Origin of the sequence: Moraxella sp. RCAD0137, from assembly GCF_002894025.1 — a bacterium.
GTDB lineage: Bacteria > Pseudomonadota > Gammaproteobacteria > Pseudomonadales > Moraxellaceae > Moraxella > Moraxella porci.
In genome coordinates, this window is record NZ_LTCC01000001.1 from 288,357 (window position 1) to 346,027 (window position 57,671).

A 57,671-nucleotide genomic window follows, 5' to 3' on the forward strand; every position below is an offset into this window, starting at 1 on the left:
TTTTATTAGTGCATTCTCTTAATAACGCAATTTTGACGGCATCAAGTCCAAGTTTTTTAAGTAGCGTATTGAGCGATTGTTTCTTATTTTTAGTTAAGTTATTATAAATAAAATCAGCTGATTTATCAGGTAATAAATCTAGATATAAAGTAAATGTTTGATGCTCATCCATCGCTTGTCGCATGGCAAGGTTTAGCTTATAAATCAGCCCACTTTCTAACCCATAATGACTAATAACGATATCACCTTGATGGCTGATATCATCGCCCACCCACGCACGCACACGCTTGATGGCTTGACCATACAGTGGTGTCATAAATGGCGACCAAGCACGCAGTACCCCGACATTGCTGGCATACAAAGGTGTCAGCTCATCAGCTCCCAGCCATCTTTGCCAAGCGCCATCACTACCCAGATATGCATAAGAGCCGCCACCACACGCCAATATCACCGCATCAAACGCTTGGCTAAACTTATCGATGATATTGCCTTTATTATCTAATATTTCAAAACCAAGCACTCGATTATCCATCGTAATACAGCGATGTCGATAGTGAAATTTTACTTGATGATCATGTAGCCGATTTAGCCATGCGCGCACAAGCTTGGATGCTTTCATCTCAACAGGAAATATCCGCCCTGTCGAGCCGACATAGCTATCAATGCCAAGTGATGCCATCCATGCTCGGATACCATCAGCACCAAATGCCTGCACATAAGGCATCAGCCAATCCGATGGCGTATATCGTGTCACAAAATCCGCCATCGGCTCATTGTGTGAGATATTCAGCCCTGTTTTGCCCGCCATCAAAATCTTGCGTGCAGCGGTGGGTTTTTGGTCAAATACATGGATGTCGATATCATAAGCCGACAGCACTTCTGCCGCCATCAGCCCTGCCGCCCCTGCACCGATAATCGCCACACTTGACTTGGTCATGATACTTCCAATTGTTGAATATTACTAATTTATAAAGCTACTTATAATGACATCGCAGGCACATCGTCAAAGCGAGTGATATAGCCATCGGGCTTTGTGATAATAATCTCTTGGCATAGCTCATCTCGCGCCAGATATTTAATCTCAAAATGCGTACGAACCGATGATTTATCAATAGTCTGTTTAACATACGGCAACTGCCATACAGCATCCAGCAATTCGACCGCTTCATCGATATAATCACTGATATTACTGGCCAAAGTAATCGTTGCACCCACTTTCATACGAGATAATAAAAACTCAAAAAACGGCATATTTAGCCACCGCTGATTTTTGTTATGCGGTTCGGGATTGGGATATAGGATAAACACACCATCTAGCGAATCAGGCTGAATAAAATGTACACTAAATGCAATCGCATCAGCATGAATATTGATAAGATTATCTAATGAACTGGATAGACTTAACTTGTCAAATGCTGTGAATTTTTCGCTGGTACGCTCAACAGCGATCAATTGCTTATCGGGATGATTGCTTGCAAATAACATGGCGTGCTTGCCCTTGCCTGCGCCGATTTCTAAAAATAAAGGCGTGGCGGATGATTGCCATGCACGGATTTTATCTGCATCTTGTGATGACACTGTCTTTGGTGCGTGCAGATGGTTTGGATGAAATAATCTGGTAAACTGATGACTTGAAATCATGGCTTGGGTCATGGTGCTGTCTTGTGATCTAAAAATTGATCATTATAACACATTCACCCATCCAAATATCCACCGACTCATACTAATCTTACACAAACTACCCTATGATATTTTGGTGTATAAATTCGCATAAACTGGCACAATGCTTTATAATAGACAGCAAATTTTTATCAAAAAAAGCAATTATGACCTATCCAATCATTGCATATACTGATGGCGCCTGTAAAGGTAATGGACAATCCGCCATCTCCCCTGGTGGCTATGGTGTACATCTACAATATGACACGGGCGATGTGCGAAACCTATGGGGCGGCGAGATAAACACCACCAATAACCGCATGGAGCTGATGGCAGCCATCACTGCACTACAAAGCACGCCTGCACATCTGCCGATACAGATTTGGACGGATTCAGGCTATGTCAAAGACGGCATCACCAAATGGATCACTGGCTGGAAAAATCGCGGCTGGAAAAAATCTGACGGCAAACCTGTGCTAAATCTTGAGCTGTGGCAACAGCTGGATGCTCTCACCCAAAACCGCCAAATCGACTGGCAATGGGTGAAGGGTCATGCAGGACACGCAGGCAATGAGATGGCGGACAAGCTTGCCAATTTGGGTGTGGATGGTCAGGGGGATGAATGGATTGCTGCATCAGCACAAGCGCCATCAGATGCGCCAATGCCCAATGATCAGCCGCCAACGCTTGTACCTTCTGAGCCAAAAATAATGCAATATAACAGCCAACAAAATCCTGACTATGATGGCGATACCAGCCGCCTCAATCCAGATTTTTGGCCGATCCTGCCAAAGCCTGTCAATCGCGGCACCCCCAAACGCCAAATCATCTTAGATACCGAAACCACAGGCATTGATGCGTATAAAGGAGAGCGTATCGTTGAGATCGGTGCGATCGAGATGATTGACCGCCGATTGACTGGTAATATTTTACATGTCTATCTCAATCCCCAAAAAATCATGGAAGATGAGGTGATGCGCATTCATGGCATCAGCAATGAGTTTGTACAGAGTCAGCCTGTGTTCGCCGATGTGGCGCAGTTTGTTTATGATTTTTTGATAGACAGTGAAATTATCGCTCACAATGCTGCTTTTGACATGCGTTTTTTGCAGGCCGAATTTGACCGCGTCGGCTTGACGGATTTTAGTGACCGCGTGCGCGTGACAGACACATTGACCATCGCCAAACAGCTGTATCCCGACCAAAGAAACTCATTGGATGCCTTGGTAAGGCGATTGGGCGTCGGTCAAAAAGACCGTACTTTTCACGGCGCTTTATTAGACTCTGAGATCTTAACTGAAGTGTATTTGGCGATGACTGGTGGTCAGATGGATTTGACAGAGACTGCTTTTGATACGCAGATTGGCACAGATCACACCAGTGATCAGATCAGTGCAGCCCAAAACCACTTAAGAGCCGAACCCACGCGCACCACCGCCCCTAAAATCGGTGAGTATAACAGCCAACAAAATCCTGACTATGATGGTGATACCAGTCGCGTCAATCCAGATTTTTGGCCGATTTTGCCAAAGCCCATCAATCGCGGTGCCACCGAGCGACAGCTGATTATGGATACCGAAACCACAGGATTTGATGCCCAAGGCGGTGATCGCATCGTGGAGGTGGGGATAGTAGAGCTGGTGGGTCGTAAATTCACTGGCAATATCCTGCATGTCTATCTAAATCCAGAAAAAACAATGGATGATGAGGTCATTCGCGTACACGGGATCAGCAATGCCTTTGTATCAGATAAGCCAAAATTTGCCGAGGTGGCGCAGCTGATTTATGAATTCATGGCTGACAGCGAGATCATCGCCCACAATGCCAATTTCGATATGAATTTCTTAAACATGGAATTTGATCGCGTTGGCTTGTCAGATTTTAGTGAGCGCGTACAAGTGACCGACTCATTGGCCATCGCCAAACAGCTGTATCCTGGCCAAAAAAACACCTTGGATGCTTTGGTGAAGCGACTGGGTGTCGGCAAAAAAGATCGTACCTTTCACGGCGCTTTATTAGACTCAGAGATCCTAGCCGAAGTCTATTTGGCGATGACTGGTGGCCAGATCGCCATGGCCATTGATGATCATGATGGCTCAAACAACGACACCAATGCTCAAGGTGGCCAGTTTTTGAATCTGTCGCAATATGCAAGCTTGATTCAGCCATCGGTGTCTGATGCCGATGCCGATGCTGCTTGGCGCACGCAGGTGCTGTCATGAGTGTTAAAATTTGGGTGGTCTGTGATGATGGCGTCTTAGTTGATGATCGCTCGATGCCTTTTGTGATTACGCTTGATGAAGCACCAACTCAGGCGGTATCTCTTGGCTTTACTGAGACGCACGATGGTCACTGTGTGGCGTTGGCCAAAGATCATACGCTGCCTGCCACACACGCCATCAGTAGCACCGATGCTATCAGCTTAAAGCTAATTTTCCCTTATGGTCAAGGCTATGATGCCAAAGATGCCAAAAATTTGCGCCTGTTAAGCTTTCGTGAATTGATCAATACAAGCACTGCATCGGTCATCAGTCTTTTGAGCCGAGCCATCATGCTGATCCGCTGGCAACAAGATCACCGCTTTTGTAGTCGCTGCGGCACGCGAGCTGTGCTGCACAGCGGTGGCGAACATGCCATGATTTGCCCAGCCTGTCGTCATCGTGCTTATCCTCGAGTGCAGCCATGCATCATCATCGCCATCACACGCCAACATCCCAAGACTGGTAAGCCTCAGATCCTGCTGGCGCGTCATCACCGTCATAAAAGCGGCGTGCATGGCTTGATCGCAGGCTTTGTCGAGGCAGGTGAGACACTGGAAATGGCAGCACATCGCGAGGCACTAGAAGAGGTGGGTGTGAGTATTGGTGATCTTAAGTACTTTGGCAGTCAGTCATGGCCATATCCGAGCAATTTGATGGCTGGATTCATCGCCACCCATGCACACGGTGATATTAAGATTGAGCCTAATGAATTGGCATCAGCGAACTTTTTTGACATCGATGCCCTGCCAGCCATCCCAGCTGCAGGCACCATCGCCCATCAGCTGATTGAAGCAGTGGTGCAACAAGGAGATCTGGCGTGATCACTTATCAATCCTCGACCTCTACGGATGTGGCATCACGAGATCCCGTCCACTCGCCCAAGTCTGTACCGATCTTATTCCAGCCACTTGTTGACTCCTTGGATTTGGCGACACTTGAAGCGATCTACGCCATCGATGCTGTGCTGCCTCAGACACAGTGCGGTCTTTGTGGGCATCATGATGGCTGCCTGCCGTATGCGCATGGCATCATCACCCAAAACGAAGCAATCAATCTGTGTGTACCAGGTGGCCAAGCGGTCACCGATCGCATCAGTGAACTGACTGGCCGAGACAGCCTGCCAGCCAGCATCAGTAAATGGCCGATCGATCCTGTGACACAGCGTCCTACCGCTGTGCGCGCCATCATTCGTGACAGCGAGTGCATCGGCTGTACCAAGTGCATACCGGCGTGTCCTGTCGATGCCATCATCGGCACCGCCAAACACATGCACAGCATCATCAGCGATCTGTGTACTGGCTGTGAGCTTTGTATCGCGCCCTGCCCTGTGGACTGTATCGATTTGGTAGCACATACCCACAGACCCAGTGATGAGGCACGAGATCGCGAACAAGCACATCTAAGACAGCGCTATCATCAGCACTTACAGCGCGTCGCCCAAAGTATCGAAAGCGGCAGCAAACCTGTGGTCAGCACCATCGAATCTCAGATGGTCAATGTCATGAACCAAGCCGACACCGTGACCATCGATGAAAATGCCGCCAAAAACACCATCATGGCTGCCAAACTGCGCAGCCAACTCAAAAAACTGCAAAAACAGCTGGCAGCTGCACCCAGTATTGATAAGCAGCAGCAGATCCAAGCGATCGAGCAAGAGCTTTTGCAACTACAAAATAACGCCAATACCCAGCACCCAACCGATCAAGGTGACTTATGACACAGCATAGCCAAAGCGACCACGAGCATGCAGAACTCATTCGCCGTTTAGAGCAGCAAGGCCATCTTTTTGGTCAAGCGCCCAAGCTCATCACCCAATCATTGGTGGCAGAACACTGTAGTGCTTATGATAAGCTGTTTTTGCGAGCCAAAAAAATCGATAGCGATGGCCGCATCATGGAAGCTTTACAAGATGCCAAACGAAGCATCGCCAGCAGCTTAAGCGCTCTGTATGCGCTGTATTTTTTGATGGCATTGTTTGGGGTTGCTGGGCTGTTGGCAGCGACATCGGTGAACTTTTTTTATTTGATCGTGGCGCTTTTGGGTTGGCATACGCTGTCATTATTATGGTGGTGCATCTCAGCTTTTCTACAGCACAGACCCACACTGTTGGCAAGCATCATTGATAAGATCAGCTTTATAAATTCACCATCCATCAAATCCATGGATGTCAATAAAAAGCTGTCCCAAACCGCATACGGGGTATTAAAAGATGTCCAAAAACCCGTGAAATTTTGGTACATTGCCAGCATCATGCATGCCGCTTGGTTGTTTGGGCTTATAGGCAGCATTGTCGGTCTTTTACTGCTGTTTTTATTCAAAAGCTATCATTTTCATTGGGAATCGACACTGCTTAGTGATGCACATTTTTATCAGCTATTACACATCTTAGGCTTTTTACCGGCAAAATTTGGCATCAAGCTGCCTGATGGTATGCACAGTCAGCCTGCCCACTTTGCTTGGCTGACCATTGCCTGTCTGATGATCTATGGCGTGTTGCCGCGCCTAATGGCCTATCTGTACAGCCGCATTAAGTCTCGGATAAGTTTTCGCATCGATATCCAAGATCCTTATTTTGCTAGGCTTTTAGCCTATTATAATCAAAGCATCATCGATCAGGATGACTATCAGCCACCTAAGCCAAAGCCGCTGCCACAAGTCGCTGTAAGCGACAGGCTTATCATTGCCGCGCTTGAAAAACCAAATCACACTCCGCTTTCTTTGACAGCATTAAAAGATTTTGGCTGCATTGATGATCAAGATGACATCCTAAGACTGCTCACCGATGCCGATCAAAACGCAGCGCAGATCTGCCTTGTGATCAATACCGACACCGTACCAGATCGTGGTATCTTAAGAAAAATTGAACGCATCGGCACGCATCCTTATGGGATTTTTGCGGTGTTAGTGGGTGATGCCCAAAGCCATCAGACAGCATGGCAAGACGCCTTGGCCGATCGTCATATCGCGGTGCTAGATCTTAAGCTGTGATACCATTTATCATTGATTAATCATAGGAGAACCCCATGCCTTTATTTGCCATCATCGGTCATGATGTCGCTGACAGCGGCCAGAAGCGCCGTGAAACCAGACCCATGCACTTAGATCGTCTGCATAAACTTAATGAACAAAAGCGCCTCATTGTCGCTGGCCCCACACCGATCGAACACGGTGCTGACGCCATGAGTGGCAGTCTGGTGATTGCAGAGTTTGACGATTTGGCAGAAGCAAAAGCCTGGGCAGAGGCCGATCCATATCTGGAGGCGGGTGTGTACAGTCATGTCGATATCAAACCATTCATCCAAGTACTGCCATCAAACTCATGACAAATCAGCACACGCCTTATGCGCCGCTTAGCACCGCCGATATCCACTGGAAAACCGATGCTGAGGGTCACACTGTGCCGACCTCTCAGCAGTTTGATGATGTGTATTTTTCGCACACAGGCGGTCTGGCAGAGGCGCGGCATGTCTTTATTAACGGCAATGATCTGCCCCATCGATGGTCGCAGCTAGATCCACGATCCTGCTTTGTCATCGCTGAGACAGGTTTTGGGACGGGACTGAATTTTTTGGCAGCGTGCCAACTGTGGGATGAGATTGCCCCCTCAACTGCCAGATTGCATTTTATCAGCACCGAAAAATTCCCACTCACCCAAAGCGATTTGCGACAAGCGTTATCGGCATGGAGAGATGATCCTACGCTGCAGCGATGGATTGATCGGCTGATCGCCCAGTATCCGCTGCCGATGTCTGGCTGCCATCGCTTACATATCACTCCTCTGATCACATTGGATTTGTGGTTTGGTGATGCCAGTCAAAGCTTGGATGAGCTGATCAAAACCCAAGATCGCGCCAGAGTCGATGCGTGGTTTTTGGATGGCTTTGCGCCCGCCAAAAACAGTGATATGTGGCGTGATGCATTATTTGACCAGATGGCAAAGCTGTCCCATGCCAATACGACGCTGGCCACATTTACAGCAGCAGGATTTGTACGCCGTGGATTGATTGCAGCTGGATTTGATATCATCAAAACGCCAGGATTTGGTCGTAAGCGCGAGATGATCAGTAGCCAACATCCGCCCTGTCAGCCGACACTGTCACCATCAGCTCACAATACGCCTAGCAAAAAAATCGCCCTCATTGGCGGCGGCATCAGTGGTGTCAGTTTGGCTTTTACCTTAAAGCGGCGCGGCCATGACATTCATTTATTTGAGCCTAATGGCTTGATGTCTGGCGCTTCAGGCAATCCCTGCGCGCTGTTTGCACCTAAATTGACGGTGCTTGAAAAAGCTGCCGACCATCTACCAACGGTGAGTTTTTTATATGCGCATCGGCATTATCAAGCTCTCAATGACGCCGCCAAAAACAGCGATCAGCGCGTATTTGAAGCCATTGGCGTCACCGATTTACTGCTGCCCAGCCAAAAATCCGCCGACAAGCGCCGAGCTATGATCCACCCTTACCCAAAATCACTGATCCATGAGGTGCTAAATGACAATCACAGCAGCGATGAGCAGATTAATGCCATCCATCAAGACCTAAGCTGCGCTGACATCGTCGCCCATGTGCCGATGGGCGGAATCTTATACCCTGCCAAAATCGCCCAAGCCTTCGATGCCGCTAGGCCAGCCACACACATCAGCGCATCTGTCATACGCATCAGCGAATCAGCCGATAAAGTCAGCATTACCACAAGCGACGGGCAAGAGCAGCAGACATATGACTTTGATCAAGTGGTGATCTGTGCAGGCTTTGTTAGCTCTCAAATCGAGCAATCCTTGTTTGACTGCCGTAAAATTCGCGGTCAAGTGTCATGGGTGGCGCTTGACAATGATCCGACAGATGGTGCAAAACATGCCATCAAATACGATGGCTATTGCAGCCAGTTTTATGATGACGCCTTGGGCAGTCAGGCGCTACTATTTGGCGCAAGCTTCGTGCGAAACAGCACCGACACCGCGATCAGCGAACATGAGCATCAGGACAATCTGCATAAACTGCGCACTGCTTTGCCAACATACTGCGACACACTGAACATTTCAGATCATCCCAAGTTTCATGGTCGCGCAAGCATCCGTGCGCAGACCCCAGATTATCATCCGATCATAGGTCTAATCCCAGGCCAAAAGCGCAGTTTTTGTATGTATGGCATGGGTTCAAAAGGGTTTAGCTTTGCGCCTCTTTGCGCCGAGGTGCTATCTGAATTGATGGATCAAGGCATCCTCCCCATTAGCAAAGCTTTACTGGACAACCTAAGCCCAAATCGCCCTCGATTAACAGTGCCACTCGATCAAAGCAAGTAAAGCTATGAATGAAGTCAATGGATAAAGTCAATGAATTAAAAGTCATAAAAAAACCGTGATATATCACGGTTCGCGCTGATATCACAACAGATCTGGGAAAATGGTGCGCAGGCCTGCAACGACAATCTCAACCGCCAAAGCTGCCAAAATGATGCCCATGATGCGATTAATGACATTTAGGCCAGTTTCGCCCAAGATCTTGCTGATGCGGCCAGCTGCCATCAATGACACATAACAAAAAATACTGATGCACAACCCTGCAATGATAATGAATGCCATCTGCATCGCGCTTTTGACTTGTGATGAATAAATGATCACCGTTGAAATACCGCCCGGCCCAATCATCATCGGAATCGCAAGCGGCACCACAGCCATGCCTGTCAGTGAGCTTGGGTTCTTGGGCTTCGGTGGTGTGACTTCATCTTCGTTAGGTTTGGCAGGGTTGTTGCCATCACTCATCATGCCAAGGGCAATGATGAATAACAAAATACCGCCAGCTACACGAAATGAGCCTAATGAAATGCCCAAACCACGCAACATCGCTTCCCCGAATAACGCAAAAAAAGCGACAGTTATAAACACCGTCGCCGAAGCGATGATGGCCATGCGCCGCTTATCAGGCAACTCATAGCCATTGGTCAGATTAACAAACATCGCCAACGCTGCTGATGGATTGATCAGCACCACAAAGGCGAGGATGATTTTGATGATTTCAACTTCCATGAATCTCTCGGTGTATCAACGCGTATTTTAATCAAAAATCTCAGCTGCTGGGGCTGGCATGGCTCATAAGCCTAAGTCGTGTTATTGTAGCATGCTTTGACTGATTTGCAATGAACTTGGCAACCAAAATCCCAAAAAACAGTTGAAAAATCAAGTAATATGCGGTATCTTGCATGCACAGTTTTTAGCAATTGAGTGTCATGAACGAGCATCAGCATCAAAACGCCGTCGTGCTGTTTTCAGGCGGCCTAGATTCCACCACCTGTCTGTATTGGGCCAAATCAGAATTTGCCAACATCACAGCTGTCAGCTTTAGTTATGGTCAGCGCCATTCCAGCGAGCTGATGGCAGCACAGAACATCACCAAAGCGCTTGGCGTCAAACACCTCGTCATCGACATCGACATCGCCAAACTTGGTGGCTCAGCGCTCACCGACCCTGATTTGCATGTCCCAGACTATGATGCCTCGATCGTTTATGGAGATGATGATAAAGTCGCGCCCATCACTTATGTGCCTGCCCGAAATACCATTTTTTTGTCTTATGCATTGGCAGTAGCTGAGGTCACCCAAGCATCAGCCATCATCATTGGCGTAAGCTCAGTGGATTATTCAGGCTATCCAGACTGCCGACCAGACTTTATCCAAGCCTTTGAACTCATGGCAAATCTGGCAACAGTCGCAGGACGCCAAGGCCACCGCTTGTCGATCATCGCACCACTGCAGCAACTGTCAAAGGCCGAAACGCTACAACTGGGTCTATCCTTGGGCGTAGATTACGCATTGACAGTATCATGCTATCAGGCCGATGCCCAAGGACGAGCTTGTGGTCACTGTGACAGCTGCCATCTGCGCAAACAAGGCTTCATGGATGCTGGCGTCAGCGACCCAACGCGTTATCAACAGCTTGATCAATAAATGAAAATCCCGTTTATCATAACGGGATTTTTTGCGCTTGGCTTAATAGCATTAGCGCGTCATGATGGCATTGATCAATCACAGCTCAAATCTGTGATAGGATCAATTTTAACTTCTCATTGGGATCGGTTGCAGCTGTGATCGAACGGCCAATCACCAGATAATCCGAGCCATTAGCCAAGGCATCGCTTGGCGTGCAAATGCGCTTTTGGTCATCTTTGGCATCATCATCTAAGCGAATGCCTGGGGTGACAAGTTTAAAATCAGTGCCAAATCGCTGTTTTAGCATCGCACTTTCTTGGGCTGAGCAGACCACGCCATCCAGACCTGCCTGATGTGTCAGTCCTGCCAGATGCAGTACTTGCTCGGTCACATTGCGGCTGATGCCAAGTTCAGCCAAGTTAGCATCTGTCATCGAAGTCAGTACCGTCACGGCGATCAGCAGCGTATCATAACCCCCTGCCATCAACCGCTCTTTGCATAATCGCATGGCATCAGTACCGACACTGGCATGAATATTGGTCATCCATACGCCCATATCAGCAGCCGATAGAATAGCTTGGGCGGTGGTATTTGGAATATCGTGAAACTTGAGATCCAAAAATACTTCAAAGCCACGCTGATGAAAGGCATTGACCACTTCCACGCCACAGACGGTAAACAGCTCTTTACCCACTTTTAGTCGGCATAGTGATGGATCTAAGCTATCCGCCAAGGTCAGTGCATCAGACAAATTGTGCTTATCTACAGCGACGATGATGGGTGAAGTACTCATGAATCTATCCTTTTTTTGCTAAAAATTTGGCTTATCACAGTATAATACACAAAAAAAGCCGTTGAGTTAACGGCTTTTTAGTTGCTGATCATGATAGCACAGATTTAACAGTGATTCAATGTTAAAGCCGCGTTGAAAATAATAACCACCGCCATCATGATCGGGCAGCACACCTTTTACAAAGGGCGATGCGGGTTGGTGTCGTGTGCTGGATTGACAGAATGGTTGATCGATGTGGTCTCAGCCAAAGTCACCACATCCGATTGATTTTGTGACTCAATACGGCGAATGTGTTCTGCTTGTTGCGCCAATTTCAAATTGGCCTCACTCAGCTGAGCTTGCACATTGGCATTTTCCTTTTTCAGACGGCTGATTTCCCATTTATTTTGGAAAACACGGAACAATAGCAGTGCCAACAAAATACCGATCAACACGCCCAAAAAGATGGTCGCAACCAAAATCAAGCCCAAGCTCATGTTGGCGACATTTGAAAATAGTAGATTGACCGAGATGGCTTGATTGTTTAGGACCACCAGCGCCAAAGAATAAGCGAACGCCAGTACAAGTAGAATAATTAAAATAATATGCATAACAAACTCTTAATATGCTTTAATATGTTATATTGTAATTGATACAACAACTCAATCATTGATGGCATTCACCGCTTCACGCAGTGCTTTGCCGGGTTTAAAGTGCGGCACAGATTTGGCATTCACAGATACGCTCTCGCCCGTACGCGGATTGCGCGCGATGCGTGCAGCACGATGATGCAGGCAAAAACTGCCAAAACCCCGAACCTCGATGCGGCCATCATGAATCAGCTCTTCAACCATCATCGCCATCATCAATCGCACGGCTTCATCTACCACATGCTCTTCCAAATCATCACAGACCGCTGCCAGATTGGCAATCAAATCAGATTTATTTACTACCGCCTGCATACACCTCACCTTGGATTGCATTTCATGTATCAGATTTTTAACAAATTGATAGAATCTTGATAATAACCGAAATCTATCAAAAAGAAAATGTGTTTTTTGTTAAATTTGATGATTTTAAATCAATTTTTTGTAAAAATTCACAAAATAACAGCCATCTATCGCTTTATGGTCGCTTGTCATCATGATACATCGATTAATCGTTACTTATAACGATTCACACATAAAAAAAGAGCGATGATTGCTCATCACTCTTTTTATGCAGCTTTGGATTAGCCTTTTAGTGCATCACCGAAGATGTCACCAAGAGTTTTTGGCTGTGCTTCAGCTGGTTGAGCATTTGATAGCTCTTTGATTGCTTGACGCTCATCTGCTTCATCTTTAGCCTTGATAGATAGGCTGATGCTGCGTGATTTACGGTCAGTGCCAACAATCTTCGCTTCAACTTCATCACCAACACTTAGGACTTTTGAAGCATCTTCAGTGCGCTCACGAGCGATGTCAGCGGCACGTAGGTAGCCTTCTACTTCATCAGCCAAAGTGATCACTGCACCTTTTGCATCAACTTCTTTGACTGTGCCTTTAACGATTGCACCACGGTCATTTGACAGTAGGTATTCGTTGAATGGATCGGAGTTTAGTTGTTTGATACCTAGGCTGATGCGGTTTGCTTCAGCATCTACAGATAGGACAACAGCTTCTACTGTGTCGCCTTTTGAGTAGTTGCGGATTGCTTCTTCACCAGCTTCAGTCCAAGAGATGTCTGATAGGTGAACTAGACCATCGATACCACCTTCTAGGCCGATGAACAGACCAAAGTCAGTGATAGACTTGATAGTACCGCTGATTTTTTGACCTTTTTCGTGGTTCTTGTCAAACTCTGCCCATGGGTTTGGCATAGTTTGCTTGATACCTAGGCTGATACGACGACGCTCGCCATCGATCTCAAGAACCATGACATTCACTTCGTCGCCCACTTGAACAACTTTTGATGGGTGGATGTTCTTGTTGGTGTGGTCCATTTCAGACACATGCACCAGACCTTCGATGCCTTCAGCGATTTCAGCGAAGCAACCATAGTCAGTTAGGTTGGTCACGCGTGCTTTGGTGATGGTACCGACTGGATAAGTTTGTTCAACTTCAGTCCATGGATCAGCGCCAAGTTGTTTTAGACCCAGGCTAACACGGTTACGCTCACGGTCAAACTTCAATACTTTAACTTTTAGGTCTTGGCCAACTTCAACAGCTTCTGATGGATGCTTGATACGCTTCCAAGCCATGTCAGTGATGTGTAGAAGACCATCGATGCCGCCTAGATCAACGAATGCACCGTAGTCAGTTAGGTTCTTAACAATACCTTCTACTTCCATGCCTTCTTCTAGTTTGGCTAGTAGTTCATCACGCTCTGCTGAGTTTTCAGCTTCCATAACGGCACGGCGAGAAACCACGATGTTATTGCGTTGCTTGTCGATCTTGATAACTTTGAACTCAAGCTCTTTGCCTTCTAGGTGAGTTGTTTCGCGTACTGGACGAACATCTACTAGAGAACCTGGTAGGAACGCACGAACAGAACCGATTTCAACAGTGAAACCACCTTTAACTTTAGAAGAAATAACACCTTTAACGATTTCGTCGTTTTCGTGTAGCTGCTCAAGCGCACGCCAGCTTTCTTCACGCTTCGCTTTTTCGCGTGATAGCACAGTTTGACCCATGCCATTGTCCACAGCTTCAACAACCACATCGATGCTGTCGCCTACTGCTACTTCAAGCTCGCCAGCTTCGTTTAGGAACTCTTCACGAGCAACGATGCCTTCAGACTTAAGACCAGTGTCCACTGTAATCCAATCGCTGTCAATCGCAACCACAGTACCTGAAATCACTGAGCCACGCTCAATGTTAAGACCTTGTTCTGATTGGCTTGCTTCAAACAGTTCAGCAAATGATACCATTATGTTTACCTTAAAAAATATAGCCACAACCTGCCAGCCCAGTGTGGTTCAGTTAAGCATGATGCCAAGCATTGCTGGATTTACACTTCGCTCACGCATTAAAAAATATAAACCGCATTATTTTACACCAATTTAAATTAAAAATCACCCAATTTTTACAGTTTTTTTGGGTGATTTTGTCAAGATGTGGATAAATTGGCCGCATTGATCATCGATGGTCTAAGTTGGGAAAACAACGCCCTGCTTTTCACAAAATTTACGCACAGACAGATATACGGCTTCAGCATCCATGGCTGAGCTATCAAGCACCAGCGCATCATCAGCAGGCTTAGATGGTGCAACGCTACGGTTTTGGTCACGCTCATCGCGAGCTTCAATCTCTGCCAAAATCGCCTCATAATCTGCCGATTTACCCGCCTGCGTCAGCTGAGCGACACGTCGGTCGGCTCGTGCTTTGGCACTGGCGGTCAAAAATACCTTCACAGGCGCATCAGGGAAAATCACCGTGCCCATATCTCGACCATCAGCGATGAGTCCGCTTCGCTTCGCCATGTCTCGCTGCACATCCAATAATGCTGTACGCACTTTTGGGAATACGGCGACTTTTGAAGCATAACCACCAACGGTTTCATTGCGGATATCATCAGTCAGTGGCTCGCCATTGATTAAAATTTCGACCGTCTTTGTTTGATGATTGATGGCAAAGGCGAGATTTAACGACTGCGTCAGCTTTTCTAACTGCAATTCTAAATCAACTACATCATCAGCCAACAGCCCTTTTTGGTGTGCCAATAAGCCTATGATGCGATACAAGGCACCGCTGTCCAAAAGATTATAGCCCAATTCATCCGCCAGTCGATATGCCAGCGTGCCTTTGCCTGCACCACTGGGTCCATCGATACAGATGACTGGGTGTGGATACTGCTTTGTCGTCGTCATAATAAGCTCTTTTATTAATAATTTAATTAAACTGTGCTATTAGCCATTTGTTTTGCCAAGCGTTTATCCGCGCGTCGTTTGGCAAAAAATTGACTCAGCATCTGTGAGCATTCACACGAGAGAAGCCCTTGTGATACCATCGCCTGATGATTATAAAATCCCATCTGGCTTAAGTTCATCTGACTGCCGACCACGCCTGATTTTGGCTCAAAAGCAGCAAACACAATCCGCCCAACCCGAGCATGAATCAGCGCCCCAAAGCACATGGTGCACGGCTCAAGCGTCACATACAGCGTCGTCTGTGGAGGCAAACGATAGTTACCTAGCCGAGTACAGGCATCTCTAAGCGCCACAATCTCAGCGTGTGCCGTTGGGTCATTAGATAAAATCGGCTGATTAAACCCTTTACCGATCACCTGCCGATCATGCACAAGTATCGCACCGACAGGTATCTCGCCTGCCATTGCACCTTTTTTGGCTTCAGCAATAGCCAGGTGCATCATGGTGACATCGAAACAGTGCCAAAATTGATAACTTGACAGGTTAACCACTTGCCAATCAGGCCGAGACATCAGCGGACACAAAGACTGATTACTGTGGCAGTTGCCAGTCAATCGGGGTTTTGCCATGGCGTATCAGATAGTCATTAGTCTTGGAAAATGGGCGAGTGCCAAAAAATCCACCACGATTGGCAGATAGCGGCGATGGATGATTAGCACTTAGCACCAAATGCCGCGCGGTATCAATATATCGTCCCTTGTTCTTGGCATAACTGCCCCACAGAATAAAAACCGTCCGTTCGGTTTGTTCATTCAGCACTTGGATGGCGTAGTCGGTAAACTCTTCCCATCCTTGACGCTGATGACTACCTGCTTGACCTGCTTCGACAGTCAATGTGGCGTTGAGTAGTAGCACACCCTGCCTTGCCCAAGATGACAAATCGCCATGCGCACTGACTGGGATGCCAAGGTCGGTGGCCAGCTCTTTTAGGATGTTTTGCAGACTTGGTGGTTTGGGAATAATCTTTGGTACGCTAAACGACAATCCCATTGCCTGCCCTGCACCGTGATAAGGATCTTGCCCCAAAATGACCACTTTGACTTGAGATAAAGGCGTCAGGTGAAAAGCATTAAAAATCTGATTTTTTGGCGGATAAATCTGCTTGCCTTCTTGATAAGCCGACTGCAAAAATGTACGCAGCGCATCCATCTTTGGGTCAAGCAGTGCCGGTGCCAGTGCCATTTTCCAATCTTCGGGCAACTGTACTCGTGCCAGTGCCGCTTGCTGCTGATCATCTAGCTTCATCATTTACCCTTTTTAAATGGTACGGCAGAAGTTTTTACCACGGTCGTGCCGGCCAGTTTATCATGCCAGCCTTGTCGCTTTGGATTACGACCTGCGATAAAATAATTAATCATCAATAAAATCAATGCCATATTGATCGGAATTGGCAGCGCACTGGCGAATTGATAAATCACAAACAGCACCACAATACGCAAAATGATGCGTTTTAAAAAATTGGGCTTATCAAAAGTCTCAACATCCACCGTGCGAATGCCCACAAGCAGCTTGCCAAACGACTGTCCGCGCGCGATGATCAAAATCATCTGTACCAACACATAACCCAGCAGCAGCAGACTGGATAAAGTCATTGTCTCGGTTGGGATTTGGGTGGCAAGCTGTCTGGCATATTCCATACGCGCTGCCATATCGCCCAAATTCAGTCGCTCAGGATCAGGATCTAGCGCCATAAACTGCTGCAAAAATGGCAGCAAGGTCAATAAAAACAGCACAAAATTGATCACCACCGCCAAAAAGCGCGATCCAATCGACGCCAAAGCCGCCTGCTGATCGACCAATGTCGCTGATGGGTGCGCCTTGCTGGCTTGGCCTGCATGGGCGGCATGGGTAGGATGCAGATGTTGATTCGGCTCATCGGCTGGTTTTTTGCCGTATAATTCAGCGACGCTAATGCGCTTTTGGGGCGATGGCCGATCTGTGGCAGTCGGCTTAAAATCCACATTGTCGCCAAAGCCTCTGGGTGCTTCTTTGGCTGCGGCTGGCTGAGACTGTCCGACTGGCTGAGCTTGGGCTGGCTGAGACTGTCCGACTGGCTGAGCTTGGGCTGGCTGATAATGCAGCTGATTATCGGTTAGATCACCCAATCGCTGCCATTGGCTCATCGGTGCATGCCACGCCAAATCATCGAGCAAAACCTCGCCTGAGGCCAGCATGGTATTAAGTTCATCTAGGGTATAAGGCCCTGCTTGTACATTATTTCTTGCTAAATAAATTTTCATAATCGACTCAAAGCTAGTTTATCCGTCTATTGTAAACCAAAGCCAGTAAATAAAACAAGGCATGATGAGTCATGCCTTGAGTGTTGTTTTTGATGAGTTTAAAACAATGATCGATGGATCTTAGGCTTTTTTTAGTAACACAGAACCGATCGAATAGCCTGCACCAAATGAACACATCACGCACAGATCGCCTGATGCCACACCGTCTTGGGTCTCGTGAAATGCCACTACGGGACTGGCTGAGCTGGTATTACCATACTCGCTGATCACCACTGGGGCGATGGACTTATCAGTATCCTTACCGACCACAGAGCGCAAAATCAGATCAATCATATTAATGTTTGCCTGATGTAGCCACATGCGTTTGATTTGGCTTGGCTCAAGATTATTTTCACTCAAATGTGTGCTGATGATCTCAGACACCTTAGGGCAGACTTCACGGAACACTTTTCGGCCTTCTTGGAGGAACAACTTATCGCTGACTGGCTCTTCGATGTCTTCGTACATCTGAGTGCCTGCCGCCAAAAACTCACTGCGATCCATAAAGCCGTATTCGTTTTTGATGTTGGTCGAAAACTGCGTGTAAAGCTTGCTGTCTAGCACTTCATAGCCTTTTGGCGTGTCTAGCGCTTCGATGATCGATGCTGCTGCCACATCACCGAAGATAAAGTGGCTGTCACGATTGCGCCAGTTCAGGTGTGCTGAGGTGATCTCGATATTTAGCACCGCGATCTTCTTGCCCAGTCCTGCTTTGATGCTGCCGACCGCTTGGGCGATGCCAAAAGTCGCGGCACTACACGCCACATTCATATCATAAGCAAAACCATGCGTCATACCGATGGCATGCTGAATCTCAATGGCGATTGCAGGATAGCAGCGCTGAAAGTTTGAGGAAGCACAAATGATGCCATCAAGCTCATCCGCTGACAATCCAGCAGCGTCCAGCGCATCTTTTAGCGCTGCCAAACCCATCTCTGCCATCACTGACAGCTCTTCACCCAGCTTACGCGCTGGAAAAATTGGCGCCATGATCTCTGGATCCAAAATGCCTTTTTTATCAATCACATAGCGCGACTTAATGCCTGAGGCCTTTTCGATAAATTCACTCGATGAATGCTGCAAAGCCACTTTCTCGCCTGCCGCGATGGCATCGGCGTGCTTGCTGTTATAATTATCCACATAAGTATTAAACGCTGTCACCAGCTCATCATTGCTGATTTTATGTTCAGGCTTATAAATACCAGTCGCGGTTAGATAGATGGCCATAAATTCACTCCAGTATTGGGTTGTGGGCAAAGGCAATGCCAAATGTCCCGTCGCATCCTTTGTCGATGGCTAAGCCTCCAAGCCTATGACCTTAGTGCAGCTAAGCCATCGATCAGATTTTAAAAATATCACCAATTTTAGCACAAATAAATGTAACGAGTTGTAAAAATATACGCTTGTTTACATAAAAATTGTGTAAACATTTAAAAATGTTATTATTTTCAATGGTTTATTGGCATTTTGACACTCAAATTTATTTATACTTATAGCCATTAGGCACTGTTGAATTACAGCACGCCACGCGAATGCATAAACAACTTATCAATGGCACATGCTGTAAAAATTATTTAATTTCAATGACTTATTTATGATGGTTAATAATTTTTGCAATGATTTATGATGAATCAGCGTAAATTTATAGTCAAAATATAGCCAAGCGCCAAAACCGATGCTATACTACAAATTTCAACCAAGCTGTGCGAGCAAACAGCCCATCAATTCATCAAATAGGATAAGCCCACCCATGAGCGTACGCCACTTTCGCAATCTGCTAGACATGACACCAGCTGAACTTGAAGCCATCATCCGTCGTGCCAGCGAACTGCGCCAAATGCAGCATCGTGGCGAGATTTACCGTCCTTTCGTCGGTCGTACGCTTGGCATGATTTTTGAGAAGTCATCGACGCGTACTCGCATTTCTTTTGAGGCTGGTATGGGTCAGTTTGGCGGTCATGCGATTTTCTTATCCCCAAAAGACACTCAGCTTGGGCGTGGTGAGCCGATCGAAGACTCCGCCAAAGTCATCTCAAGCATGGTCGATATCATCATGATTCGCACCTTTGAGCATGCCAAGCTTGAGCTGTTTTGTCAGCATTCATCCGTGCCTGTGATCAATGCCTTGACTGATGATTTCCACCCTTGTCAGCTGCTGGCGGATATGCAGACCTTTCATGAGCATCGCGGCAGTATCAAAGGCAAGACGGTCACCTGGGTCGGTGATGGCAACAATATGTGTGCGTCTTATATCCTAGCAGCGCATCAGTTCGGCTTTCAGCTGCGCGTGACTGCGCCTTATGGCTTTGAGCCAAATCCTGAGCTGATCGAAGAGTACAGCCACTGTGTCACTTATGTCGAAGATCCCCAAGAAGCTGCCAAAGGTGCGCATCTGATCGCCACGGATGTTTGGGCAAGTATGGGTCAAGAATCAGAGCAGATGACGCGCGCGCGCCGTTTTGCACCTTATCAAGTCAGCCCTGCGATGCTCGATAAAGCTGATCCTGAGGTGCTATTCATGCACTGCTTGCCTGCGCACCGCGGTGAAGAGATCAGCTTTGATTTATTGAACGACCCGCGTTCTGTGGTATGGGATGAAGCCGAAAACCGCCTACACGCCCAAAAAGCTTTGATGGAATTTTTATTAAAAGACAAAATCAAATTAGACTGATCTATGGGATGCAGTCGGGTTTATTAAGCGTGGCGATGGCTGCGCTTTTTTTATGCACTTTATTGATGATTGAAATCCAGTGGCATCCGCTTAATCGTGCCTCGGCTTGACTTATCATTAATATGCCCTTACTTTGCTCGCCAAATTCGCATATTCACAATCTGCCACCAATTTTTTACATATTATGACACATACTGTTACATTATTTGGCATGAAAGGCGCTATAATGGTGCCGAACTGCCTTGAGCAGTGCATTCATTTAAGGATAAGGATCATTTACCATGTCATTTCTAAGAAATTCTGCAATCATTACTGCGGTGGCCTCAGCACTAAGCCTACCTGCATTGGCCAATGACCAAGCTTATAATCGCATCAGTTTTAACAGCGAAGTCAAAAGCGAAATCGCCAATGATGAGATTCGCGCCACCATGTCAAAGACCGCCCAAGCCAGCACCGCCGCTGCCATCGCCAAAGAGCTAAACAGCAGCGTCAATGCCGCGATGCAGATCGCCAAACGCTATCCTGAGGTGACAGTGACCACAGGCGCTCAAAGCACTTATCCGCGCTATGCCAATAACAGCACCAAAATCATCGGCTTTACAGGCAGCGTCAGCATTAACATCAAAAGCAATAACTTTGAAAAAGCCAGTCAGCTGATCGCCGATCTACAATCCACGATGGTGATGGAAAATATCAGCTTTGGCATCTCAGACAAGCTGCGCGACAGTGAAGAAAAACGCTTGCAGCTAGAAGCGATCAAGCGTTTCAATGAAGAAGCCACCACCATCAGCCAAGCCTTTGGATCAAGCAGCTATAAGATCGTCAATGTCAATCTTGGCGGCAATAATCACTATTACCCTCGACCAGTGATGGCCAGCATGAAAACCATGGATGCCGCTGCTGGTATCGAAGCCCAAAACTTCGAGGCTGGCAACACCACTTTAAGCTACAACGCCAATGGCACCATTGAGATCATTCGCTAAGCACAGTGAGCAAACTTAAGCTTTTATAAAATGACTATAAAAGTTTGACACGCAGGTTGATGGCTTGCATCTTAGTCATCAGCCTGTCAGTTATCGCTCTGCCAAGCCATCCACAGTGGCATAAAGTGACTTCATAAATTGTGGCAATGCTGCAATGATGGTATAATAAATCAATTTTTTAAGTTGAGAAGTTAAGATGAATCCGATCAAACCTTTGGTACTTGCTTTATCCAGTTTTCTAGTCATCGCTACGGCCAATGCAACTGGCGATCAAGACATCGTCTCTGGCGAGGTGGTCAGCTCAACGGCCGATAATACCGCGATCAACAGCATCGAGCAAGGTGGCAAACGCACCACAGTGCATGGTTTGGATGAGTATGCCAAGCGCGTCAATGAATCTGAGTGGTCTCAAGACATGAAGCAAAACACCGCAATGACGGTAAAATTGCAAGTGCTGCTTGATTGGAACCACGCCTCACCTGGCCCGATTGATGGCGGCTGGGGTATGAACTCCAAAAAAGCCCTGACCAATTTCCAAAAAATCAAAGGTCTAACCCCAAGCGGTCGCATGGATCAGGCAACATGGGATGCACTGACCCAAAGCATTGACAGCACTCAGCCAGTGTTAGTGTCTTATACCATTACCGCTGAGGATGCCAAAGGCCCTTATCAAAAGCTGCCTACTGATGTCGAAGCACGCTCAAAACTGAAAGCTTTAAGCTATGAAAACATCCAAGAGATGCTCGGTGAGCGTTTCCATATGGATGTCGCGTATCTGCGCAAACTCAATCCAAATAAAAAGTTTGTCGCAGGTGAGACCATCACAGTCATCAATACTGGCAAGCCATTCGAGGGCAAAGTCACACGCGTCGTCGCTGATCGCAAAGATAAGATTTTATACGCTTATAACGGTGATCAGCTGGTGGCTACCTATCCAACCACCGTTGGCGGTGATGCCAGCACCACACCTGGTGGCAAATATAAGATTGTTAATAAAGTCAAAATGCCGACCTATAAAGCCACCGTCAATCGTGATGGTGATGACAAAAAAGTCTTCTTCCTACCACCAGGCCCGAACAGTCCTGTCGGCGTCGTCTGGATGGGTCTAAATAAGCCAAGCTATGGCATTCACGGCTCACCAGTACCTGAGGGTATCAGCCGTCAATCATCTTTAGGATGCATCCGTTTGACCAACTGGGATGTGCTAGAGTTGGTCGCTGTCATCGAAAATGGCGCAACGGTTGAGATTTTATAATCGCACTCAGCATCCGTCAGTCGTCTGTCTATGGCAGGCGACTTTTTTATTGCCACTTTTATGCAGTTACCGATTTGGATTGATGTGGTTATTATTTCTTGTTTTGGTGATTATTTTTTGTTGGATGTCTTTACAAAGTGAATTTTTTGGTTCATATTATACTGGCAATGACGCAACCACTCCCATCACAAGGAAGCTGTTATGAGTGCCATTTTAAATCTGCATGATGACTATCATCAAGCCAAAAACGCCCATCATTATCCCCTACTGATCAAAAATCTTCTTGATCGCCCAAAGATCGCTTCACGCCATAAGCTGATACGCTATGCCGATCGCTTTGAGATGACCTATGAGACTTTCTTTTCACGCATCAACCGTCTGGCCAATGTGCTGACTGGCATGGGTCTGCGCTCTGGCGATGTCGTGGCAGTGATGGACTGGGATACGCATCGCTATCTTGAGCTGTATTTTGCGGTGCCGATGTGCGGACTGATTCTGCAGACCGTCAATGTGCGACTGTCCGAGGATAAGGTGCTTTACACCATCAATCACGCCAAGCCCAAGGCACTGTTCTTAAATTCAGAATTTGCGCCGATGGTCAAAGATCATGCCACGGATGCACCGAGCGTCGAGCATGTCGTTTGGCTGGATGATCACGACACGCCGACCCCTGCTGGCATCGATGGTGAGTATGAGGCACTACTTAAGTCAGCTGATGACGCATTTGATTTTCCAGATCTTGATGAAAACACCATCGCCACCACTTTTTATACCAGTGGCACCACAGGCAACCCTAAAGGCGTGTTCTTTAGCCATCGTCAGCTGGTGCTGCATAGCCTAGCTGTAGCATCGACTTTCGGGCTTAATGCCGAAGGTCAAGGACTGCGCTATGATGATGTCTATCTGCCTGTGACGCCGCTGTTTCATGTGCATGGCTGGGGCATGCCTTATGTGGCGACCATGGTGGGTCTCGATCAGATCTATCCTGGGCGATATGTGCCACAGGCATTGGTAGATCTGATGGAAAAATATCAGGTCAGCTTTACACATGGCGTGCCGACGATCTTGCAGATGCTGATCGGCGAGATGCAAAGCCGTGGACGAACTTTTAATGGTATGAAGATGATCATCGGTGGCTCTCGACTCACCGAAGGACTGTGCCGTCAAGCCCTAGAAATGGGCATTGAAGCCTTTACCGCTTATGGCATGTCAGAGACCTGTCCTGTCATTGCATGTACCACCTTTAATAAAAGCGACAAACTTAGCCATGATGATGACATCAAACGACGCATCAAGACTGGCTCCCCTGCGGTACTCACCCGCATCGAGCTGTGGGATGATCAGGGCCAAAAAGTCGCCTACGATGGCAAAACCACTGGCGAGATTGTCGTACGCTCACCTTGGCTGACCCAAAGCTATTTTAAAAACCAAGATGCCGGCGATGAGCTGTGGGAAGGTGGATTTTTGCACACCCAAGACATTGCCCACATGAATGATAAAGGCGAACTACAAGTCACCGACCGCCTTAAAGATGTCATCAAATCTGGTGGTGAATGGGTGTCATCGCTTGAGATCGAGACCCTATTATCCCTGCATCCGAGTGTCGCTGACATCGCCGTCATCGGCATTCCTGATGCCAAATGGGGCGAGCGTCCACTGGCGCTGATCGTACTTAAGCCCACCCATCAAGACACATCAGCCGATGACATCATCGCCATCGGGCTGCAGGCCGTCGAGCGTGGACTGATCGCCAAATACGCCATTCCAAGTGATGTGAAATTCGTCAGCGAACTGCCCAAAACCAGTGTTGGCAAGCTTGACAAAAAAGTCATGCGCCAGATGTACGCTCAAGGGTTGTTTGCCTAATTAAACTACCTAACATAAGCCTAGTCATGTCTAGGCTTATTTTTTTAAGGCCAATAAAAAAGACCAAACTGTCGCAGTCTGGTCTTTTTGGTATGCCAAGTGGATTATTTGGCTTGATAGGCCAATTTCACACCAGCGATAAAGCCGTCATTGTCTTCAAATCGCCCTGATAGCGCAGAAGTTCCGACTTGTGGTGGAATTTGAGCATCTGCATCGCCAAATTTAAGATACTTACCGCCAACTGCCAACGACCATTGTGGAGTTAGGTCGTATTTAGCACCCAGACCAACAGAATAATAACCTTCAATCGGACCTAGGGTTGTTGTTGGGTTGCCAGCACCACTATCCCAACCTACAGAGCCTGATACTGCCAAGCGATCAGATAGGCGTTTGCCTAGACCAACTTCAGCAGACCACTGGTCTTTATCATAGCTAACGATTGGTAATTGTTTACCATAAACACGCTCTGCTGCATCACCATAAGCTGGTGGACGAATATCGAAATCAGACCATGGCACATAGCGCACTTTGGCGGTCAATAGCGTGGTTGGGTTAATGCCAGTTTGGAAGTCTAGGTTATAAGACTCTGGCAAAGTGACTGCAAAATCACGAGTACTGTTAGGATTATTTCCAAGTAGACCTGAAGCTGGCAATACCTCAGCGATGGTACTCTTATGCTCAATTTCAGAACGATAAGTCAACGCAGCTTTAAGTGCGATTTCAGGCTTGGAATAAGCCACACCAGCCACCCAGCCGACAGCCGTATCAGGGCTGATGCGCGCATCATAGCCATTAGCAGCTAAATAAGCCGTACCGCGCAGATGCACCTCACCAGTCAGATGCTGCGCTGCAGCACCACCATAGATTTGGAAATTGCGCTTTTCACCAAATTTAGCACCCACCAAAGTTGTCAAATTATGGGTGCGGATCTCAACATTAGTGCCTTGTTGATCACTATTCAACACACCTTGCAAACCTTGTTCTTGATTCACCAAGCCAGTTCTTTGACTCTCCAAAGGCGTGCGTGCAGCCTGTGCTTGCTCGGGAGTAATTCTACCGCTTCTTTCAAGAGCATTGATATCTTCAATACCTGCATCAATACGACTGATACCATCACGAATTTGTTGCAAAGCAAAATTTCCAACAGTAGCGTTAGGGATTTGTCTCTGAGTAATTGTTGCAAGTGCACTGTCAGCATCAGCAACGAAATTATTATTACCGCTATATTGTACCGCTGCACCAAATGGCTCATCATACAACACACCGACGCTAAAGCGGTCATTCAGATCGCCTTTTACACCAAAACGGAAAAAGTCATAAGCCTCGGCACCATCTGGCACGACATTGCCTGAAGCATCTTTTCCTGATACATCAGCATCAATATAAGTATAAACAGCTTCGGCATAGGTGCCATCTTGTAAAAACGCGGTCACATCCTGACCTGAACGGTCCAGACCTGCTGAGTGTGCAGAAGTGGCTGCCAATGCTGAGACCACAGCTAGGCTTAACGCTTTATATCCAAATGTTGAGCTCATAATTTTCTCCAAATTAACAATCCTTAGTCCATGCAAAATATTGTCCATGCCCTCCTTTTGTAAGCAAACAATACAACTTTTGCACATTTGTATCTTAAATCAATTTTATATACAAGACAAGTGTAATTTTGGAAATTTTTGGTGATTTTTTGCCATTCATGCTAATGCCGCTTTCACCAGTTGCCATCAATAATGCGGCGGTCTGTCGGCAAATAGATCAAACGGTGCAATACCAACATCTTCTTTGGTGCTCATCTGTGCATAGATGAGCTTCAGCTGGTCTTGTAAGTCCATCAGCTGACGGTCTTGGCGGGCGATGACTTCGTTCAGCTTATCACAGGTATCTTCCAAGAAACTTAGGCGGGTTTGTAATTCGATGATGTCATCAGAGCTTGGCGTGGTGGTCATGGCAGACGCTCCAGTCAGAAAATTGCCAATATTGTACACAATTTTTGGCGAAATTTTGGTATTATATGCACCTTTATTTCAGTGATTTTCGATTTGGCAGCTTATGGCATTAATACAACTCAAAAATATCCACTTGGCCTTTGGTGTCGCACCGATTTTGGACGGGGTGAATTTTAGCCTTGAGCCGTATGAACGCGTGTGCTTGATCGGACGAAATGGCGAAGGCAAATCCACCCTGCTCAAGCTCATCACAGGCGATCTGCACGCCGATGATGGTGAAGTGCTGATCAAAGATGGTACCAAAATCGCCATGCTCGCCCAAGATGTGCCAAATGGTGATGCGACCGTGCTCGATGTGGTGATGAGTGGTAACCAGCAGATCGCTGATACGCTCAAAGCCTATCAAATCGCAAGCGATGCGTGCGGTCTGGGTGATGCCGTCGCTTGCGATGAGATGAGTCATCTACAGCATACTTTAGATGTGCTACACGGCTGGGACTTTGAGCGTAAGGCTCGTGCCATCATCGACAGCATGGGTCTGGATGCCAATAGCAATCTGAATGAATTATCAGGGGGTCGCAAACGCCGTGTGCTACTTGCTCGTGCACTCGTTACCGAACCTGATGTGCTGCTGCTTGATGAACCGACCAACCACTTGGATATCGAGAGTATCGATTGGCTTGAGAATTTCTTATTAAACGAGCGTTTAACCGTATTATTTATCACGCACGATCGCAAATTCGTCGATCGTCTCGCCACTCGTATCATTGAGCTGGATCGTGGTCAGCTGAACAGCTATGATGTCAATCAAGGTGCAGGCGGCTATGCACGCTACCAAGAACTCAAAGAGCTTGAGCTTGCCAGTGAACAAAAAAGCTTTGCAGAATTTGACAAAAAACTCGCCCAAGAAGAGGCGTGGATTCGTCAAGGCATCAAGGCGCGTCGTACTCGCAACGAAGGTCGTGTCCGCGCCCTAAAAGCACTGCGAGAAGAGCGAAAGGCACGCCGTGATGTCGTCGGCAATGTCCAAATCAGCCAAAATACCAGCGAAAAATCCGGTAAAATCATCTGCGAAGTCAGTCATCTGACACTTGAGTATGATGATAAGATTTTATTAAAAGACTTTAGCACATTACTTCTGCGTGGTGATAAAGTCGGCATCATCGGCAAAAATGGCGTTGGTAAGACCACCTTAATCAAGTCCATCTTGGGACTAGATAATTCTGCCATCAAACAAGGCTCAGTCAAGCTTGGCACCAATCTAAACATCGCCTTTTTTGACCAATTAAAAGATGATCTAAACCCTGATAAATCAGTCGCTGACAATGTCTCAGAAGGCTCAGATCATGTCGAAGTTGGCGGTCGTAAGACACATATCTTGGGCTATTTGCAAGACTTTTTGTTTAGTCCAAATCGTGCTCGTACGCCTGTCAAAGCCCTATCAGGTGGCGAAAAAGCCCGAGTGCTGCTTGCCAAATTACTACTCAAGCCTGCCAATGTCTTGGTGCTCGATGAGCCGACCAATGATTTGGATATGGCGACGCTTGAGCTTTTGGAAGAGTTTGTCGTAAATTTTGATGGCACGGTGCTACTCATCAGCCATGATCGTGCCTTTATGGATAATGTCGTCACCCAAACTTGGGTATTTGATGCCGACAAGCATGGCGATGGCGTGGTGCTTGAATATGTCGGTGGCTATGAAGATTACTTGGTACAGCATGAGCGGTATTTGGCAGTCAATCCAAAGCCTGTCAAAACAGACACCAAATCAGATACCAAAGCCGATACCAACTCAGGCAACGCCGAAACAGTTAAGCCTACGTCTGCACCTGCCCAAAAAACCGACGGCAAACGCAAACTGTCTTATAAAGAGCAGCGAGAGCTGGAGAGCCTACCAGATGAAATCACTGCCCTAGAATCTGAGCAAAGCGATCTAAATGCCAAGCTTGAAGACGGCTCATGGTTTATCAGTGATCTGACTGCAGCGACGGCAGCGAGCGAGCGACTGGGTGAGATTGATGAATTATTGCTCATCAAGCTTGAACGCTGGGATGAATTAGAGAGTATCAGTAAATGAGCTGCGACAATCATCAATGCGGCTGCGGTGATCAGCAAGTAGCAAGCATCAAATCTGCCATCACGCTCACCGACAACCATAAGCAGACGCATATCGCCGATGCCAAGCCATTTCAGTGGGCATTTTTGCACCCACGATATTGGGGATTTTGGCTGGTAATGGCGTTCATGCTGCCGCTGATTTATCTACCGCTACGCATTCAGTTTATGATTGGACGAGCCTTTGGCAAGCTTGTGTTTAAACTGGTTAAACGACGGGTTAATGATACACTCACCAATTTAGAGCTTGCCTTTCCCAATAAAACCGATGACGAACGCCAAGCCATCGCCCGTCAGGTATTTATCAATCAAGGCATTGGTTTTTTTGAAAGTCTGTGTGCGTGGTTTCGCCCCAATGTCTTTGTGCGTAGCTTTAGCATCTCAGGTCTTCAGCACCTTATCAATGCCCAAAAGGACGGCAAGGCAGTGATTTTGCTCGGTGGCCATTATACGACACTGGATCTAGGCGGCAGACTGTGTACGCAGTTTTTTGGTGCTGATTGCGTGTATCGCCCACAAAATAATCCTTTGTTAGAATGGTTTATTTATAATGCTCGTCGTCGTATTTTTGATGAGCAAATCTCCAGCCGTGATATGAAAAAACTCATCACGCGTATCAAAGCTGGTCGTGTGATTTGGTATTCGCCTGACCAAGATTTTGGGCTAGAGCATGGTGTGATGGCGACTTTTTTTGGCGTGCCTGCTGCTACCATCACCGCTCAGCGTCGCCTTGCCAAGATGGGCGATAAATCCAATCCGCCTGCCGTCATCATGATGGATATGGTGCGTCAGACCCCTGATTTTATCCCATCGGGTCGTCGCCCACATTATCACATCACGCTAAGCCCTGCTTTGGATAATTATCCATCATCCGATGAAGTAGCTGATGCCGAACGCATCAATCGCTTGGTAGAAGCCAACATCCTAAAAGATGTCAGCCAATGGATGTGGTTTCACCGCAGGTTCAAGAACCAAGCAGATGGCACCAATTATTATAATCGCTAATATACTTGTTAATAAAAGAGAAAACTATGATTCGCACACTACTCGGTGGCAAAATCCACCGCGCCACAGTCACAGAGGCCAATCTCAACTATGTCGGTAGCATCACCATTGATGTCGATTTGCTCGATGCAGCTGGGATTTTGGTAAATGAAAAAGTCGCCATCGTCAATAACAATAACGGCGAACGCTTTGAGACTTATACCATCGCAGGCGAGCGTGGTAGTGGCATCGTCTGCCTAAATGGTGCCGCTGCCCGCAAAGTGCAAGCAGGCGACATCGTCATTATTATGAATTATGTGATGATGGATGACGACAAAGCCAAAACTCACAAACCCAATGTCGTGCTGGTCGATGGTGATAATCATATCACTGATGTGCTGCATTATGAGCCTGCCAATACCGTGTGGTAAAATCATTGCTAATTTTTGATCATGCCATCAGCCATTCGTGCTATGGCTGGCTTGATTATTAATTGATGGTATTGGCCAATGCCAACTTATGTGCTTTTAAGCAGCTGCACATCATGATAAAATAAAATATTAATGATGCATTTTTATGGATTGTATCCGATTTTTAATTAAGGACTGTCACCCTCATGATACTGATGATCGACAACTATTGCAGTTTTACTTATAATATTGTTCAATATTTTGGTGAACTAAAGCAAGACATCACCGTGTGGCGTAATGACGAAACCACTTTGGATGAGATTATCAAGCTTGCCCCAAAAGCCATCGTGCTTGGCCCTGGCCCTTGCAGTCCAACCGAAGCTGGTGTGACACTTGAGATTCTTCAAAAGCTCTCTGGACAAATCCCCATCTTAGGTGTCTGCCTTGGTCATCAGGCCATCGGTCAGGCCTTTGGTGGTCATGTGGTGCGTGCTGGCGAAGTGATGCATGGCAGGCTCTCACAAATGCATCATACCAATCAAGGGGTGTTTGAAAACTTGCCAAATCCATTCACCGCCACACGCTATCATTCGCTGGTGATTGATAAAAATACTTTACCTGAGTGCTTAGAGATAACTGCATGGACAACTCATGATGATGGCAGTATGCAAGAGATTATGGGTGTACGCCATAAGACGCTGGATGTCGAGGGTGTGCAGTTTCACCCAGAATCCATCCTGAGTGAACATGGCTATCAGCTGTTTAATAATTTTTTGAAACGCTGCGGACTGGCTGTACTGGATGATGACAAGCTGCCACAAGTTGCCTAACTCATCAACACTCAAGGATATATCATGACTACCGCACAAAAAAGCCCAAGCGATATCGCCAATTTGCCTGACGATGCTATCCATGCCATCTTGACCGATGCACTTGCCAAGCTACTCAAGCACATCGATCTGACCGATGAGCAGATGCGTGAAGTAATGCTCATCATCATGCAAGGTCGTTGCCCTGATGCTCTGATGGGTGCACTACTCATCGCTCTGCGTGAAAAAGGCGAATCCATCAGCGAGATCAGCACCTGCGCTAAGACCATGCTTGAGCTGGCCGACACCATCAGTATCCGTGATGCCAATGCCGTGGACATCGTCGGCACTGGGGGTGATGGCTCAAATCTATTCAATGTCTCAACGGCGTCCGCCTTTGTGGCAGCGGCAGCAGGTGTGACCATTGCCAAGCATGGCAACCGTGGCGTTTCCACCGCTTCAGGCTCATCGGATGTGCTCACCCAAGCTGGTGTCAAGCTTGATATCGCCATCGATAAGACTCGCCAAGCCATCGACGAAATCGGCATCGGGTTTTTATTTGCACCCAACCATCACCCCGCCATGCGTCATGCCATCGGTGTGCGTCGCTTGCTCAAGGTACGCACCATTTTTAATATTCTAGGCCCGCTGACCAACCCTGCTCATGTCAAGCGAGCGGTCATTGGTGTGTTTAGTCCAGAGCTGTGTGAGCCCTTGGCTTATGTCTTTGAAAAGCTTGGACTGCATCATGTACTGGTGGTGCATTCTGCCGATGGCTTGGATGAATTTAGCCTAGCATCACCAACCCGAGTCGCTGAACTCAAAGACGGTCAGGTGCGTGTCTATGACTGCAATCCCGAAGATCTCGGTATCGCATCCAAAACCTTGCATGGCTTACAAGTAGCATCATCTGCCGAAAGCCTTGCGCTCATCAAACAGGCACTACAAGCAGGTGAAGCTGACGCCACCATCCAAAAAGCCCGTGAAATGATCGCCATCAATGCTGGTGCCGCCATCTATGTCGCAGGACTTGCCAAGTCGCATCAAGACGGCGTACAGCTTGCCCTACAGACCCTAGAAAGCGGCAAAGCATGGCAAAAATTAAGCGAATTTGCTGCTTTTACCCAAAGCTAACTTGATGACATTATTCAATAAAATTAAGAACTATCATGACCAATACACCAAGTATCTTACAAAAAATCGTCGCCACCAAGTTTGATGAAATCACCGCTGCCAAAGCCAAGATCAGCCAAGATGATCTGCTTGAGCGTGCAAAATCCCATACGCCGCGGGGCTTTGCCAACGCATTGCGTCGCATTGACACCACTAAAGGTCAAATCGGCATCATCAGCGAAGTCAAAAAAGCATCGCCATCAAAGGGGGTTATCTGCCAAAACTTTGATCCTGTCATTGCCGCTACAGGCTATGAAAAAGCCGGTGCTACCTGCCTATCGGTACTGACCGATCGTGATTATTTCCAAGGTCATGATGACTATCTGATCGCTGCTCGCTCTGCAGTGAGTTTGCCTGTACTGCGTAAAGATTTTATGGTCGATGAGTATCAAATCATCGAATCTGCCGCCATCGGTGCTGACTGCATTTTGCTCATCATGGCGTGCCTAGATGACGACACCGTGCATCATCTGCACAAGACAGCGACTGATTTAGGGCTGGATGTTTTGATTGAGATTCACACCCAAGATGAGCTAGAGCGAGCACTACGCCTACCAAAATCATCGCACAATATCTATGGCATCAATAACCGAGATCTCAACACCTTTCAAGTGGATCTTGAGCATAGCATTCGCCTAAGTCAGCAGTTATTTGCCGCACTTGGTGATGATGCGTTGGTCGTCAGCGAAAGCGGTCTGAACGACGCTGATGACATTCATTTGATGCAAGCCAATGGCATTCATCATTTCTTGATTGGTGAGCAGTTTATGAAAACTGATGATGCAGGCGTAGCCCTTGCCAAACTGCTAAGTACCATCTAAGTCTGTTATTGTTAAATTTTATTTATAGATTATACTATTGGATTATCTCATGAGCGAACAAAAAAAACGTATTTTAACAGGTATTACCACCACAGGCATTCCGCACCTGGGTAACTATGTCGGCTCAATCCGCCCTGCCATCGCATCTGCCAACGCTGCAATTAATGCAGGTGATGGTGACGCTTTTTTCTTTTTGGCAGATTATCACGGCATCATCAAATGCTTTGATCCTGAAGAGATTCACCGCTCAACCAGAGCCATTGCAGCGACTTGGGTTGCTTGTGGTCTTGATCCTGAACAAGTCACCTTTTATCGTCAGTCAGATATTCCTGAGATTCCTGAGCTTGCTTGGGTGCTCAACTGCTCATGCGCCAAAGGATTGATGAACCGTGCGCACGCTTATAAGGCAGCCGTCGATGCTAATCTGGCAAAAGAAGATACCGATCCTGATTTTGGTATCAGCATGGGATTGTTTAGCTATCCTGTATTAATGTCAGCAGATATTTTGATGTTCAACGCCACTCACGTCCCAGTAGGCAAAGACCAGATTCAGCATATTGAGATGGCTCGTGATATTGCAGGTACTTTTAATTTTAAATACAAGCCATTATTCACTGAACCGAGTGCTGTCGTCGATGAAAATACGCCACTATTGACAGGGCTAGATGGTCGCAAGATGTCAAAAAGCTATGGCAATACCATTCCGCTATTTGGCGATGGCAATCCACAGATTGACCCCGAAAAAGCACTCAAAAAAGCCATCATGCAGATTGTTACCAACTCACAGCTGCCCAAAGAGCCGAAAGACCCTGACAACTGCACGATTTTTGAGATTTATAAAGCATTTGCAACAGCAGATGAAATCAATGCACTGGCTGAGCAATATCGCCGTGGTATCGGCTGGGGTGATGCCAAAGAGATTTTATTTAATAAAATCAACAGCGAAATTGCTCCCTACCGCGCTCGCTATCTTGAGCTGATGAATAATCCAAAAGAGCTTGAAGAAATTCTACAAATGGGTGCCATCAAAGCACGCCGCCAAGCCCAAAAACAGCTTGATAAGACACGCCGTGCCATCGGCATCAAGCCATTAGCCAAGCTTAAATAATATGAGCGAAAGCCAACCATTAACATCAGAAGAGCAGACTCAAACCGACACAGGCGTGCGTATTTATGACACGCCTGTGCTGAGCCTGCCTGAAGATTTGTACATTCCACCGCAAGCATTTGCCATTTGGCTTGAACAATTTGCTGGCCCTTTGGATTTTTTGTTGTATTTGGTCAAGAAAAATAACTTTGACTTAACCGAAACTGCCATTTTGCCCATTACTGAGCAATATCTTAGCTATATCAATGACTTGGATGAAGAGTATTTTGAGCTTGCTGGTGATTATCTCTTGATGGCAAGCACGCTGATCGCCATCAAATCTGAGCTTTTATTGCCACAGCCTGAAATCAGTGATGATGAAATCAGCCCAAAAGCTCGCTTGATTCAACGACTTGAAGAATACGCCCAAATCAAAGAAGCGGCGCATCGCATTGATCAGCTATTACGCCTTGAGCGAGATGTGTTTTTGGCATACGCAAGCTTCCCAAGCAGTGAAGCAATGCAGCGAGAATTGCCAAACTATTCGCCGCAAATCTTGGTCAATAGCCTAGTAAATATGCAAATCCGCCCTGACTTTAGCGGTCATACGGTCAAGGTTGACCCTGTGCCATTGCCTGAGCGGATTGCGATGATTACACGAGTGCTTAGCCAAAAAGGTGTTGCAACTTTTGGTGAATTGCTTGATCAATCCCAAGGCAAACTTGGTATTGTGGTGAGTTTTGTGGCAGTGCTAGAGCTCATCAAGCGTGGCTATATTGGCTTTGATACGCCTGACATCGACAGCGATGATGAGTTTGATAGCAGTGATGCCAAGTCAAATCAATCAAAAAAACGCCAAATTCCGATCAATGTAGGGCGAGATTTACGCCATCAGACACTACACTGGCTACATTAATATTTTAGGATAATTATGACCGAAACTGCCAATGATTCTGCCTTTATCCAAGCACATCAAAAAGCTGAAGTGTTTAGCCGTTATATCGAAGTCTTGCTCCATGCCAGTGAGTCGCCATTGACGGATAATGACCTAAAAAAACACTTGATGATGAGTAATAGCGAGCTCACCGCTGCCCTTGCCGTACTTCAGCAGCGACTATCATCAGGTGTTTTGACATTAAATAAAACCGCAAGTGGCTATCGTCTGCAAATCAAAGACAACTACAGCGGACTGATTCAGCAGGTTTTCCCCGAACGCCTAGAGAATCTCAGCCAAGCGCTGCTTGAGACCTTAAGCGTCATCGCTTATAAACAGCCTGTCACTCGCTCAGACATTGAGCAGGTGCGTGGGGTAACGGTGTCTAGTCATATCTTACGCCAACTGTTTGATAAGGGCTGGATTATCGAAAATGGTCATAAGGACACCTTGGGTCGTCCTGCACTTCTGCATACCACCAAGGCGTTTTTAGATGCATTTGGGCTAAATAGCCTTGATGAGCTGCCGCCATTGCCCGATTTAGAAAGATTAAACGTACGATCAAATTAATCTTTTTCAACTGGCATAAATCGCTAAGGTGCTGAGCATACAGCACAATAAGCAATCACCGCTCGGCATACCAAATCAAATTGATAAACTGTGCAAGATTGCAGCTTGCCCAAAGCTTGCCTACCCGTTGATTTTTACTTATAATTTAGCTTATCACACAAAAAAACTGCTAAGCTTTGTGTTTAATTACTATGGACATTTGTGATCAATAAGGGCAACCATGCAACAAATTAAAACTTTGCTACACTCTGCCGACTGCCTACTCATCACCGCAGGGGCAGGCATGGGTGTCGATTCTGGATTGCCTGATTTTCGGGGCAATAGCGGTATGTGGCAGGCCTATCCTGAGCTTGGCAGGCAGCAGATAGATTTTACCAGTATTGCCAATCCGCAAGCCTTCGCCAAAAACCCACGCTTGGCTTGGGGATTTTATGGCCATCGCTTGGCATTATACCGCAAAACCGTGCCGCACGCTGGCTTTGAATATCTGTTAAAAATCGCCAAACACCTTGATTTACCATACTTTGTCTTTACCAGTAATGTCGATGGGCAGTTTGCCAAGGCAGGATTTGACCCTGAGCGAATTTATGAATGCCACGGCTCCATTCACCATCTGCAATGCACACAGCCTTGCTGTGATGAGATTTGGACTGCCGATATTACGCCTGTGATTGACAATGATAAATGCCTGTGGCTTGGCGAGTTGCCAAGTTGTCCGCATTGTGGCAGCCTTGCTCGTCCCAATATCTTGATGTTTGGCGATTGGCATTGGATTGGTGCGCGTAGCGATGAGCAAGAATCTCGCCTGCAAGCATTTCTTAGCAAGTATCAAAACCCTGTCGTTATCGAAATGGGTGCAGGGACTGCGATACCGACCGTACGGCGTTTTGGTGAGCGTTTCGCCCCCAATCTGATTCGCATCAATCCACGAGATCATGCCCTACCTACTCGTGGTGGCATCAGCCTGCCTATGGGTGCTAAGGCAGATGTTGAGATGATTTGGCAGGCGCTTATTGGGTGATGTCGAGAAAGACTCAGTACACAAGACTTGTGATCCAAAATCCTTCTAAATTACAAATCCACACTCAAAAGTCTTTGCACCACCTACCCAAATCCGATATAATTAATCCTTTTCACATTGCGAAATGTTATTATCCACTTATCAGGAAATTTATCATGACTGAACAATTCACCCCCGACATCACAGACAGCATCGACGGCAAACCTGTCGGCGAAAAGCTACAAAAACTCCTAGCTCGCATCGGTCTTGGCTCTCGCCGCGGTCTTGAAGAAATCATCAAAGCTGGCCGCATCTCCATCAATGGTAAAGTTGCGACACTGGGCGATCGAGCCAGCTTGACCGATGAAATCCGTGTCGATGGTCGCCCTGTCCGTCTAAAAGCCGAGCGAGAAAAACGCCGTCGTGTACTTGCCTATTATAAGCCTGAAGGGGAAATCTGCTCTGTCAGCGATCCTGAAGGCCGTCCAACGGTGTTTGACCGTCTGCCGAAGCTCACCGGCGATCGCTGGGTGATGGTTGGCCGCCTAGATATTAACTCATCAGGGCTACTGTTATTCACCAATGATGGCGAACTGGCTCACCGCTTAATGCACCCATCCAGCCAAGTCGTGCGTGAATATGCCGTGCGTGTCCTAGGCGAAGTCACCCCACAAATCGCAAGCGCACTGACCGCAGGTGTCGAGCTTGAAGATGGCTTTGCCAAATTTGACGACATCAAAGAAGGTGGCGGTACAGGTGTCAATAAATGGTATCATGTCACCATCAAAGAAGGTCGCAAGCGTGAAGTGCGTCGTATGTTCGAAAGCCAAACCCTGAAGGTGTCTCGCTTGATTCGCACCCGTTATGGTACGATGATTCTGCCAAAAGAGCTACGCACTGGTCGCTTTATCGAACTTGACGCCAAAGAAATCGGCAAATTGGTCGAATCTGTCGGTCTGCGCCAGCGTCAAGGCACGGGTCTAAATACCGCCGCCAAAGAAAAACAAGCGCGTATCCATAAAAAGCCACTCAAATCTCGTGAAGTGCGTCGCAAAAAGCATGAAGAATACGAACGCCGTCAAGAACGCCAAGATCGTCGTCCATCTCAAAAGACGCCCTCTTTTAAGACGGCAAAATTTGTCAAAATTGATTAGTTTTATTAATTAATATTCTAAAAATATATCAGTCATCATTTTGTCTTGAGGGATGCTTTTGTATGTTATTTTAGCGTTTATTAAGGTCGCAAGCAGATTGCTTACGGCCTTTTTTTATTCAGATTATTCAATCCAAAATCTCAACAATTTTATTAAAATTAAACCATCAACACCTCCTTGGTTTGCGTTACAAAAAACTCAAAAAAATTTTTTATGTTCGTAAGCCTTGCCATTATTGGCTTTGGTAAAAAAGTGATAGATTTTTTGCCGATAAAGCATATTTTTAATGTTTTGACAATCTTTTATTTTTAGAAAAAATAGGCTATATTGTTGCCTAAATTTATTCTATGCACTAGATATGGTGTAACTTTTTAAATAATGCCATATTGATTTTTTGATGATTTTTTGTTGAATAATTGCTTTAGAATCAGATATTTTTGGCAAATTAGTACGCAAGTCATCGCAAGTTTTTAGCATATTGGGAGCAGTAATGACACATATTGACAAAATCAAAGTGACCAAACGCGATGGTCGCCTAGAGCTGATTGATCTGGATAAAATCCATCGAGTCATTGACTGGGCTGCCGAAGGCTTGCATAATGTCTCTGTTTCTCAAGTTGAGCTAAAATCTCATATCCAATTTTATGATGGCATTCGCACTCGTGACATTCACGAAACCATCATCAAGGCAGCAGCAGACCTAATCAGTGCCGAGACGCCTGATTATCAATATTTGGCAGCTCGTTTGGCAATTTTCCATTTGCGTAAGATTGCCTATGGTGAGTTTGAGCCACCACATCTATATACCCATGTCCAAAAATTGACCGAACAAGGTAAGTATGACAAACACATCTTGGCCGATTATAGCGTTGATGAGTTTAATGAGCTAAACGACTACATCGACCATAGCCGTGATATGAACCTTGCCTATGCTGCTGTTGAGCAGATGATGGGTAAGTATTTGGTACAAGACCGTGTGACCAAGCAAGTATTTGAAAGTCCGCAGTTTTTGTACATCTTGGTCGGGATGTGCCTATTTGCCGCTTATGATAAGGCGGAGCGACTGGACTATATCAAGCGTTTTTATGATGCGACTTCTAATTTTTATATCTCGCTACCAACACCCATCATGGCAGGTGTGCGTACGCCGACTCGCCAGTTCAGCTCATGTGTGCTGATTGAATGCGGGGACAATCTTGACAGCATCAATGCCACCACATCAGCCATCGTCCGCTATGTCTCACAGCGTGCTGGTATCGGTATCAATGCCGGTGCCATCCGTGCGCTTGGCAGTCCTATCCGTGGTGGTGAAGCGCAGCATACTGGCTGTATCCCATTTTTCAAAATGTTCCAAGCAGCGGTCAAATCCTGCTCGCAAGGCGGCGTACGAGGCGGAGCGGCCACGCTGTTTTATCCGCTATGGCATTTAGAAGTCGAAAGCTTACTTGTACTGAAGAACAACCGTGGTGTTGAAGACAACCGTGTTCGTCACATGGATTATGGCGTACAGCTGAATAAAACCATGTACACTCGCTTAATCAAAGGTACAGAAATCACCCTGTTCTCACCATCAGATGTGCCAGGGCTGTATGAAGCATTCTTTGCTGATCAAGACGAATTTGAGCGACTCTATACACTGTATGAAGCTGATGACAGCATCCGCAAGCGTAAAGTCGCTGCCAGAGATTTATTTAGTCTGATGCTACAAGAGCGTGCCAGCACTGGTCGTATCTATATCCAAAATGTCGATCACTGCAATACGCACAGCCCATTTGACTCAAGCATCGCACCGATTCGTCAATCAAATCTGTGCATGGAAATCGCTCTACCAACCGCACCGCTTGACAACATCAATGATGAAAAAGGCGAAATCGCTCTATGCACACTATCGGCGATTAACCTTGGCAAAATTGAGAATCTATCCGACATCGAAGAGCCTGCCGAGCTGATTGTGCGTGCATTAGACGCTCTGCTTGATTATCAAGATTATCCAGTCATCGCCGCCAAAAAAGGTAGCATGAACCGTCGCACTCTTGGCGTAGGCGTCATCAACTATGCCTACTATCTTGCCAAAAATGGTACTCGCTATTCGGATGCAGCGGCATTAGGTCTGACTCATCGCACCTTTGAAGCGCTACAATATTACCTATTAAAAGCATCAAACAAACTTGCCAAAGAGCAAGGTGCTTGCCCATGGTTTCATGAGACAACTTATAGTAAAGGTATCTTGCCAATTGATACTTACAAAAAAGACCTTGATAGCATCTGTGCCGAGCCGCTACATCTAGACTGGGAAGGTTTGCGTAGCGACATTAAGACACACGGTCTTAGAAACTCTACTCTATCAGCCTTGATGCCATCCGAGACCAGCTCTCAGATTGCCAATGCGACCAATGGTATTGAGCCACCTCGTGGTTTGGTGTCGGTCAAGGCAAGTAAAGATGGTATCTTAAAACAAGTCGTGCCTGAGATTGAACGCTTGGCATCTCAGTATGAGCTACTGTGGAATATCCCTGATAATAACGGCTATCTACGCCTTGTGGGTATCATGCAAAAGTTCATTGACCAGTCTATCTCAGCGAACACCAACTATGACCCTGCCAAATTTGAAGGCAATAAAGTACCAATGAAAGTCTTGATTCAAGACCTATTGACTGCTTATAAATTTGGTGTCAAAACCTTGTATTACCACAACACCCGTGATGGTGCAGATGATGCCCAAGGCGACTTGGACGATGGCTGCGCTGGCGGTGCGTGTAAGCTGTAATTCAGCACACTCCCCCAATAAGCACTGCGATAAGCGGTGCTTATTTTTTTGGCAAACTTATGCTATAATAAGCCAAATAACCCTATTTAATTACCATAAATCTAGGAAACAATTATGAACATTCAAGCCCTAATGCAACAAGCCCAAGCCATGCAAAAGCAAGTCGAACAAAATGTCGAAGCTGCCAAAGCAAGCCTTGCCACCAAAGAAGTCCATGGCGAAGCAGGTAACGGCTTGGTCAAAGTTACCATGACAGGCCGTCATGTCATCAAGCGTCTATCCATCGACCCTAGCCTAATGGATGATGAGCCAGATATGATCGAAGATTTGGTCGCAGCAGCGGTGAATGACGCTGTCCGTCAAGCCGATGAGCTATACGAAGAAGTGATGGCTGGTGCGACCACTGGTATGGGCTTGCCACCAAGCATGAAAGGCTTGTTTGGCTAATCATGCTCACCCCAAAGCTTGATAGACTCATCAAAGAGCTACAAATCTTACCAAGCGTCGGACAAAAATCTGCTCAACGCATGGCACTACATCTATTGACCAAAAAGCGCGCGCAAGGCATCAGCCTAGCCCAGACGCTTGAGACCGCCATGCGCGAGATCATCGAGTGTCATCATTGTCATTCATTCAGCGATGATGAGATTTGTCCGATTTGCGCCGACCCACGCCGTGATGATGGCCTGCTATGCGTGGTTGAGAGCGCATCGGATGTGATGGCCATCGAGCAAAGTGGCGCTTATCGAGGCAAATACTTTGTCTTGGGTGGTCATCTGTCACCGATCGATGGTATCAATGCCGATGATCTGCACATTGATAAGCTGATCGCGCGCATCCAGCATTCTGCCATTGATGAGCTGATCTTGGCCACTGGCGCGACCGTCGAGGGTCAAACCACCGCATTTTTTATTTATGATGCCGTGCGCTCTTATGTCGGCAAGGTGACGCGCCTAGCACAAGGGATTCCGATGGGTGGAGAGCTTGAGTATGTGGATAGCATCACCCTTCATCAAGCCCTACAAAATCGCAGCTCCATTTAATAGACACTTATGACACATCCAGCCTTTAATTTTCCCAAAATCAGCCTCGATACCAGTGCCGCCGAAGCGCTGCCTGTCGTCTGGGTTCAAGATAACACAGCTTTGTACGCATTGATTGATGAGATTGACAGCGTCGATGTCGTGGCATTGGACACTGAGTTCATCAAGCGCACCACCTATTATCCGATTCTTGCGCTCGTACAGGTCAATACTGGCAAAGCGATTTATCTTGTGGATGCGCCAAAGCTTGATTTGACAGAGTTTTGGCAAGCGCTGATCGAAGTGCCAACGATGGTATGGTATGCTTGTGGTGAGGATTTGGGCATTTTTTATTTGCTTGCCAAATGCCCACCGCTAACCAATATTTTTGATGTGCAAATTGGCGTGGCATATTTATCCGGTAAGCTGCAAGCGGGCTACAGTCAGGCGCTTTATGAGATTTTGGGCATACAGATTGATAAAGGCGAAAGTCAGTCAAATTGGCTTGCCCGACCTTTGACCACTGAGCAAGAAACCTATGCCGCCAATGATGTGCGCTATTTATTGGCGCTGTATCAAGCGGTACAGCAAACATTGCAATCACGGCAGATTCTATCGTGCGTGGTCGAAGACAGCCATCATTATGCCAACGAGCTGCACGCACTTCAAAATCAAGATAGCGACAGTCTATATCTGGATCTGATCGCCCCGATTTACGACCGTCGTCAACTGGGCGTACTCAAGCATCTGACCATCTGGCGCGAGACACTGGCAAAAGCGACCAACGAACCCAAAAGCTTCATCTTAGGCAAACAAGCATTGCGCGAAATTGTGCAAGAAATGCCTGACAGCATCCGCTTATTGGCACGCACCACCATCAACCGCGCGGTGCTAAGACGCTACGGCGAAGAAATCGTTCGCATCATCCGCCAAGTCAAGGCCATGCCCGAACAAGAGCTGCCACCGCCACCGCCACCCAACTATCACAGTAAAAGCAAACCCTTTAAAAACGACTTGGCCAAAGCCATCGATCAGTACAGCGCCGAGCATCAGATTCCTGCCAATCTTTTACTGAAAAACCGCTGGATGAACGATTTGTTGGTTTTGGTGGCTGATGAAGGTCAAATCGAGCAGCTGCCCGCTGAATTATTGGGTTATCGTAAAGCTTTGGTAACTGAGGCGATCATTCCGCTGCTGATGCCCTATAAAGCACACATCAAGCAAGTGTTAGACACACCAGAATATCCCTAACCTGCCTTTTGGATTACACATGAGCTTAAGCACCCCATTTAGCAATACACCAACAGATTCAAGCAGCCCACGATATGTCTTTAGACGGGTGGTCGTTTATTGTGGCTCTAACTTTGGTGACACACCTGCTTACTATGCAGCCGCCCAAGCGCTGGGCAAGGCTTTGGCACAGCGTGATATCACACTGGTATATGGTGGTGGCAATGTGGGCTTGATGGGCACGGTGGCTGATAGCGTCATCGCACATGGCGGCAAGACGATCGGTGTCATTCCAGGCTTCTTAAAGGACAAAGAAGTAGCACATCAAGGACTAAGCCAGCTGATCATCACCGATGACATGGCCAGCCGCAAGCTTAAAATGATCGAGTTTGGTGATGCTTTCATCGCTCTGCCTGGTGGCATTGGCACTTATGAAGAGTTGTTTGAGGTGTTGTCTTTGGCTCAGCTGCGCCAACACCAAAAACCCATCGGCGTGCTGAACATCGAGGGCTTTTTTGATCCTTTGCTACAGCTTTTGGCACATACAGCAGCGGCAGGATTTATGCCCAATGCCAATCTGCAGCTGATTTGTGTGGCTGATGACATCGATGTACTGCTGCAAAAGATGGCAAATTATCAATTCATCGATGCTCAAAAATGGGTCAAACCCGACTGGCTTGATGATAATGACAGTTATACCGTGCCAAAATTTATCTAAATACGCCCAAAAATCACCCTTTGGCTAAATTTGTACCAAAATATTACAAAAAACACTTGCAATAAAATAAAACGAATGTACACTATATAAAGAAAATTTTTTGCAATTGGCACAATGACCATAATGCCAACCATAGTACTTTGTCATGGCTCATTGAATGATCTTGACAATTTTTTGTATTAACATATTTATCAAAGGTGATGCTGATGGACATCAAAAAAATTCGCGAACTTGTCGATCTGATGGAAGAAAAAGATTTGTTGACTCTGGAATATGGCCACGATGACAAATACATCAGTCTGACTCGCAATACTGGCGTTCAGACCGTCGCCGCGCCACAAGTTGCCGCACCTGCTGCCGCTGCCGCTCCCGTCGCCAAAACACCAAGTGGCAAGCTTGAGACTTCGCCAATGGTAGGCGTGTTCTATTCTGCGCCAAGTCCAAATGATCCGCCATTTGTCAAAGTCGGCCAAAAGGTCGAAGCTGGCGATACTCTGGGCATCATCGAAGCGATGAAAATCATGAACCCACTAGAGGCCACTCAAAGCGGCATCATCGAAGAGATTTTGGTGAGCAATGCTGAGGTGGTAGAATTTGGTCAGCCTGTCATCCGTTACAAAGCCTAACAGAGATACGCCATGATTAAAAAACTACTGATTGCCAACCGCGGCGAAATTGCTCTGCGCATCGTGCGCGCATGTAAGCAGCTGGGTATCGCGACGGTGGGCGTGTACTCGACCGCCGATAAGGATTTGATGCATTTGCGCTTCGTTGATGAGGCGGTATGTATTGGCAATGCTCCATCCGCTCAAAGCTATCTGGACATTAATGCACTGCTGGCTGCAGCAGAGGTGACAGGCGCCGATGCCATCCATCCAGGGTATGGCTTTTTGTCAGAAAATGCCGAGTTTGCCGAACGCGTCGAAGAAGCTGGCTTGACTTTTGTCGGCCCACATCCTGAGCACATTCGCTTGATGGGGAATAAAGTCTCTGCCATCAACGCAATGAAAGAAGCTGGTGTTCCCACCGTGCCTGGCTCGGTAGGTGCCATCACTCTGCATAATGCCGAAGAACAAGCGCGCAAGATTGGCTTTCCGCTCATCGTCAAGGCAGCTGCTGGTGGCGGTGGTCGCGGCATGCGTGTGGTTGAGCGCTTTGAAGAGCTGCTTAACCAAGTTCAAGCCGCTAAGACCGAAGCTCAAAGCGCCTTTGGTGATGACACCGTATATATGGAGCGCTTCTTAAAAAATCCTCGCCATGTTGAGGTGCAGGTCTTAGGTGATGGCAATGGCAATGCTCTGCATTTGTTTGATCGCGACTGTTCGCTACAGCGCCGCCATCAAAAAGTCCTCGAAGAAGCGCCAGCACCTGACATTCCTGATGATGTACGCACACCGATCTTGGAGGCCTGTGTTCGTGCCTGTGAGCAGATCGGCTATCGTGGCGCTGGTACTTTTGAATTTTTATATGAAGATGGTGAGTTTTTCTTTATTGAGATGAATACGCGCGTACAGGTCGAGCATCCTGTGACTGAGATGATCACAGGCCTTGACATTGTGGTTGAGCAGCTGAAGATCGCTGCAGGTTATGGCTTGTCATACCATCAAGATGAGATTACCATTCGCGGTCACGCCATCGAGTGCCGTATCAATGCCGAAGATCCGAAGACTTTTATGCCATCACCTGGCAAAATTGGTCAGCTATTCGCCCCAAGCGGTTCGGGCATCCGCTTTGACTCACATTTGTATCAAGGCTACAGCATTCCAAGCTATTATGATTCTTTGATCGGCAAATTGATTTGTCATGGCCAAACTCGCCGCCAAGCGATTGCCAAGACCTTGCATGCACTCGATGAGCTGGTGATTGAAGGCATTAAAACCAACATTCCGCTGCACCGTGATGTGATTTTACAAGATGAAGCATTTTGTGAAGAAGCCCAAAATATTCATTATCTTGAAACTCACCTATTGAATGCCGATAAAAAGCAATCGTCAAAATAATAAGATTGGCTTTTAGATGCCAAAGTCAGAGTACCAAAGCAGCAGTCGATTGAGTCAACTGCTGCTTTTTTAGTGACATCTAATTTTACTAAGTTATCAGAAATTAGATGATTTGCCATTGAATTTTTGTCGATCGCCCTAATAATGCTGTTAAGCAATCGCATGTATTTTAATTCTAACCAAAAAAGGATGATTCATTGAGCATTACTCGTACCATTCACACTGACCTAAACACGCAGCAGCTGCGTACTTTATTGGGCGAATATAACAAGCATATCAAATACATTCAAGAAAGACTCGATATCCAGATTACCCATCGCCAAGATGCCTTTATCTTAACAGGCGATTTATCAGCGGTTGAACATGCCGAACTGATTCTTGGTAAACTTGCAGAGCTTGCCAAGGATCAAGAAGACATCACAGGCGAAGAGCTGCATCTGATTATCCAATCTAGCCTATCTCGCCAAATGGATGACGATGCGCAGACAGATACCCAAAATGCCAGCTATGATGCCATTTCGCTGCGTACCAGAAAAGGGAAAATCACCCCGCGCGGCCACAATCAGCAGCAGTATGTCAAAAAAATTCTCATCTCCGATGTATCGTTTGGCGTCGGCCCTGCTGGTACAGGTAAGACCTATCTGGCAGTAGCGTGCGCGGTGGACATGCTTGAGCGCGGTGAGATTGAACGCATCTTACTGGTGCGTCCTGCCGTCGAAGCTGGCGAAAAATTGGGCTTTTTGCCTGGTGATTTGACCCAAAAAATCGATCCTTATCTGCGTCCTTTATACGATGCGCTGTATGAGATGCTCGGCTTTGAAAAGGTCGGTAAGCTATTAGAGCGCCAAGTGATCGAAGTCGCACCTTTGGCTTATATGCGCGGTCGTACGCTCAATAACTCTTTTGTGATCTTAGATGAAGCCCAAAACACCACGCCAGAGCAGATGAAAATGTTTTTGACGCGATTGGGTTTTGGCTCGCGCGCAGTCATCACAGGCGATATGACACAGGTGGATTTGCCTCGCGGTCATAAATCAGGTCTGGCACAGGCATTACAGATTTTGTCCAAGATTGATGAAATTCACATCACGCGTTTTGATAGTAAAGATGTGGTGCGTCATCATTTGGTACAAAAGATCGTACAGGCTTATGACGCCTTTGATGAAGAGCAAGAAGCGGCAGCCGCTGAGCGAAAGGCACACAGGCAAGCACAAAGACTTGCCGAACAAGCTTTAATGAATACTCAAGCTGACAACCACAAAGGCAGTGCGTGATGCATCAGGTATTTATTAATATCAGTGAGTCGCTGTCCGAGCAAGCATCTGTGATGTATCAAGCGATCAATTTTGAGCAGATTCTTGTCACAGCGCTCATCACGATGGATCAAAAGCTCAATCAAGGCTTGGAATTTCGCTATTTTTTAGATAGTGAGGATGATTGGCATAAGCCAAAAACCTTAAGCCTCTACATTACCGATGCCATCGAAGCTAGAGAGCTGAACTTAGAGGCGCGCGCCAAGGATTATGCTACCAATGTGCTGTCCTATCCTACGCAGCTGCCTGCTTTTTTACTCCAAGAGTTACCAGAGATTGATTTGGGTGAGTTGGTTTTTTGTCACGAAGTGGTGGTAAAAGAAGCAGAAGAACAAAATAAAACATTCGATGCGCATTTGACGCACTTGGTCGTTCACGGTATCTTGCATCTGTTGGGGTTTGATCATGAGATCAGCGATCAAGATGCCGATGCGATGGAGAGTTATGAGATTGAGATACTGGCCAAGCTTGGCATCAATAATCCTTATCTGGCCTAACTGACAATCACCAATAAAAAACCGATGGCAAGTCATCAACTGCTTAGCCATCGGTTTTTTTATAAAAAAAATGACTTCATCAGCACATCTTCGGCACACTTTGTATCTACTACCGTTGCTACCTTCCGGTCCTGGCGGGGTTCATAGTACACAGTTGCGAAGCTACCGATGAAGCCAAGTCGTTATTATACCGAAAAATTAGCGATTTGCAAGCAAAATTTATGTTTTATGTTATGGCATCATGGCTGATCAGGGATAAAGCCATCAACACTACGCGCCAAAGCCTCTGCCACGACAGTGGTCTGTAACACACGGCATTCCGCCAATTCAAATACAGCTGGTGATAAGCCATCAAGCTGCGCCACCATGCGCGCGACGATCGGCATATGGCAGACGATGGCGATGCATTTATCATCGGTATCCATGTCAAATTTGGCGCGGATGACGCAGTCGATGTCATCGAGTGCAGTCACAGGATCATCATCTGGCGTGATGCTACTGACGGTGACAAAGCTTGGCGACTGCCCTGAAGCGATCGCTTGCTCTTGAAGGATTTTGGCGGTTTGATCAGCGCGGTTGTAAGGGCTTGCGATGATCAGATCCAGTTGGTGCATGGATGCGATGTGGTGTGCTGTCTGTGCAGCTTGCATGCGACCAAATTCGGTCAGATCGCGACCTGCATCATCCTCACAATATGGGCCTGCTTGACCATGTCTTACAAAAATCAGTTTCATCACTCACCTTTATCTTTGGTTGATTTGGCTGGCTCGTTTGGGTCAGTAGTTTCATTGCTAGGCTTGGCCTCAGCACTGGTTTTAAGCACTTCGCTAAATTCATGGCTTAATTTGGCATTGATCTCATCATGTGGTAGCACAAATTCCACATCACTTCTAAAGCCGCTTTCCATCAGATTCAGTGCCACGCCCAGTGCTGATTTGTTTTCATACAGCACCGCATGCAGTGCATGAGTGATCGGCATATAGATACCCAATTCGGTAGCGCGGGTATGCACTTGCAAGATGGTATTCACACCCTCAGCGGTCTGGCCAAGTTTTTTGATGGCAGCATCCAAACTGATACCCTGCCCCAACATATGGCCGACGCGATAATTACGACTGAGTACCGAGCTACAAGTGGCATATAAATCACCCACACCAGACAAGCCCAAGAAAGTCAAAGGATCAGCCCCTACCGCCACCCCAAAGCGACTCATCTCAGCCAATGCCCGCGTCAGCAGCATCGCTTTGGTATTTTCTCCCACTTCATAGGCTGCAGCCATCCCCATAGCGATGGCATAAATGTTCTTCAACGCCCCACCAAGCTCGACGCCTTTGACATCATTGCTGGCAAATACGCGAAAAAACGCACTGTGCAATGCCGTCTGCACCGCTTTACGAAGTGGCTCGGACTCTGAGGCGATGACGGTGGCCGATGGCATATTATCCATGATTTCAACCGCCAAATTCGGGCCGCTCATCACCCCAAAATTCACCTCAGGCAGCACATCGGTAATGATGTCACTCATCAAAGCAAATGTGTCTTTTTCCATGCCTTTGGTTAATGACACCACAGCTTGATGGGTGATATAAGGCTTGATGTTTGTCAACATCTCACGGAATGCCGAGCTTGGCACCGCCACAAAAATCACATCCACGCCTGTGACTGCTGCCTGTAGATCATGACTAAATTTTAGGCGGTCATCAAGCTTGTGGTTGGGCAGATATTTTTTGTTGATTCGTGTTTTATTAAGCGATTTGACTGTGCGTTTGTCGCGCACCCACAGCGTGGCATCACAGCCATTTTTGGCAGCCAGATTCGCCATCGCTGTACCAAAACTGCCACCGCCCAAGAATGCAAAGCTCATTTTCTCGATGCTCACCGAAGGCTGCCCTGCTTGCAGCGACTCAGCCAGCTGCACAGACTTTTTCTTTTTTAGGCCAGTCATCTCAGCAATGCTTGTGATGATTGGCGCATTTGGCAAGCCAGACTCTTTGATGGCATTCACCGCATCATCTAGGCTATGACTGGCAGCCTCGACGATTTTTTTGACCTTTGGGTTTTGTACGCTTGGTTTTTTTAGTTTCATACCAGAGCACCTTTTATTAAGCTATTTATTGTATGCTGACTGTTCTGACAGTCGATCTTATCCGCCATCAGTTGTGATAGCTGACATAGTCACTGATGTCAACTGCCTCACGCGCTGGCATCTGCACTGTACTTGAGCCAGTATAAATCAAGCCGCAGATGGTGTCATCGACGCCGACCCCAAAATGCGCCTTGACCACATCGGTATTACATAGCGGCCCTGTACGCCACACGCTGTTATAACCGAGCGACTCTAGCGCAAGTAAGATATTTTGAGCAGCAGCGCCAGCACTCAAAAGCTGCTCATACGGTGGCACTTTTTCGTGATATTTTTGTTTGGTGGCGATGACAATGATCATCGGCGCGCGCAGTGGCATTGTTAAGGTCTTTTTAATGGTTGCCTCATCAAGCACCTCACCACGACTCTCGGCTTCTGCTTCGGCTGCATCTAATAACACCTTGCCAAATTCCACAAGGCTCTCATCAGTCAATACCCAAAACTGCCACGGCTTGAGCTGCTTATGATCAGGTGCGACCATCGCTGCATGCAGCACGGTGTTGAGTTCATCTTGATTGGGCATCGGCAAGCTTAATTTGCCAATGCTGCGGCGTTGATGGATGATATCCAATACAGGGTTTGTCATTGTTATGTTCCTAAATAATTCATTTTAATCCAAGCGATGCTCAGCCGCCAGATAGTCCTCCGATTGCATCTCAAGCAGACGCGAGCGAGTCCGCTCAATCTCAAACGCCAGCTTTTCGCCTTGATACAGCTCAAGGATGGACTGCTCTGCACGCACAAGCAGCTTGACACGGCGATCATAAAATTCATCGACCAAATAGATAAATCGGCGGGTCGGATCCATCAGTGTGTCATTTAACAATGGTACATTATCCACCATCACCGTATTAAAGTCATTGGCAATCTCAATAAAATCCGATGCCGCACGCGGCTGCATGCATAATGCACGAAAATCAACCAGTAGCATCGTCTCAGTACGCTTGATAATCGGCACCTCACGATTAGCAACGACAATCGGTGCGGTACTGACTGACTGCCCACCTGCCAAAGTGTCAAAACGCTCAGACAGCCAGCCATCGGTCTCGGTGGTCAATGGATATGAGTATAGTTTAGCTTGTTTTAATAATCTTAGACGATAATCGATACCAGCATCAATGTTCATCACAGTGGTGTTTTTTTCGACTTGAGCGATGGCAGGCAAGAATCTGTCGCGATGGATGCCATTCTTATACAGCCCTGATGGCTCAATATTCGATGTGGCCACAAGCGTAATTCCACGATCGAACAGCATGGTGAACAAATCACCCAAAATCATCGCATCAGAGACATTCGACACAAAAAATTCATCAAAACAAATCACCACCGCCTCACGATGAATGATGTCAGCGACCTTTTGCAGTGGATCGGATTGTCCTTGTAGTGCTACCAATTCACGCTGCACGCGCTGCATAAAATGATGAAAATGCATTCGCATCTTACGCTCAATCGGCAGGCTATCGTAGAACATGTCCATCATCCAAGTCTTGCCTCGACCGACGCCGCCCCACATATACAGACCCTTTGGCATCTGTGGCTTGGTTTTAAATAGACTGGCAAACCATCCCGACTTTTGACCGCCTTCTGCCGCCAATATCTCATGATGCAGATTATCCATATAAGTCACCGCTGCCAACTGAATCGCATCTTCGCTAAATTCACCCGTGGCCAGTGCGGCTTGGTATCGCTGTAACGGAGTTTGCACGCTCATCTTATCGATTTTCCTTAATAACTTAAAAGTCTGATTATATTAATGTATGAAATTCTAACGCTTGTCTGAGTTCAACGAGCTTGGCATGAAAAAAATGCCCCGTCTCAATCACTGTCGTCGGTATGTGATGTTGTTCAGCAAAATTTTGCATCGCAGCCGGCGGCACCAGCTCATCTTGATCGCCATAGATCATAAACGCATGGTCGCTGTGCCAAGTCAAATCATTGATGCCATCACGCAATACTGATGGCGCAATCAGCACAAGATTTCTAAGATGCACATCATTCAAATCTTCAGCATTCTTGAGATGATCTGCAACCCGACAAGCGACATAGCCACCAAAAGAAAAACCTGCCAACCACAGCCGCCGTGCTTTGGTCTGCGTCAAGGCAAACTTCAGCACCGTCAAAGCATCCAAAAACTCGCCATCACCAGTACCGACACGACCTGTCGAACGCCCAACACCCCGAAAATTAAAGCGCAGTACATCCATGCCCACATCGCGACAATACCGATACAGCGTGCTGACTACTTTATTGCTCATCGTGCCGCCTTGCGTGGGGTTGGGGTGGCAGATGATGGCCAAATTATCCTTGGCCGATCGCTCACCTGACTGCAAAATCATCTGCACCTCAAGCACGCCTGCAGGGGCATCGATCAATAGGCTTTGCTCTTGAAAACTGGACATGATAGTGTTTGATAAATTACTTATAAAATGTATCGCATTATATCACACTTTTTAGGATGCGCCACTTGACATCATCTTTCACGCTCTACAAAATTTCTACAGTTGCGCAAAAAACTTAACTTGAACTGGCAGCAATTATTGATATACTGATATCACTGCCGATGACTGTCGGTTTGCCGATGGCATCATTTAGGCAAGTTTATTTGGCAATATTTTGGCAAATGCCCAGTGCATTGTTTTGTTTTTATGGGAAATCTTATGAAAAAACTCATCTTAAGTCTCGCTGCGGCAGCGTTATTATCTGCTTGCGCCAGCACCACAAGCACCTCGCCTGTCTTGACACGCGCTGATGGCACACTTGAAACCACTGGACTTGGCAGCACCAAACTCAAAGCCCAAGAAGCCGCCCTGTCCGCCGCCAAAAAACAATGCGGCATCCGCTCGCCTGTCATCATCTCGGATAAAACCACCTACAATGGCGTGCTTGATGAGCGCACGGGTCGCATGATCGAACAAGGCGTCAGCGTCGTCGGTGCTGTCTTTGGTCAAGCCACACCAAATCTAAGCCGCGATGATGATTATGAATATCAAATCAAATTTCAGTGCCGCTAAGCACTGCTGTCAATCTTTGGTTAAGCAAATTCATCGTATGATTTGATCCAGCTTACATTGGCCTTATACAAAAGCTAAGGATATCATCGCTTTTATAATGTTGATCAGTCAAAGGATCTTGTAAATCATCTTTTAAATCACCTTAGCCAAAAAAATCCCTTAAGCGGCTGCTCAAGGGATTTTATATTTAGATCGATGGCGATCCAAAAAATTAACGCGTGCGCGGATATACTTCGTCTGCACCGAAGAAATAAGCGATCTCACGCTCAGCAGATGCCACAGAGTCAGAGCCGTGTGCAGCATTCTCATCGATGCTGACAGCAAAATCTGCACGGATGGTGCCAGGTGCTGCTTCTTGTGGGTTGGTCGCGCCTAGGATTTCACGATGTGCAAGCACGGCGTTTTCGCCCTCTAGGACAGATACCACAACTGGGCCTGAAGTCATGAATGCCACTAGGTCACCAAAGAAACCACGCTCTTTGTGCTCAGCGTAGAAGCCTTCAGCATCTGCTTGTGATAGGTGCTTGTATTTCATCGCAACTGGCTTAAGGCCTGCTTTTTCAAAGCGAGCGATGATGTCACCGATGTGGTTTTTGCCAACTGCATCTGGCTTGATGATAGATAAAGTGCGTTCGATAGCCATGGGAATATCCTTTTGCTAATGGGTTTAAGGGAAAACATAAACTGCTTTGATTATAACCAATTTTTTGGATAATTGACAGTGTTTTTGATAAAAATATTTGCATATCTTAAGCGCCTATGTCGTGCAGATCTGGTATATTTATCCTGCATCCTTATTGATTTTATTACGGCTTTTATGGTTGGCTGGCTTTTGTTTTTGGGCGGATTTCGTACTATAATAGCCACTTTTTATAAGCCCTAGCTGTATGCGTTTTATCCAACGACTCCTAACCCACCCTTCTGTTGCTAATTTTAACCAAACTGTCTGGGCGATGCTCATAGGCGGGTTTATCGTACGCATCAGCTACTTTATGTCATGGCCATTTTTGATCATTGTCCTAAACAGCAATCAAAGCGTCTCAACAATGGGCGTCGGTGTGATATTGGGGTTTTCGGCTGGCGTGGCTGCCATTTCTGGTATTTACATTGGCTATTTATCAGATAAATTTGGTGAAAAACCGCTCTTACTCACAGGCTGTCTGGTTGGTACAGCGTGCTATGCCATGTTGCCATTTGCGCTCAACTTTTGGCAGTATTTTGTCATCATGGCTTTATTAGGCTTGGTGCGTCCGATGGTTGAAGTTGTTGGCAAAGCCATCATGTGCAACAGCTTATCCGACCCAAAAGATCGTGAAACTGCCTTATATTTACGCTATTTTCTCATCAATATGGCTGGCGCCATCGGTCCACTACTTGGGCTATGGTTTGGATTAACACAAGCTGATACGCTGTTTACCATCACCGCCATGGCTTATTTTGGTTATTTGATTTGGATTTATCAATTAATCCAATCCACTGAACATCATGCCACGCACGAGCTGCCCAACTTCAGCAAAACCGTGCAAGTCATCCGCTCTGATTTGCCGTTTTTATTACTACTGATCATCATCTTTTTGGTATTGATTGTCTATTCGCAAGCATATGCCACCGTGCCACAGATCATCACGGGACTACTTGGCGGTGATGCTGCATCACTGATTGTACTATTGACCGTGGTCAACTGCATTACCGTCACCGTATTTCAATTTCCACTATTAAGGCTGTTTCGCCGACTATCGATCGCCACTCGTGCTCAAATCGGCATAGTTTTTTTGTTATTGGCTCAGCTATTATTCATCGTTATTGATGATCACTCGTTAGTCGCATGGAGCGTGGCATTTTTTGTGTTTAGCTTAGGTGAAGTCATTACCATTCCGACCATCAGCGTGCAGATTGATGAATTTGCCAAAACAGGGTTGCGTGGCAGTTATTTTGGCGCAGCGGCATTTAGTGAGCTTGGAAATGCCATCGGTCCGATGTTCGGCGCGATGATGATTAGCAGTTTTTCAAATGATCATTATTTTATCGCAACGACGCTCATTTGCAGCATCTGTATTGCTTGCTATGGTATCATCCGTCGCCGAGTCGGTTAGCTCGTACAAATTTGTGATGATAACAAGCTTTTTTGGTGGCAATTTGTTATAATAGCTTGTTTAATTGATTGATAAGCACATTTTTTTGACTTAAGTGAATGATTAAGATAAGGAGCCATCATGGGCTTTAACTGCGGTATCGTCGGCCTACCCAATGTCGGCAAATCAACACTGTTTAATGCACTGACCAAAGCAGGCATTGCAGCCGAAAACTTCCCATTTTGTACCAAAGATCCAAACACAGGCATCGTCCCTGTACCCGATCCACGCCTAAAAGCACTAGCAAAAATCGTCAATCCTGAGCGTACCATCCCAACCAGTATGGAGTTTGTGGATATCGCAGGCTTGGTCGCTGGTGCATCCAAAGGCGAAGGCATGGGCAACCAGTTTCTAGCCAATATCCGTGAAACCGATGCCATCGCCCATGTGGTACGCTGCTTTGATGATGACAATGTTATCCATGTCGATGGCCGTGTCAATCCGCTATCAGACATCGAGACCATCAATACCGAACTTGCCTTGGCTGACCTTGATGCTGTCACTCGTGCCATCACCAACCTAAACAAAAAAGCCAAAGGCGGTGATAAAGAAGCTCAAGCCGCCCTAGCTGTATTCCAAAAAATCGAGCCATTTTTGGCGGATGGTAAGCCTGCACGCTTAGCAGGTATCGATGCTGACGAGAAAAAACTCATCAAAAGCTATGGTCTGATCACCCTAAAACCTGTGATGTACATCGCCAATGTGTCAGAAGATGGCTTTGAGAATAACCCTTATCTGGATCAAGTCCGTGAATTTGCAGCCAGTGAAGATGCCATCGTCGTACCACTATGCAACCAAATCGAAGCTGAAATCGCTCTACTTGACGAAGCAGACAAGGCTGAATTTCTTGAGAGCTTAGGTATGCAAGAAGCTGGCCTTGACCGCGTGATTCGAGCAGGTTATGAACTACTCAATCTACAGACCTATTTCACCGCAGGTGTCAAAGAAGTGCGCGCATGGACAGTGAAAGTCGGCGCCACCGCACCTGAAGCTGCTGGCGTGATTCATACCGATTTTGAGCGTGGCTTTATCCGTGCTGAAGTGATCGCTTATGATGACTTTATTGAGCATGGTGGCGAAAAAGGCGCTGCTGCTGCCGGTAAATCTCGCCTAGAAGGTAAAACTTATATCGTCCAAGATGGCGATGTGATGCATTTTAGATTTAATGTCTAAAACAAGCTAAATCAACCTCTTTGATTCCACTATGGTGCGTGCTGTTCACTGATGGCGCGCACCATTTATCCCCATTTGCACCAGCCTACTACACGCTTTTGGATAACCCATGCCCAATATCGCCAATCTTGACATAAGTTTAATTGTCTTATTTATCCTCTTGGCGCTGGGTGTATTTAGCCAAAATAATACGATCATTTTAGCGACCGCCTTATTGATCATCCTTAAGATCAGCCCATTTGGCGAGATGATGCTGCCTTATGTTGATAAATATGGGATTAGTTTTGGTATTTTGATATTAACCATTGGGGTATTAGCGCCCATCGCCAGTGGCAAATTAAATAGCGAGACGATTTTACAGTCTTTTATCAGCCCAAAATCACTTGTCGCCATCATGGTGGGCTTACTGGTCGCTTATTTGGGCGGTCGCGGTGTCAAATTGATGACAAACGAACCTCAAGTCATTGCAGGGCTACTGATAGGCACAGTGCTTGGCGTGGCTTTTTTGCGCGGCGTACCCGTTGGCCCACTCATTGCCGCTGGGATTTTATCGCTATTTTATTGGCAAAAGTAAATGGGCTTTGCTTTATAGAAATAGAACCTTGATGTTGTTGATTGTGCATCATTGCGTTATAATATAGCTATTTTAGATAAATCACGATCCATCACATAGGTAACTTATGAAAAAAATTCTACTGGCTTCATTGATTGCCACACTAACTTTAACCGCCTGCGAAAAACAATCACAACAAACTGCCGCCGAGCAGCCGCAGCCTGCCCAGACCACTGTCGCCGCCGAAGCTCATGATGCGATGGAGGATTCTGCTGATCATCAAGATCATGATCACGACGAGCATGACCACGAGCATGACCATGCAGGTCATATGCACAGCCACGATGAGGGCGATGCCTACCAATGTGGCAGCAAAACCATTCACATCGCTGTCCACGACCACGAAGGTGAAACCGAAGCACACCTGACCGATGACAGCATCGTGTATGACCTAAATCAAGATCCCGATAATCCTGCTCGCTTCACCACCGATAATGGCATCGAAAACAATCAGCCCATGGCTTTGACCATTGATGGCAATAATGCTCGCGTCACCAGCAATAATCGAGTGCTACTAGACTGCACCAAACAAAGCTGAGCTACATCCCCTGATGTATTTATCGCCCATTGTCGTTCGTGTGATGGGTGATTTTTTTGATTGTAGATTAATCAGGGCGGATTTGAAATTTTTTTGGAGAAATTTTACTAAGTTTGGGATAAGCGCTTGCAACTGTCGCGCTTTTTATCCATAATATACAGTCATTCACTCAAATTTATGGACAAACCATGAGCGTCGAAAAATCCACCAATCGTGAACAAAAAAAACGCCAAACTCGCCAAGCCTTTTTTAATGCCGTGCTGGATCTGTGCATGAGCGGTCAAGGCTACAGCTCGATTAGCCTACGTCAAGTTACCCGTGAAGTGGGCGTGGTGCCGACCGCGTTTTATCGACATTTTGATGACATGGAAAGCCTTGGCAAAGCCTTGGTTGAAGATGAGCTTGGCAGTGCCCTTGCGATGCTTCGTGAGCATATGCAGCTGGGTCGCAAACGCAGCTTTGATCGGCAGATTGCCAAAAGTGTTCAGCTGTTTTTTAAGGCGGTCAATGCACAGCCACGCTATTGGCAGTTCATCGCATCGGAGCGTTTTGGTGGCTCTGAAGCTGTACGCCGTGCGATCAGTGAGCAGATTGCGACTTTTGCCAAGATTATGAGTGAAGATTTGGGTATGCAGCCTGCTTTTGAGCACATCAGCAGCGAAGACCGCTATTTATTGGCAGAAACTGGCGTGAATCTGTCATTTTCATGGATCATTGACTGGCTTGATTTGACTTATATGCCTGACTTGATGGATGAAGACGACCGCCCAAGCAAAGATGAGCTAGAAGCCAAAAAACAAGCCATGCTGCATCGCTGCACACGTCAGATGCAGATGGTGCTGTACGGTGCTTATAATTGGAAATCCAGCGAAGAGACTTTGCTTGATGAGCATATCCAAAATTAATCCACCACATTTACCAAAGCCAATCATTGATA

At 46.7% G+C, this 57,671-nt stretch carries 57 protein-coding genes and 1 other RNA gene (1 of these 58 only partly in view); 37 read left to right on the top strand and 21 right to left on the bottom strand.

The genetic code is table 11. The features are described from left to right. Positions 1-937: the 5' portion of a TIGR03862 family flavoprotein gene (locus AZ602_RS01250; RefSeq protein ID WP_103033336.1), read on the bottom strand. 287 nt of this gene lie to the left of the window's left edge; 937 of the gene's 1,224 nt are visible here — the first part of the coding sequence; the start codon lies at positions 935-937; its stop codon lies beyond the left edge, outside the window. 41 nt (positions 938-978) lie between these two features. Continuing rightward, positions 979-1,653 carry a tRNA (guanine-N(7)-)-methyltransferase gene (locus AZ602_RS01255; RefSeq protein ID WP_227525133.1) on the bottom strand — a complete coding sequence of 225 codons (675 nt, stop codon included), beginning with the start codon at positions 1,651-1,653 and terminating at the stop codon, positions 979-981. A gap of 173 nt (positions 1,654-1,826) precedes the next feature. Between AZ602_RS01255 and dnaQ the strand changes: the two genes are divergently transcribed. Genes dnaQ through mnmD form a run of 6 tightly spaced genes read left to right on the top strand, consistent with a single transcriptional unit; the run spans position 1,827 to position 9,222 of the window. Then, on the top strand, positions 1,827-3,881 hold the full coding sequence (dnaQ, locus tag AZ602_RS10155) for a DNA polymerase III subunit epsilon (protein ID WP_227525134.1): 2,055 nt from the start codon (positions 1,827-1,829) through the stop codon (positions 3,879-3,881). Then, positions 3,878-4,741, top strand: coding sequence for an NAD(+) diphosphatase (gene nudC, locus AZ602_RS01265; RefSeq protein ID WP_103033337.1), 864 nt, complete (start codon positions 3,878-3,880; stop codon positions 4,739-4,741). The genes dnaQ and nudC overlap by 4 nt, the downstream gene beginning before the upstream one ends. A 29-nt stretch (positions 4,742-4,770) precedes the next feature. After that, the gene (locus tag AZ602_RS01270) at positions 4,771-5,637 is read left to right on the top strand and encodes an RnfABCDGE type electron transport complex subunit B (protein ID WP_103033537.1); all 867 of its coding nucleotides are present in this window, start codon (positions 4,771-4,773) and stop codon (positions 5,635-5,637) included. Continuing rightward, positions 5,634-6,908, top strand: coding sequence for a DUF2868 domain-containing protein (locus tag AZ602_RS01275; RefSeq protein ID WP_103033338.1), 1,275 nt, complete (start codon positions 5,634-5,636; stop codon positions 6,906-6,908). Before AZ602_RS01270 ends, AZ602_RS01275 begins: the two co-directional genes overlap by 4 nt. A gap of 35 nt (positions 6,909-6,943) precedes the next feature. After that, positions 6,944-7,243: a YciI family protein gene (locus AZ602_RS01280; protein WP_103033339.1), complete on the top strand. Its 300-nt coding sequence runs from the start codon at positions 6,944-6,946 to the stop codon at positions 7,241-7,243. After that, entirely contained in the window at positions 7,240-9,222 is a 1,983-nt protein-coding gene (mnmD, locus tag AZ602_RS01285) for a tRNA (5-methylaminomethyl-2-thiouridine)(34)-methyltransferase MnmD (protein ID WP_103033340.1), read from the top strand. Before AZ602_RS01280 ends, mnmD begins: the two co-directional genes overlap by 4 nt. 81 nt (positions 9,223-9,303) lie before the next feature. On the opposite strand, the gene AZ602_RS01290 is transcribed toward mnmD, so the two are convergent. Further along, on the bottom strand, positions 9,304-9,945 hold the full coding sequence (locus tag AZ602_RS01290) for a MarC family protein (protein WP_103033341.1): 642 nt from the start codon (positions 9,943-9,945) through the stop codon (positions 9,304-9,306). Between the two features lie 200 nt (positions 9,946-10,145). Between AZ602_RS01290 and queC the strand changes: the two genes are divergently transcribed. After that, positions 10,146-10,862, top strand: coding sequence for a 7-cyano-7-deazaguanine synthase QueC (gene queC, locus AZ602_RS01295; protein ID WP_103033342.1), 717 nt, complete (start codon positions 10,146-10,148; stop codon positions 10,860-10,862). A gap of 85 nt (positions 10,863-10,947) precedes the next feature. Here the strand turns inward: queC and pyrF are convergent, their stop codons facing one another. From pyrF to AZ602_RS01340, 9 genes are all read right to left on the bottom strand, one after another. Continuing rightward, positions 10,948-11,637, bottom strand: coding sequence for an orotidine-5'-phosphate decarboxylase (pyrF, locus tag AZ602_RS01300; protein ID WP_103033343.1), 690 nt, complete (start codon positions 11,635-11,637; stop codon positions 10,948-10,950). 176 nt (positions 11,638-11,813) lie between these two features. After that, a complete protein-coding gene (locus AZ602_RS01305; RefSeq protein ID WP_103033344.1) occupies positions 11,814-12,227 on the bottom strand; it encodes a lipopolysaccharide assembly protein LapA domain-containing protein in 414 nt (137 codons plus the stop codon). Between the two features lie 51 nt (positions 12,228-12,278). Further along, on the bottom strand, positions 12,279-12,578 hold the full coding sequence (locus AZ602_RS01310) for an HU family DNA-binding protein (RefSeq protein ID WP_078316921.1): 300 nt from the start codon (positions 12,576-12,578) through the stop codon (positions 12,279-12,281). 269 nt (positions 12,579-12,847) lie between these two features. Then, complete coding sequence (gene rpsA / locus AZ602_RS01315; protein WP_199174071.1) at positions 12,848-14,527, bottom strand: 30S ribosomal protein S1; 1,680 nt, start codon at positions 14,525-14,527, stop codon at positions 12,848-12,850. 216 nt (positions 14,528-14,743) lie between these two features. Further along, positions 14,744-15,463 carry a (d)CMP kinase gene (gene cmk, locus AZ602_RS01320; RefSeq protein ID WP_103033346.1) on the bottom strand — a complete coding sequence of 240 codons (720 nt, stop codon included), beginning with the start codon at positions 15,461-15,463 and terminating at the stop codon, positions 14,744-14,746. Positions 15,464-15,489: 26 nt separating this feature from the next. Then, positions 15,490-15,966: a tRNA adenosine(34) deaminase TadA gene (gene tadA / locus AZ602_RS01325; protein ID WP_227525135.1), complete on the bottom strand. Its 477-nt coding sequence runs from the start codon at positions 15,964-15,966 to the stop codon at positions 15,490-15,492. 88 nt (positions 15,967-16,054) lie between these two features. Next, positions 16,055-16,771, bottom strand: coding sequence for a uracil-DNA glycosylase (gene ung, locus AZ602_RS01330; protein ID WP_103033347.1), 717 nt, complete (start codon positions 16,769-16,771; stop codon positions 16,055-16,057). Further along, positions 16,768-17,763 (bottom strand): RDD family protein, encoded by a 996-nt coding sequence (locus AZ602_RS01335; protein WP_103033348.1) that lies wholly within the window; start codon positions 17,761-17,763, stop codon positions 16,768-16,770. The genes ung and AZ602_RS01335 overlap by 4 nt, the downstream gene beginning before the upstream one ends. A gap of 120 nt (positions 17,764-17,883) precedes the next feature. Continuing rightward, positions 17,884-19,029, bottom strand: coding sequence for a beta-ketoacyl-ACP synthase III (locus AZ602_RS01340; protein ID WP_103033349.1), 1,146 nt, complete (start codon positions 19,027-19,029; stop codon positions 17,884-17,886). 523 nt (positions 19,030-19,552) lie between these two features. On the opposite strand from AZ602_RS01340, the gene argF reads away from it, so the two are divergent. The 4 genes from argF to AZ602_RS01365 all read left to right on the top strand — a co-directional run bounded on the left by argF (position 19,553) and on the right by AZ602_RS01365 (position 24,577). Next, entirely contained in the window at positions 19,553-20,473 is a 921-nt protein-coding gene (gene argF, locus AZ602_RS01350) for an ornithine carbamoyltransferase (protein WP_103033350.1), read from the top strand. 281 nt (positions 20,474-20,754) lie between these two features. Further along, the gene (locus tag AZ602_RS01355) at positions 20,755-21,456 is read left to right on the top strand and encodes an SIMPL domain-containing protein (RefSeq protein ID WP_103033351.1); all 702 of its coding nucleotides are present in this window, start codon (positions 20,755-20,757) and stop codon (positions 21,454-21,456) included. A gap of 196 nt (positions 21,457-21,652) precedes the next feature. Continuing rightward, the gene (locus tag AZ602_RS01360) at positions 21,653-22,711 is read left to right on the top strand and encodes a L,D-transpeptidase family protein (RefSeq protein ID WP_103033352.1); all 1,059 of its coding nucleotides are present in this window, start codon (positions 21,653-21,655) and stop codon (positions 22,709-22,711) included. Positions 22,712-22,912: 201 nt separating this feature from the next. Further along, positions 22,913-24,577, top strand: a complete 1,665-nt coding sequence (locus tag AZ602_RS01365) for a fatty acid--CoA ligase (protein WP_103033353.1) — start codon at positions 22,913-22,915, stop codon at positions 24,575-24,577. Between the two features lie 104 nt (positions 24,578-24,681). Here AZ602_RS01365 and AZ602_RS01370 read toward each other — a convergent pair whose 3' ends face one another. Continuing rightward, a complete protein-coding gene (locus AZ602_RS01370; RefSeq protein WP_103033354.1) occupies positions 24,682-26,112 on the bottom strand; it encodes an outer membrane protein transport protein in 1,431 nt (476 codons plus the stop codon). Positions 26,113-26,298: 186 nt separating this feature from the next. Further along, complete coding sequence (locus AZ602_RS01375; protein ID WP_103033355.1) at positions 26,299-26,520, bottom strand: SlyX family protein; 222 nt, start codon at positions 26,518-26,520, stop codon at positions 26,299-26,301. A gap of 103 nt (positions 26,521-26,623) precedes the next feature. Here AZ602_RS01375 and AZ602_RS01380 point away from each other — a divergent pair, with 103 nt between their 5' ends. The 20 genes from AZ602_RS01380 to ybeY all read left to right on the top strand — a co-directional run bounded on the left by AZ602_RS01380 (position 26,624) and on the right by ybeY (position 47,124). After that, entirely contained in the window at positions 26,624-28,597 is a 1,974-nt protein-coding gene (locus AZ602_RS01380) for an ATP-binding cassette domain-containing protein (RefSeq protein ID WP_103033356.1), read from the top strand. Next, positions 28,594-29,640 carry a lipid A biosynthesis acyltransferase gene (locus tag AZ602_RS01385; RefSeq protein ID WP_103033357.1) on the top strand — a complete coding sequence of 349 codons (1,047 nt, stop codon included), beginning with the start codon at positions 28,594-28,596 and terminating at the stop codon, positions 29,638-29,640. Before AZ602_RS01380 ends, AZ602_RS01385 begins: the two co-directional genes overlap by 4 nt. 26 nt (positions 29,641-29,666) lie before the next feature. Further along, a complete protein-coding gene (gene panD / locus AZ602_RS01390; protein ID WP_103033358.1) occupies positions 29,667-30,050 on the top strand; it encodes an aspartate 1-decarboxylase in 384 nt (127 codons plus the stop codon). 185 nt (positions 30,051-30,235) lie between these two features. Then, positions 30,236-30,859 carry an aminodeoxychorismate/anthranilate synthase component II gene (locus AZ602_RS01395; protein ID WP_103033359.1) on the top strand — a complete coding sequence of 208 codons (624 nt, stop codon included), beginning with the start codon at positions 30,236-30,238 and terminating at the stop codon, positions 30,857-30,859. A gap of 24 nt (positions 30,860-30,883) precedes the next feature. Further along, the gene (trpD, locus tag AZ602_RS01400) at positions 30,884-31,972 is read left to right on the top strand and encodes an anthranilate phosphoribosyltransferase (RefSeq protein ID WP_103033360.1); all 1,089 of its coding nucleotides are present in this window, start codon (positions 30,884-30,886) and stop codon (positions 31,970-31,972) included. 32 nt (positions 31,973-32,004) lie between these two features. Further along, positions 32,005-32,832 carry an indole-3-glycerol phosphate synthase TrpC gene (gene trpC / locus AZ602_RS01405; RefSeq protein ID WP_103033361.1) on the top strand — a complete coding sequence of 276 codons (828 nt, stop codon included), beginning with the start codon at positions 32,005-32,007 and terminating at the stop codon, positions 32,830-32,832. Between the two features lie 49 nt (positions 32,833-32,881). Next, entirely contained in the window at positions 32,882-33,940 is a 1,059-nt protein-coding gene (gene trpS / locus AZ602_RS01410) for a tryptophan--tRNA ligase (protein WP_103033362.1), read from the top strand. A 1-nt stretch (position 33,941) separates the two neighbouring features. After that, positions 33,942-34,835, top strand: a complete 894-nt coding sequence (locus AZ602_RS01415; RefSeq protein WP_103033363.1) for a ScpA family protein — start codon at positions 33,942-33,944, stop codon at positions 34,833-34,835. 15 nt (positions 34,836-34,850) lie between these two features. Beyond that, the gene (gene scpB / locus AZ602_RS01420) at positions 34,851-35,423 is read left to right on the top strand and encodes an SMC-Scp complex subunit ScpB (RefSeq protein ID WP_103033364.1); all 573 of its coding nucleotides are present in this window, start codon (positions 34,851-34,853) and stop codon (positions 35,421-35,423) included. Between the two features lie 220 nt (positions 35,424-35,643). Then, positions 35,644-36,444, top strand: coding sequence for a Sir2 family NAD-dependent protein deacetylase (locus tag AZ602_RS01425; RefSeq protein ID WP_103033365.1), 801 nt, complete (start codon positions 35,644-35,646; stop codon positions 36,442-36,444). Between the two features lie 155 nt (positions 36,445-36,599). Further along, positions 36,600-37,577, top strand: coding sequence for a 23S rRNA pseudouridine(2605) synthase RluB (rluB, locus tag AZ602_RS01430; RefSeq protein ID WP_227525136.1), 978 nt, complete (start codon positions 36,600-36,602; stop codon positions 37,575-37,577). A 490-nt stretch (positions 37,578-38,067) separates the two neighbouring features. After that, positions 38,068-40,344 (top strand): class 1a ribonucleoside-diphosphate reductase subunit alpha, encoded by a 2,277-nt coding sequence (gene nrdA / locus AZ602_RS01435; RefSeq protein ID WP_103033366.1) that lies wholly within the window; start codon positions 38,068-38,070, stop codon positions 40,342-40,344. Between the two features lie 114 nt (positions 40,345-40,458). Then, a complete protein-coding gene (locus AZ602_RS01440) occupies positions 40,459-40,791 on the top strand; it encodes a YbaB/EbfC family nucleoid-associated protein (protein WP_078316896.1) in 333 nt (110 codons plus the stop codon). 2 nt (positions 40,792-40,793) lie between these two features. Continuing rightward, positions 40,794-41,387, top strand: a complete 594-nt coding sequence (gene recR, locus AZ602_RS01445; RefSeq protein ID WP_103033367.1) for a recombination mediator RecR — start codon at positions 40,794-40,796, stop codon at positions 41,385-41,387. Positions 41,388-41,396: 9 nt separating this feature from the next. Further along, on the top strand, positions 41,397-42,617 hold the full coding sequence (locus tag AZ602_RS01450) for an HRDC domain-containing protein (protein WP_103033368.1): 1,221 nt from the start codon (positions 41,397-41,399) through the stop codon (positions 42,615-42,617). Between the two features lie 19 nt (positions 42,618-42,636). Next, entirely contained in the window at positions 42,637-43,314 is a 678-nt protein-coding gene (locus tag AZ602_RS01455) for a TIGR00730 family Rossman fold protein (RefSeq protein ID WP_103033369.1), read from the top strand. A 206-nt stretch (positions 43,315-43,520) separates the two neighbouring features. Next, positions 43,521-43,940 carry an acetyl-CoA carboxylase biotin carboxyl carrier protein gene (accB, locus tag AZ602_RS01460; protein WP_078316892.1) on the top strand — a complete coding sequence of 140 codons (420 nt, stop codon included), beginning with the start codon at positions 43,521-43,523 and terminating at the stop codon, positions 43,938-43,940. A 12-nt stretch (positions 43,941-43,952) separates the two neighbouring features. Further along, the gene (gene accC / locus AZ602_RS01465) at positions 43,953-45,314 is read left to right on the top strand and encodes an acetyl-CoA carboxylase biotin carboxylase subunit (RefSeq protein WP_103033370.1); all 1,362 of its coding nucleotides are present in this window, start codon (positions 43,953-43,955) and stop codon (positions 45,312-45,314) included. Positions 45,315-45,511: 197 nt separating this feature from the next. After that, positions 45,512-46,588 (top strand): PhoH family protein, encoded by a 1,077-nt coding sequence (locus AZ602_RS01470; protein WP_103033371.1) that lies wholly within the window; start codon positions 45,512-45,514, stop codon positions 46,586-46,588. Next, entirely contained in the window at positions 46,588-47,124 is a 537-nt protein-coding gene (gene ybeY, locus AZ602_RS01475) for an rRNA maturation RNase YbeY (protein ID WP_103033372.1), read from the top strand. The genes AZ602_RS01470 and ybeY overlap by 1 nt, the downstream gene beginning before the upstream one ends. 74 nt (positions 47,125-47,198) lie before the next feature. On the opposite strand, the gene ffs is transcribed toward ybeY, so the two are convergent. The 6 genes from ffs to AZ602_RS01505 all read right to left on the bottom strand — a co-directional run bounded on the left by ffs (position 47,199) and on the right by AZ602_RS01505 (position 51,666). Then, positions 47,199-47,295, bottom strand: an RNA gene (gene ffs / locus AZ602_RS01480) — signal recognition particle sRNA small type. Between the two features lie 68 nt (positions 47,296-47,363). Further along, on the bottom strand, positions 47,364-47,858 hold the full coding sequence (locus tag AZ602_RS01485; RefSeq protein ID WP_103033373.1) for a histidine phosphatase family protein: 495 nt from the start codon (positions 47,856-47,858) through the stop codon (positions 47,364-47,366). After that, a complete protein-coding gene (locus tag AZ602_RS01490; protein WP_103033374.1) occupies positions 47,858-49,210 on the bottom strand; it encodes an NAD(P)H-dependent glycerol-3-phosphate dehydrogenase in 1,353 nt (450 codons plus the stop codon). The genes AZ602_RS01485 and AZ602_RS01490 overlap by 1 nt, the downstream gene beginning before the upstream one ends. 67 nt (positions 49,211-49,277) lie before the next feature. Then, positions 49,278-49,853 carry a nitroreductase gene (locus AZ602_RS01495; protein ID WP_103033375.1) on the bottom strand — a complete coding sequence of 192 codons (576 nt, stop codon included), beginning with the start codon at positions 49,851-49,853 and terminating at the stop codon, positions 49,278-49,280. A 24-nt stretch (positions 49,854-49,877) separates the two neighbouring features. Beyond that, positions 49,878-50,978: a cell division protein ZapE gene (zapE, locus tag AZ602_RS01500; RefSeq protein WP_103033376.1), complete on the bottom strand. Its 1,101-nt coding sequence runs from the start codon at positions 50,976-50,978 to the stop codon at positions 49,878-49,880. Positions 50,979-51,012: 34 nt separating this feature from the next. Then, the gene (locus tag AZ602_RS01505) at positions 51,013-51,666 is read right to left on the bottom strand and encodes an alpha/beta hydrolase (protein ID WP_103033377.1); all 654 of its coding nucleotides are present in this window, start codon (positions 51,664-51,666) and stop codon (positions 51,013-51,015) included. A gap of 258 nt (positions 51,667-51,924) precedes the next feature. Between AZ602_RS01505 and AZ602_RS01510 the strand changes: the two genes are divergently transcribed. After that, positions 51,925-52,278 (top strand): hypothetical protein, encoded by a 354-nt coding sequence (locus tag AZ602_RS01510; RefSeq protein WP_103033378.1) that lies wholly within the window; start codon positions 51,925-51,927, stop codon positions 52,276-52,278. A 211-nt stretch (positions 52,279-52,489) separates the two neighbouring features. On the opposite strand, the gene ndk is transcribed toward AZ602_RS01510, so the two are convergent. Next, positions 52,490-52,921, bottom strand: coding sequence for a nucleoside-diphosphate kinase (ndk, locus tag AZ602_RS01515; RefSeq protein WP_103033379.1), 432 nt, complete (start codon positions 52,919-52,921; stop codon positions 52,490-52,492). A 244-nt stretch (positions 52,922-53,165) separates the two neighbouring features. Between ndk and AZ602_RS01520 the strand changes: the two genes are divergently transcribed. From AZ602_RS01520 to AZ602_RS01540, 5 genes are all read left to right on the top strand, one after another. After that, positions 53,166-54,371 carry an MFS transporter gene (locus tag AZ602_RS01520; RefSeq protein WP_103033380.1) on the top strand — a complete coding sequence of 402 codons (1,206 nt, stop codon included), beginning with the start codon at positions 53,166-53,168 and terminating at the stop codon, positions 54,369-54,371. Positions 54,372-54,491: 120 nt separating this feature from the next. Continuing rightward, on the top strand, positions 54,492-55,583 hold the full coding sequence (ychF, locus tag AZ602_RS01525; protein ID WP_103033381.1) for a redox-regulated ATPase YchF: 1,092 nt from the start codon (positions 54,492-54,494) through the stop codon (positions 55,581-55,583). Between the two features lie 109 nt (positions 55,584-55,692). Further along, complete coding sequence (locus tag AZ602_RS01530) at positions 55,693-56,157, top strand: DUF441 domain-containing protein (RefSeq protein WP_103033382.1); 465 nt, start codon at positions 55,693-55,695, stop codon at positions 56,155-56,157. A 106-nt stretch (positions 56,158-56,263) separates the two neighbouring features. Continuing rightward, entirely contained in the window at positions 56,264-56,734 is a 471-nt protein-coding gene (locus tag AZ602_RS01535; RefSeq protein ID WP_103033383.1) for a hypothetical protein, read from the top strand. Positions 56,735-56,922: 188 nt separating this feature from the next. Further along, complete coding sequence (locus AZ602_RS01540) at positions 56,923-57,639, top strand: TetR family transcriptional regulator (protein ID WP_078316877.1); 717 nt, start codon at positions 56,923-56,925, stop codon at positions 57,637-57,639. Positions 57,640-57,671 lie beyond the last annotated feature (32 nt).

Excerpts from the sequence above, each read along its gene's own strand:
- AZ602_RS01505 (WP_103033377.1), bottom strand. The coding sequence starts at position 51,666 with ATGTCCAGTTTTCAAGAGCAAAGCCTATTGATCGATGCCCCTGCAGGC.
- AZ602_RS01440 (WP_078316896.1), top strand. The coding sequence starts at position 40,459 with ATGAACATTCAAGCCCTAATGCAACAAGCCCAAGCCATGCAAAAGCAA.
- rluB (WP_227525136.1), top strand. The coding sequence starts at position 36,600 with ATGACTGAACAATTCACCCCCGACATCACAGACAGCATCGACGGCAAA.
- AZ602_RS01385 (WP_103033357.1), top strand. The coding sequence starts at position 28,594 with ATGAGCTGCGACAATCATCAATGCGGCTGCGGTGATCAGCAAGTAGCA.
- AZ602_RS01495 (WP_103033375.1), bottom strand. The coding sequence starts at position 49,853 with ATGACAAACCCTGTATTGGATATCATCCATCAACGCCGCAGCATTGGC.
- AZ602_RS01485 (WP_103033373.1), bottom strand. The coding sequence starts at position 47,858 with ATGAAACTGATTTTTGTAAGACATGGTCAAGCAGGCCCATATTGTGAG.
- AZ602_RS01425 (WP_103033365.1), top strand. The coding sequence starts at position 35,644 with ATGCAACAAATTAAAACTTTGCTACACTCTGCCGACTGCCTACTCATC.
- ychF (WP_103033381.1), top strand. The coding sequence starts at position 54,492 with ATGGGCTTTAACTGCGGTATCGTCGGCCTACCCAATGTCGGCAAATCA.
- AZ602_RS01380 (WP_103033356.1), top strand. The coding sequence starts at position 26,624 with ATGGCATTAATACAACTCAAAAATATCCACTTGGCCTTTGGTGTCGCA.
- argF (WP_103033350.1), top strand. The coding sequence starts at position 19,553 with ATGAGCGTACGCCACTTTCGCAATCTGCTAGACATGACACCAGCTGAA.
- AZ602_RS01290 (WP_103033341.1), bottom strand. The coding sequence starts at position 9,945 with ATGGAAGTTGAAATCATCAAAATCATCCTCGCCTTTGTGGTGCTGATC.
- AZ602_RS01510 (WP_103033378.1), top strand. The coding sequence starts at position 51,925 with ATGAAAAAACTCATCTTAAGTCTCGCTGCGGCAGCGTTATTATCTGCT.
- trpD (WP_103033360.1), top strand. The coding sequence starts at position 30,884 with ATGACTACCGCACAAAAAAGCCCAAGCGATATCGCCAATTTGCCTGAC.
- AZ602_RS01365 (WP_103033353.1), top strand. The coding sequence starts at position 22,913 with ATGAGTGCCATTTTAAATCTGCATGATGACTATCATCAAGCCAAAAAC.
- AZ602_RS01450 (WP_103033368.1), top strand. The coding sequence starts at position 41,397 with ATGACACATCCAGCCTTTAATTTTCCCAAAATCAGCCTCGATACCAGT.
- AZ602_RS01280 (WP_103033339.1), top strand. The coding sequence starts at position 6,944 with ATGCCTTTATTTGCCATCATCGGTCATGATGTCGCTGACAGCGGCCAG.
- queC (WP_103033342.1), top strand. The coding sequence starts at position 10,146 with ATGAACGAGCATCAGCATCAAAACGCCGTCGTGCTGTTTTCAGGCGGC.
- cmk (WP_103033346.1), bottom strand. The coding sequence starts at position 15,463 with ATGACGACGACAAAGCAGTATCCACACCCAGTCATCTGTATCGATGGA.
- AZ602_RS01455 (WP_103033369.1), top strand. The coding sequence starts at position 42,637 with ATGAGCTTAAGCACCCCATTTAGCAATACACCAACAGATTCAAGCAGC.
- AZ602_RS01310 (WP_078316921.1), bottom strand. The coding sequence starts at position 12,578 with ATGCAGGCGGTAGTAAATAAATCTGATTTGATTGCCAATCTGGCAGCG.
- mnmD (WP_103033340.1), top strand. The coding sequence starts at position 7,240 with ATGACAAATCAGCACACGCCTTATGCGCCGCTTAGCACCGCCGATATC.
- AZ602_RS01540 (WP_078316877.1), top strand. The coding sequence starts at position 56,923 with ATGAGCGTCGAAAAATCCACCAATCGTGAACAAAAAAAACGCCAAACT.
- AZ602_RS01355 (WP_103033351.1), top strand. The coding sequence starts at position 20,755 with ATGTCATTTCTAAGAAATTCTGCAATCATTACTGCGGTGGCCTCAGCA.
- accC (WP_103033370.1), top strand. The coding sequence starts at position 43,953 with ATGATTAAAAAACTACTGATTGCCAACCGCGGCGAAATTGCTCTGCGC.
- ybeY (WP_103033372.1), top strand. The coding sequence starts at position 46,588 with ATGCATCAGGTATTTATTAATATCAGTGAGTCGCTGTCCGAGCAAGCA.
- AZ602_RS01305 (WP_103033344.1), bottom strand. The coding sequence starts at position 12,227 with ATGCATATTATTTTAATTATTCTACTTGTACTGGCGTTCGCTTATTCT.
- AZ602_RS01415 (WP_103033363.1), top strand. The coding sequence starts at position 33,942 with ATGAGCGAAAGCCAACCATTAACATCAGAAGAGCAGACTCAAACCGAC.
- AZ602_RS01255 (WP_227525133.1), bottom strand. The coding sequence starts at position 1,653 with ATGACCCAAGCCATGATTTCAAGTCATCAGTTTACCAGATTATTTCAT.
- scpB (WP_103033364.1), top strand. The coding sequence starts at position 34,851 with ATGACCGAAACTGCCAATGATTCTGCCTTTATCCAAGCACATCAAAAA.
- zapE (WP_103033376.1), bottom strand. The coding sequence starts at position 50,978 with ATGAGCGTGCAAACTCCGTTACAGCGATACCAAGCCGCACTGGCCACG.
- ung (WP_103033347.1), bottom strand. The coding sequence starts at position 16,771 with ATGATGAAGCTAGATGATCAGCAGCAAGCGGCACTGGCACGAGTACAG.
- AZ602_RS01360 (WP_103033352.1), top strand. The coding sequence starts at position 21,653 with ATGAATCCGATCAAACCTTTGGTACTTGCTTTATCCAGTTTTCTAGTC.
- dnaQ (WP_227525134.1), top strand. The coding sequence starts at position 1,827 with ATGACCTATCCAATCATTGCATATACTGATGGCGCCTGTAAAGGTAAT.
- AZ602_RS01395 (WP_103033359.1), top strand. The coding sequence starts at position 30,236 with ATGATACTGATGATCGACAACTATTGCAGTTTTACTTATAATATTGTT.
- AZ602_RS01370 (WP_103033354.1), bottom strand. The coding sequence starts at position 26,112 with ATGAGCTCAACATTTGGATATAAAGCGTTAAGCCTAGCTGTGGTCTCA.
- ndk (WP_103033379.1), bottom strand. The coding sequence starts at position 52,921 with ATGGCTATCGAACGCACTTTATCTATCATCAAGCCAGATGCAGTTGGC.
- AZ602_RS01530 (WP_103033382.1), top strand. The coding sequence starts at position 55,693 with ATGCCCAATATCGCCAATCTTGACATAAGTTTAATTGTCTTATTTATC.
- accB (WP_078316892.1), top strand. The coding sequence starts at position 43,521 with ATGGACATCAAAAAAATTCGCGAACTTGTCGATCTGATGGAAGAAAAA.
- nudC (WP_103033337.1), top strand. The coding sequence starts at position 3,878 with ATGAGTGTTAAAATTTGGGTGGTCTGTGATGATGGCGTCTTAGTTGAT.
- panD (WP_103033358.1), top strand. The coding sequence starts at position 29,667 with ATGATTCGCACACTACTCGGTGGCAAAATCCACCGCGCCACAGTCACA.
- AZ602_RS01275 (WP_103033338.1), top strand. The coding sequence starts at position 5,634 with ATGACACAGCATAGCCAAAGCGACCACGAGCATGCAGAACTCATTCGC.
- AZ602_RS01490 (WP_103033374.1), bottom strand. The coding sequence starts at position 49,210 with ATGAAACTAAAAAAACCAAGCGTACAAAACCCAAAGGTCAAAAAAATC.
- AZ602_RS01375 (WP_103033355.1), bottom strand. The coding sequence starts at position 26,520 with ATGACCACCACGCCAAGCTCTGATGACATCATCGAATTACAAACCCGC.
- tadA (WP_227525135.1), bottom strand. The coding sequence starts at position 15,966 with ATGATGCACCTGGCTATTGCTGAAGCCAAAAAAGGTGCAATGGCAGGC.
- AZ602_RS01340 (WP_103033349.1), bottom strand. The coding sequence starts at position 19,029 with ATGGCCATCTATCTAACCGCGACTGGTATTTATAAGCCTGAACATAAA.
- nrdA (WP_103033366.1), top strand. The coding sequence starts at position 38,068 with ATGACACATATTGACAAAATCAAAGTGACCAAACGCGATGGTCGCCTA.
- AZ602_RS01520 (WP_103033380.1), top strand. The coding sequence starts at position 53,166 with ATGCGTTTTATCCAACGACTCCTAACCCACCCTTCTGTTGCTAATTTT.
- AZ602_RS01535 (WP_103033383.1), top strand. The coding sequence starts at position 56,264 with ATGAAAAAAATTCTACTGGCTTCATTGATTGCCACACTAACTTTAACC.
- trpS (WP_103033362.1), top strand. The coding sequence starts at position 32,882 with ATGAGCGAACAAAAAAAACGTATTTTAACAGGTATTACCACCACAGGC.
- pyrF (WP_103033343.1), bottom strand. The coding sequence starts at position 11,637 with ATGAGTACTTCACCCATCATCGTCGCTGTAGATAAGCACAATTTGTCT.
- AZ602_RS01335 (WP_103033348.1), bottom strand. The coding sequence starts at position 17,763 with ATGAAAATTTATTTAGCAAGAAATAATGTACAAGCAGGGCCTTATACC.
- recR (WP_103033367.1), top strand. The coding sequence starts at position 40,794 with ATGCTCACCCCAAAGCTTGATAGACTCATCAAAGAGCTACAAATCTTA.